Raw genomic sequence first — 57671 nt, 5'->3', positions numbered from 1 at the left:
CACTGGTTGGTGGCTTATTGATGTTGCTCTTCTATATATTCCACGCCAAAGGCCATCCAAATCCATTAATTGGTTTGCCGCTATTTAAAACCCGCACATTCTCTGTTGGGATCGCCGGTAACGTGGCCTCACGGTTAGGCACCGGCTGTGTACCATTCTTAATGCCATTGATGTTGCAGGTTGGTTTTGGTTATTCCGCCATTATTGCCGGTTGCATGATGGCGCCGACTGCCATTGGTTCGATGATGGCAAAATCCGCCGTGACGCAGGTATTACGTTCATTGGGTTATCGCACAGTGTTAGTGGGCATTACCGCCATTATCGGCGTGCTGATAGCCTTGTTTGCACTGCAATCACCGGGGATGTCACCCTGGCTGATGATCTTGCCACTCTTTGTATTGGGTATGGCGATGTCAACTCAGTTCACCGCGATGAATACCATCACCTTGGCAGACTTGACCGATAACAATGCCAGCTCGGGTAACAGTGTTCTGGCCGTCACCCAACAGCTGGCGATCAGCTTTGGGGTAGCAATTAGCGCGGTGGTATTGCGGTTTTATGATGGGTTGTCGTTTGGTGGTGCTGTCGATCACTTCCACTACACCTTTATTACCATGGGCGTGGTGACACTACTTTCATCAATGGTATTCCTATTACTCAAACCCAAAGATGGCGACAATTTGATTCAGGGGCGCAATGTGAAAAAAGTCTCGCGCCCGGCAAAAAGTGAAGTTTAACGGATAGCGACCGACCCACGTTCAATTAGCTCGGGAGTGAGAACCAGCACTTGCGGTTCCGCTTCCGGGTTATTCAACCGATGAATCAGCGTATCAATTGCCAGTTCGCCAAGGTCATCTTTTGGCTGATGGATGGTCGTCAGTGGCGGTGTCATATATTGTGCGATTTCAATATCATCGTAACCAATCACCGCCATATCTTGCGGGATCGATAATCCAGCCTGATGTAACGCCTGATAAACCCCCACCGCCATGGCATCGTTGCTGGTAAAGACGGCATCGGGTGGCTCCGGCAGGGCAAGTAACTGCTTCATCGCCGCCAACCCACCACCAAATTCAAAATCACTGGCGACTTCATAACCCACAAGTACCGGTAAACCCGCGCGCGCCATGGCTTGGCGATACCCTTCCAAACGCTCTTTGGCCGGAGTTTTGTCTTGCGGACCCGCAATGCAGGCGATTCGGGTATATCCCCTGGCAATCAAATATGAGGTTGCCATTTCCCCGCCAAATAGCGAGTTATCCTGAATCACATCGTTCACCCCTTCAAACGGGGCCCAGTCCATCATTATGATCGGCAATGAGGGGTAACAACGCAGAATATCTTGAGAGGGGCGGTGGCTTTCGGTGCACATCAGCAGCAAGCCATCGACACGCTTTTGCATCAGGGTTTCAATGCTACGGCTCATGCGATCAATATCGCCTTCGGTATTACACAGAATCAAACTATAACCGCGCTCATAGCAACTGCGCTCCACACCACGGACTACTTCGGCATAGAACGGGTTGCTACTGGCGGTGACCAGCATACCGATGGTGCGGGTTTGTTTGAGTTTCAAACTGCGGGCTAGTGCGGAAGGGGCGTAGTTGAGCTGCGCGATTGCAGACTGCACTTTGTCGCGAATAGGGTCGCTAACAAAGCGGTTTTTATTAATCACATGCGAAACAGTTGAGGTTGATACGCCCGCTAAACGGGCGACATCTTTCATGGTGGCCAAAGTTATACCTGGCCTTGTAAGAAGCTATCGATCTCGGTACGCCATGGAATGGACGGTTGCGCGCCAGAGCGAGTCACGGCGATCGCGGCAGCGGCATGAGCAAAGCGCACGGCTAAGTCCATCGATTGACCTTCCAATAACGCTGTCAGTAATGCGCCATTAAATGTATCACCAGCAGCAATAGTATCCACCGCATCAACTTTGAACCCAGCAACCAATTTCCCCTTGCCCTGTTCACTGAGCCAGACACCACGGCTACCCAAGGTAATAATCACGGTAGCGATGCCTTTATCATGCAGAATTTGTGCTGCTTTCGCCGCATCATCATCCTGCTCAATATGAATACCCGTTAAGCGCTCAGCTTCGGTCTCATTTGGGGTGATCATATCCACCAGCGCTAACAGCTCGTCGGGGAGTTCACGGGCAGGCGCCGGATTGAGAATAACCTGAGTTTGATGCTGTTTTGCCAGTTTAGCGGCGGCAATCACGGTATCGAGCGGAGATTCCAGTTGCATCAGCAGTGCATCGGCAGCAATAACCTGCTGCTGATAGCGGCTAAGATATTCAGGTGTCACTGCCGAGTTGGCCCCAGCATTGATACCAATGACGTTTTCGCCCTCACCATTGACGAAAATCAGCGCTACACCGGTGGTCGTTCCCGCAACAGCCTCAATAGGGGCCGTATCAATATTATCGCTGGCTAACTGCCGGCGCACCCGTTCACCAATATCATCTTCACCCACACAGGCAATAAACGCGATTTTCGCCCCACTACGGCCAGCGGCAACAGCCTGATTAGCCCCTTTGCCACCGAAAGCAACCTTATACTGCTTCCCGATCACCGTTTCACCTGGACGCGGAAACTGCTCAATATTCAGAATATGGTCGGCATTGATGCTGCCCAAGACCACCAGCTTACCTGTTTCCATCGTATTTATTCCTTTGTCATTGAAGTTGCAGGGGGGTTAGCTAGGTTCACTCACCCGAGTCACTTACCTAAGTAAGCTCATCGGGATTAATGAGCCTCAAAGAGGCTCACCCTACGGGCTAGCATAAATGCTGTTCAAATCGGTTTTCACCGATTTGTCATTCACTTGCCGCCTACCTGCAACTCCAATTATCTTGGGTTTATTGAATGACAACTACTGATTGAATGACGATATTATTTAGTCACTAACTTCAGATCTACTGGGATAACGGCCTGGACTTTCTCGCCTTTCAATACTTTATCCGCAGTTTGGATGCCAATGACGCCAATTTGGTCCGGGCGTTGAGCGATGGTAGCACCCAGCTTGCCGCTCTCAACCGCTTTGATACCATCGTCAGTGCCATCAAAACCGACCACTAACACATCTGTTTTGCCGGCAGTTTGCAAGGCGCGCAGCGCACCCAGCGCCATCTCATCATTCTGGGCAAACACTGCCTGTACAGTTGGATGAGCGGTCAGCAAGTTCTGCATGACGTTCAAGCCCTTGGTGCGGTCAAAGTCAGCAGGCTGGCTGGCCAGCAGCTGGAATTTGTTTTTTTCCATCGACTGTTTAAAGCCTTCGCCACGTTCACGAGCCGCCGAGGCCCCCGCAATCCCTTCCAGCTGAATAACTTTGGCATCACTACCCAATTTTTTAGCAATGAAGTCACCGGCCATTTTGCCGCCGAAACGGTTATCAGACGCGACGTGGCTAACCACGGTGCCGGCGTTAGCCAGACGGTCAAGGGTGATGACCGGAATCTTCGCCTGATTAGCCATTTTCACCGCATTACCCACCGCATCAGAGTCAGTTGGGTTAATCAGCAGCAATTTCGTGCCGCGAACCGTTAAGTCCTGCACATTCGCCAGCTCTTTAGCCGGGTTATTTTGTGAATCCAATACCACCAGGTTGTAGCCCAGCTTATCAGCTTCTTTTTGCGCACCCTCTTTCATTGAAACAAAGAACGGGTTATTCAGCGTGGAAACGACCAAGGCGATAGTGTCTTTTGCCAGCGCGTTAGCACTCACAGTCGCGCTCAATGCAACAACAGAGATCAAGGTAGCCAGTTTCTTCATTTTCATGGTCACAATTCCTGTAGGGAGAGAGGTTATTTGCTGCTTTTGTTATCTACCAGTACCGCCAGCAGGATAACCACTGCTTTCACGATCATTTGGTAGTAAGAGGAGACACCCAATAAATTCAAACCGTTATTTAAGAAGCCGAGGATTAACGCGCCGATCAGGGTGCCGACGATCCGCCCTTTCCCCCCGGCAAGACTGGTTCCGCCCAGAACTACTGCGGCTATTGCATCCAACTCATAGCCAGTACCGGCCGTCGGTTGTGCTGATGATAAGCGGGCCACTTCGATAATCCCCGCCAGGGCCGCTAACAATCCACACAGTGAATAAACAATAATTTTAACTTTATCGACGCTGATACCCGAGAGCCGTGTAGCTGACTCATTACCGCCCAAGGCATAGATATAGCGGCCCAAACGGGTGTGGTGCAGCATGTACCAGGCAGCAATAAAGACGATAGCCATCAACCAGATAGGAGTGGGTATACCTAGGGGACGACCAATACCGAACCAGCCAAAGGTATCTGCCACTTCAGTAAAACCGGTATTGACTGGGCTACCATTGGTGTAAACCATGGTTACACCGCGCAGTAACAGCATCATGACCAGCGTGGCGATAAATGCCTGCACTTTACCTTTGGCGACAATCACCCCGGTAATGCCGCCAATAAACGCCCCCAATGCCAATGCAGCAGCCACCGCCACCATGGCATTCACTTCTAACCCCACAATTGAGGCCGCTACCGCGCCAGTCAGCGCCAGTAGTGATCCCACCGACAGATCAATGCCGGAAGTCAGGATAACCAGCGTCATCCCCACCGCCATAATGGCATTGACGGAGGTCTGCTGAAGAATATTGAACAGATTATTAAGGGTAAAAAAGTTTGGGCTTAGTGACGAAACCACAGCAATCAGCACCAGCAGCGCAATCAGTGATTTTTGTTCTAATAGCCACTCTTTACTGAACCAGCGTTTTGTCTGGATCGTCTGGGAACTCATATCTGATTACTCCTGCTCACTAAGCTTTTGCTTATCAAAAGATTGCTTGCCGACAGCAGCTGCCATCAACACTTCTTGGGTCGCCTGTTCAATCGAGAACTCGCCGCTTAGTTGGCCCTCATGCATCACGAGAATTCGGTCACTCATGCCGAGCACTTCCGGCATCTCTGAGGAGACCAGAATGATGCTCAGCCCTTCTTGCTTGAATTGGTTAATTAACTGGTAGATCTCTTTTTTAGCCCCGACATCTACCCCACGCGTAGGTTCATCAAGGATCAGCACTTTCGGACGGGTCATCAAGCCGCGCGCAATCGCCACTTTCTGTTGATTGCCGCCGGATAACAAACCAATCGGCTGCTCCATCGAAGGCGTTTTGATATTAAATAAGCGAATGAAATCCGCGACCGCCAGTTGTTCATCTGCGTGCTTGAGCGAACCGCCCGCGCGGCTGAAATAACGTAATGCCGTCAAAGACATATTCTCTTTCACTGACATGCCCAGCACTAAGCCATCTCGTTTACGGTCTTCAGAAATATAGACGATGCCATTTGCCAAACCATCCTGCGGTGAATGGGTTACCACTTCGCGACCATCCAGCATAATAAAACCAGACTTACGCGGCAGTGCACCGTAGATGATTTTCATCAGCTCAGTACGCCCTGCGCCCATTAAGCCCGCCACGCCGAGGATCTCACCGCGATATAGAGTAAAGCTGACACTCTTCACCCCAGGGCCGCATAGCTGTTTGACCTGTAAGCGCTTTTCGCCACGAGGCAAATTCAGGCGCGGATATTGCTCTTCTAATTTGCGGCCAACCATCATCTCAATTAGTGAGTTTTCCGTCAGCTCGCTCACCGGTTTTTCCGCGATAAACTGCCCATCACGGAAGACGGTGACGTCATCGCAAATCTCAAAAATCTCTTTTAGCCGATGAGAGATATAAACGATGCCGCGACCTTCCGCTTTCAACTCGTTAATAACGTTAAATAAAGAGGCGGTTTCAGTATCGGTCAGGGCGTCGGTTGGCTCATCCATGATGATGACTTTGGATTCAAAGCTCAGCACTTTGGCGATCTCCACCATCTGCTGATCACCAATGGAAAGCTCACCCACCAGCCGGTGGCTGCTGTAATGAATATTCAGGCGCGCCAGCAGTAAATCCGCTTCGGCATACATCTTTTTCCAGTCAATGCCGCCAAAACGATTAACAAACTCACGTCCTAAAAAGATATTTTCTGCGATGGTTAACTGTGGGATCAGGTTAAGTTCCTGATGGATAATGCCAATGCCCGCTTCCTGAGATGCTTTGGGGCCATTAAACACCACTTCTTGCCCCATGAAATGTTGACTGCCGGCATCCTTACTGTAGATGCCGGTCAGCACTTTCATCATGGTCGATTTTCCGGCCCCATTTTCGCCAACCAGTGCCATCACCCTACCAGGATAGACACTGAGCGCCGCACCGGAGAGTGCTTTGACGCCGGGAAAGGCTTTATCAATCCCTTTCAGTTGCAGCAAAGGTTGCATAAATGCCTCAGAAGGTTACGCCGGAGCAGAGAATGATGTTAGCAAAGGGGGAACACTCCCCGCTACGAATCACTGCCCGGCTTTGTTTGGTCTGCTCTTTAAAAGCCTCGTGGCTGATATAGCGCAGAACAATTTGGTTTCCCTGGTGTTGCTCAAGTTGTGTTAACTGGGCGAGTAACGCTTCATGGAGTTGCGGATTATTTTTAACTATCTCCTCCGCAAGGTACGCACTCTCAACCTGCATCTCTTGTGTGACCACCTCAAGAACCTGGAGGAAACCAGGAACGCCTCGTGTCAGTGCCAGATCGATACGTGTGGTGGTTGCCGGTATTGGCAGCCCCGCATCACCTATCACAACCTGATCGGTATGACCCAGGCGGGAGATAACAGCGGAAATATCAGAATTCAGTAATGCGCCTTTTTTCATTTTCTACTCCAACAGCGAAACGTTTCGCTAATACTGAGTTTAGAAAAATAGCCGCAGAAGGCAAACCCAATTTGATGAAATTGTGATCGCCATCGAAACGTTTCGCTGAAAAAAGAGAAGTGGGAGTTATAGAGGTGAAAAAGGCCGTTATGATTAACGGCCTTTCAGATTAAATCTCTACCTGCGTTCCAAGTTCAATGACCCGGTTAGGGGGGATTTCAAACTGATCTGCGGCGCGGAGCGCATTGCGGCTGAGGGCAATAAACAGCTTGCCGCGCAGGAACAGATACCATGGCCGCCTTGTTAGGATGAGCGACTCGTGGGACATAAAGAATGAGGTTTCCATCATCTGGCACGGCAAACCTTCCAGACCACAGCGGTGGAATACCTCCTCCACATTCGGCGTTTCGCGCCAACCATAACTCGCCACTACCCGCCAGAAGGTTGGCGAGAGCTGCTCGATGGTCACCCGCTTCACATTGTGGACGTAAGGGGCGTCCTCGGTTCGCAATGTCAGCAACACCACACGCTCATGTAACACTTTGTTATGTTTGAGGTTATGTAGTAGCGCGAACGGAATCACATTCATCGCCCGCGACATATATACCGCCGTCCCGGTGACCCGCACTGGCGGTGATTTCTCCAATGACGCAATCATCGCTTCCAGTGAATTGCCATGTTCATGCATCCGGCGCAACAGACCGAAACGCTCGCTTTTCCAGGTGGTCATGATGATAAACATCACCAGACCCAGCGAGATAGGCAACCAACCGCCGGAGAACAACTTCAATGCGTTGGCTGAAAACATCGGAACATCAATTATCAGTAACACCACCAGCAGGCACCACACAAAGAGGCGGTTCCAGTGCCAGTTTTTCAGCGCCACAATGCAGAACAGAATGCTGGTTATCACCATGGTTCCGGTCACCGCAATACCATAAGCGGCCGCCAAATTACTGGAGCGCTCGAAGCCGACAATCACCAGAACCACCGCCAGATAGAGTGTCCAGTTAATGACTGGAATATAGATCTGGCCGGACTCCATTTCAGAGGTGTGGATGATGCGCATTGGCGGCAAGTAACCTAACCGCACCGCTTGCCGTGTCAGTGAGAAGACGCCAGAAATAACCGCCTGCGAGGCGATCACTGTTGCTAATGTCGCCAAAATTAGCAGTGGAATCAGCGCCCAGTCAGGGGCTAACAAGAAGAAGGGGTTTTTGATGGCTTCAGGGTTTTTCAGCAGTAGTGCGCCCTGCCCAAAATAGTTCAGCACTAATGAGGGTAACACCACGGTAAACCAGGCCAACCGGATAGGGAATTTACCAAAATGACCCATATCAGCATACAGCGCTTCCACCCCAGTTATCGCCAGCACCACCGCACCAAGGGCATAAAACGATACCGCTTTATATTCCGTAAAGAAGCCGAACGCCCATTTGGGATTCAGCGCAGACAGAACTTCTGGATTCGCAATAATACTGCGCAGACCCAGCAGGGCGATGGTTAGAAACCACACCAGCATCACTGGGGCGAATAATTTACCAACACTGCCGGTGCCGTGTTTTTGAATCACAAACAGCAGGGTTAGCACTGCAATAGAGCAGGGGACGATATAGGGATCAAGCGCAGGTGCGGCGATTTCCAGCCCTTCGATGGCTGACATAACTGATATTGCCGGGGTGATGACCACCTCGCCATAAAAGAAGCTGCCGCCAATCAAACCAAGGATGACCAGTATTGAGGTGGCTCGGGAGGAAGTATTGCGCCCGGCCAAAGACATTAAGGTTAAAATGCCCCCTTCACCGGCGTTATCCGCGCGCATCACATAGGTCAGATATTTAACCGAGACTATCAGGATGAGCATCCAGAAAATCAGCGATAAAAAGCCAAACACCACATCCGGGCGGACATCAAAACCATAATGACCAGAAAAGCACTCTCTCAAGGTATAGAGCGGGCTGGTACCAATATCACCGTAAACCACCCCTATTGCTGCCAGGGTTACCGCCGATAAAGACTGTTTATGTTCTGTGCTCATAATTGATTTCTTTTTGCGAGAACATCCATAAGCTGATGCAGGTGTTAAAGAACCGCATTAGCCGACTCTGTATTCTTTATATGCCCATCAAAAGGCGCACAGTATGCACGATTTCAATGGATTGCCTACTCTTAAATAAGGCGACTAAAATAACCCAAAAGGGCCGGCCACAAATCACTGATGATATAAAAATTCTACTAATCAACGATCTATCTCATTAAGAAAAACACGCTATCCCACTAAGAAAAAGAGGATTTATTCCCTCTTATCAGGTAAAAATCAATCAACTAACGGAACATGTAGAGCAATTATGGCGCAATCATCACAATTAGCAGAAAGAATCTCCCGCTTGAGCAGTGCCCTTGAAAGTGGTCTGTATGAAAGACAGGAGGCTATCCGCTTGTGTTTGCTGGCAGCGCTCAGTGGTGAGAGTGTATTCCTGCTCGGCCCGCCGGGTATTGCTAAAAGCTTGATTGCTCGCCGCTTGAAATTTGCCTTCCGTAATGCCAGAGCATTTGAGTACCTGATGACCCGTTTTTCCACGCCAGAAGAGGTGTTTGGTCCACTCTCCATTCAAGCATTGAAAGAGGAGGGGCGCTACCAGCGCATGACGGCCGGTTACCTGCCTGAAGCTGAAATCGTCTTTCTTGATGAGATCTGGAAAGCCGGCCCCGCCATCCTAAATACCCTGCTGACCGCCATTAATGAACGGCGTTTTCGTAATGGTGATCGGGAAGACAGTATCCCGATGCGCTTGCTAGTGACCGCCTCCAATGAACTACCGGATGCGGACAGCAGCCTGGAAGCACTGTATGACCGAATGCTGATCCGCCTCTGGCTGGATCGCGTACAAGAGAAGCAAAACTTTCGCTCACTACTGCTCAGCCGCCAGGATGAAAATCATAATCCTGTGGCCGAAAATCTCAGCATCAGTGATGACGAGTTTTATCAGTGGCAGCCGTTAATTGATAAAATCGCCTTACCAGACCTCTGTTTTGAGCTTATTTTTCAGCTACGTCAACGGCTCAGTGCGCAAGAACAAGCGCCTTATGTCTCTGATCGTCGGTGGAAAAAGGCACTGCGCCTGCTGCAAGCCAGCGCCTTTTTCAGTGGTCGAAATGAAGTGACCCCCATTGACTTAATTTTACTGAAAGATTGCCTGTGGCATGATCTTAGCTCCCTGAAGCTGCTACAGCAGCAGCTTGAGCAGCTGTTAACTGAGCAGGGATATCAGCAGCAAAACTTATTAATGAAGCTACAACATATTCAAGGCCAATGGTTGCAGCACCAGCAGCAACAGAGTGATCATCAGGCGCTAACCGTGACGAAACAAAGCGGTATGTTCAGCCGTAAACCACAATATGTACTGCCCGATGCGCTAACCGATAGCACATTGACACTTTTGCTGCAAAAAACCCTTAACTTGCATGACATTCAGGTCAGTCATCTGCAAATAGAGAAAGATGCTCTTGCTCAATGGTTGAACAAAGGGGGCATATTGCGGGCAAAATTAAATGGGGTTGGTTATGCCCAATCCATTGATGCAGAAATTGATGAGCAGCTGCATATCACGGTGCTGGATGTCAGTCGCCAACCATCGATACTGTCACAGCCCGGTGCGGCGACCGCCAGTGTGCCGCCAGAATTGCTGGTGGCGTTAACAGAACTGGAAAATAGCCTGACCGAGCAACGGCGGTTATTCAGTCAGCATCAGCCCTGCTTGTTCACGCCATCCACCTGGTTGGCCAAAATAGAAGCCAGCCTATTGCAGGTTGCGGAGCAACTGAAGCAGCAACAACAAAAACTGCGCGGGCACTGATCGATGCTCAGCCTGGCAACACTAGATCTGCTGCTATCAATAAGTGAAAGCGAGCTTATTGAAGAGATGGTGGTGGGATTACTGGCATCACCGCAATTGGCGCTATTCTTTGAGAAATTCCCGCGCATTAAGCGGGCGTTAATGAAGGATATCCCCGGCTGGAAGCAAAACTTGCAACAGCGTATCCGTGAGGCAAAAGCGCCCCCAAGTCTGGCAAATGAGTTTGCTTTATACCAACAGAGCCAGTTGGAGAGTAGCCCGCTATTTTATGCCCACTTGCCGGATATCGTGGCACAGCTACAGCAGATGCATTCGCCCTTTGCGGCACAAGCAGACACATTGCTACAAAGCGCTGATTTAACGCGAAATCCCCAAACTGGCGATAGCCTGCAAACCCTATTTTTACAGCGCTGGCGTGTCAGTCTGACTCTACAAACCATCACCATTCACCACCAATTACTAGAGCAAGAGCGGGAGCAACTACTAGCTGAATTACAGCAGCGATTGGCGCTCAGCGGTGCATTGGAACCCATATTGGCAACCAATGACGGGGCTGCCGGCCGGCTTTGGGATATGAGTCATAGCCATTTACAGCGCGGTGATTATCAGTTGTTGCTGCAATATGGCGATTTTCTGCAACAACAGCCGGAATTGCAGCAATTAGCGGAGCAGTTGGGCCGTAGCCGCAGCGCCAAAGCACAGCCCACACCAGATGCCCGCTACGAGCCTTACACCCTGATGGTGCGCCAACCCGATACGGTGCCAGAAGAGGTCAGTGGTATTCATCAGAGCAATGATATTTTGCGATTACTGCCCACTGAGCTGGTGATGTTGGGGATGAGTGAATTGGAATTTGAGTTTTATCGCCGCTTACTGGAACGGCGCTTGCTCACCTACCGCTTGCAGGGTGATAACTGGCAGGAAAAAACCTTACAGCGGCCGGTTAGCCTTAAAAGCAACGACCAACAACCCCGTGGCCCTTTTATCATTTGCGTTGATACCTCAGGCTCCATGGGGGGATTTAATGAGCAGTGCGCCAAGGCATTTTGCCTGGCACTGCTACGTATTGCGCTGGCGGATAATCGCCGCTGCTACATCATGCTATTTGCCACAGAAATCATTCACTACGAGTTATCGTCAGCCAGTGGTATCGAGCAGGCAATTCGTTTTCTTAGTCAACATTTTAGTGGCGGTACTGATCTGGCCGCTTGCTTAGCCAGCACCCTTGGTAAAATGGAGGAGCGAGAGTGGTATGACGCTGATGCGGTGATCATTTCAGACTTCATTGCCCAACGCCTGCCTGACGAATTGATCCGCAAGATAAAAATCCAGCAACAGGCCCACCAGCATCGCTTCCATGCGGTGGCGATGTCTGCCTATGGCAAGCCCGGAATCATGCGTATTTTTGATCACATCTGGCGTTTTGATACCGGCTTAAAAAGCCGGTTAATGCGCCGCTGGAAGCGCTAATTCAGTAGGCCAGCACCAACGTTAATCGACAGTCCCAAAATCGTCATATTAAAAACGAAGGATAATACAGATTGTAATAATACAACGCGGCGGATATCTGACGTGCCGGTGGAAACATCTGCTGTTTGCGAAGCCACACCAATGGTGAATGAGAAATAAAGAAAATCCCAATAGGAAGGGGTAGTGATCTCTTTGGGGAAAAGCAGAGGGAGGATAGTTTCTGACTTATCCCGAGGCAGATAAAATAAGTGGGCATAATGCATGGTAAAAGCGGTCGGCAATAATAGCCACGATACTAATAGCGTCATCCCCGTCAGTATTAAGTGAAATGCCTTGGCTGAACCTGACAGCTGATTTGCCGTGCTCAATTCAAATAAAATCACCAGAATACTGGCCAGACACGCCATGCTGACAATACTCAATACCATACTGGCACTTTCATCCTGCACCTTGGCTATCTTGCTGATTTTCGCTGGATTAGTCCGTAGCAGTTGCAGCCATAAAAAGAGTAAATAGAGCCAGGCTGAGACATTCCAACTCACCATTAGACGCAGTAATAAGGTGTAATGCATTGGCAGTAGGAAATAAGTGATAATCCCCGCACTAACGGAGAACAATAATCTTGGGCGGGCATGCAAATAGTGTCTAATAGGATGAATTAGGGCCATGACGTTAGCGACCTTGCATCTAGTGATATAAAATGAGGCATCTCATTATGCCACCTACAGCATAGAGTAAAAACGGGCTTACGTTAAAAACCCGCTATGGCTTATGCAGTAATAGCGGGTTGGGGAAATATATATACCCAAAATAATGGGCATTGCCGGAGTGTTAGAGTAAGCCAGCCACTCTCTCGCTAATCTCTGGCCCCCACACACCACATTGAACCTGACCAATATGTTGCTGTTGCAGCAGTAACATCACTAAGCGAGATTGGCCGATGCCCCCCCCGATAGTTTGCGGCATTTCGCCATTCAGCAGTGATTGGTGCCACTCCAGTTTCAGGCGATCTTCATCAGCAGTCAGAGCCAACTGACGTTTCAGCGCCTCGGCATCAACACGAATCCCCATGGATGAAATCTCAAAAGCGTCCTCCAGTACCGGGTTCCAGACAATAATGTCGCCATTCAGCCCAGTAAAACCTTCCGCGCACGGCGACGTCCAGTCATCATAATCCGGAGCACGCACATCGTGAGATTGACCATCAGCCAATTTACCACCGATACCGATCAGAAATACTGCACCCAGCTCTTTGGCGATAGCACGTTCGCGGCCTTTGGCATCTAAATCAGGGAAGCGAGAACGCAGGGTTTCGCTATGCACAAAGTGAATCTGTTCTGGCAAGAAAGGTTTGATGCCGAACTCGGCGCTAACAGTGGCTTCCGTCTCTTTTATCGCGGCATAAATTTTGTTAACGGTGGACTTCAGGTAAGCGAGGTTACGTTCGCCATCGCCCATTACGCGCTCCCAGTCCCACTGATCGACATACACAGAGTGAATAGCACTCAGGCGATCTTCATCAGGGCGTAATGCTTTCATATGGGTGTACAGACCTTGATCAGCGCCAAAATCAAAGCGACCCAAGGTCTTACGTTTCCATTTAGCCAATGAATGTACAACCTCAAAAGTTGCATCTGGCAAGGTTTTCACTTTTACCTGAACCGCTTTTTCTGAACCAGAAAGGTTATCTTGGGTGCCATCACCCACACGGCTCAGAATCGGTGCCTGAACTTCAATCAGACCCAGTTGTTGTTCCAACTGGCGAGAAAAAAAGGATTTTACGAAGCTAATCTGTTGTTGTTTTTGGATAAATTGTTTTTTCATTGCCGTTATCTCAATTCGTTATTGTTTATTATGCTAATTAGGTTGTGCCGTTTGGCTTGTCATCGATTAAGCAACAGAATGGGTACTAAACTCAATATCCAATAACAAATATTGCCTTTTCACTTTTGATCATTCATTTTTATGGTGCTTTAATTAAATAATCGACAAAAAAAGGGGGCTAATATGAGTGAAATTTATCAAATCGATAATCTCGATCGCGGCATCCTAAACGCATTAATGGAAAATGCGCGCACACCTTACGCTGAATTGGCGAAAAACTTTGGTGTCAGCCCAGGCACCATACATGTGCGGGTGGAGAAAATGCGTCAGGCAGGAATCATCACAGCGGCTTGCGTTCACGTTAATCCAAAACAGCTGGGTTATGACGTGTGCTGTTTTATCGGCATTATCTTGAAAAGTGCGAAGGACTACCCGTCAGCGCTGAAAAAATTGGAAGGTTTAGAAGAAGTTGTCGAAGCCTATTACACGACAGGCCACTACAGCATCTTTATTAAGGTGATGTGTAAATCGATAGATGCGCTCCAACAAGTACTTATCAACAAGATCCAGACTATTGATGAGATCCAATCCACTGAGACACTAATCTCCCTGCAAAACCCCATCATGCGTACCATTGTGCCTTAAACCTTAAATAACTATACCCACATTATCCACAGGTAGATCCCAGCTGATTCACAGCGTACAATACCAGTTCATTACTTCGGTTGGGTTCTTTATGGCTGACATTACCTTGATCAGTGGCAGTACGCTCGGCAGTGCTGAATACGTTGCTGAACATTTAGCTGAAAAATTAGAAGAAGCGGGTTTCACCACAGAAATGCTTCATGGTCCTGGATTAGACGAACTAACACTTGATGGCATGTGGTTAATCGTCACATCGACCCATGGCGCAGGCGATCTGCCGGATAATCTTCAACCATTATTAGAACAGATCGAAGAACAGAAGCCGGATCTCTCTCAGGTACGCTTTGGCGCTGTTGGTTTGGGTAGTTCTGAATATGACACTTTTTGCGGTGCCGTAAGACGGTTAGATCAGCAGTTGATCGTTCAGGGAGCAAAAAGGTTGGGTGACATTTTAGAAATTGACGTCATTCAACATGAAATTCCGGAGGATCCAGCAGAGATTTGGGTTAAAAATTGGATTAATTTACTCTAATTTGCTTAAAGATCACGCGAACGAATGTGTATAAGTATGCTTAAAAGCAGGGTAAAACCAGTACATATCCACATAACAACCTTGTGCTCTCCAAGTGCCTGTGCATAACATGCCATTTAGATCCCAGCTTATACGCAATAGGATCACCGATCATTCACAGCAATCGATCGTCCTTAATCCTATGATCTATCATGTGAATAATCACTTATCCACAGAGGATCACGATCCTAATAAGAGATCTAATAAAGAGATCTTTAAATAAAAAGATCTTCTTTTAATTAAAGGCGATCCTAAGCTGCTTGGTCGATCGTCTAAACTTGAGTAGAATCCCCCACCCCAGGGCAAACACAGAAATTCGCATAACGGCGAGGTGCAGTACCATGTTTTATCCAGATCAATTTGACGTCATCATCATTGGTGGTGGCCATGCCGGCACGGAAGCTGCAATGGCAGCGGCACGCATGGGACGTCAGACCTTATTGCTGACGCACAACATCGACACACTGGGGCAGATGTCTTGTAACCCAGCGATTGGCGGTATCGGTAAGGGACATTTGGTCAAAGAGATCGATGCTCTGGGCGGCCTGATGGCGAAAGCAACCGACCTCGCCGGGATTCAGTTTAGGATACTAAACGCCAGCAAAGGCCCTGCGGTAAGAGCGACTCGTGCTCAAGCTGACCGCGTTCTGTATCGCCAAGCGGTGCGTACTGCACTTGAAAACCAGCCTAACTTGATGATCTTCCAACAACCGGTAGAAGATCTGATTGTTGAAAATGATCGCGTTGTCGGTGCGATTACGAAAATGGGTCTGAAATTTCGTGCTAAAGCGGTGGTTCTCACCGTCGGTACTTTTCTTGATGGCAAAATTCATATTGGGCTGGAAAACTACAGCGGTGGTCGAGCGGGTGATCCGCCGTCAATCTCATTATCACAGCGTCTACGAGAATTACCGTTACGAGTCAATCGCTTGAAGACCGGTACGCCACCGCGTATTGATGCACGAACAATCGATTTTAGCCAGTTAGCCCCTCAGTTGGGCGATACGCCAATTCCAGTATTTTCCTTCCTCGGTAATGCTGAACAGCACCCTGAGCAGATGGCGTGTCACATCACCTACACCAATGAAAAAACGCATGAAGTGATCCGTAATAATCTGGATCGTAGCCCAATGTATGCCGGGATCATTGAAGGGATCGGGCCACGTTACTGCCCATCGATCGAAGACAAAGTAATGCGTTTTGCCGATCGTAATTCACATCAGATTTTCCTCGAACCAGAAGGTTTGACCAGTAACGAGATCTACCCGAACGGCATTTCGACCAGTTTGCCTTTCGATGTTCAGATGCAAATTGTCCGCTCAATGAAAGGGCTGGAAAATGCACGTATCGTTCGACCTGGCTATGCCATTGAGTATGATTTCTTCGATCCACGTGATCTGAAACCGACACTGGAAAGCAAATATATCCATGGCCTGTTCTTTGCTGGGCAAATCAATGGGACTACCGGCTATGAAGAAGCAGCGGCTCAAGGGCTGCTTGCGGGGCTTAATGCGGGCCGTTTCGCTAACGATGAAGATGGATGGTCACCTCGTCGCGATGAAGCTTACCTTGGCGTGCTGGTGGACGATTTAAGCACCCTGGGAACAAAAGAACCCTATCGTATGTTTACCTCACGGGCTGAGTATCGCTTGATGCTACGTGAAGATAACGCTGATTTACGCCTGACTGAGATGGGACGCAAATTAGGGCTGGTTGATGATGAACGCTGGGCGCATTTCAGCAAAAAAATTGAGCAAATCGAAAAAGAACGTCAGCGTCTGCGTGATATCTTGGTACATCCTCTCTCCGAGAACGTATCTGAAATCAATGAGTTACTGAAAGCGCCTTTGTCAAAAGAAGCTAACGGTGAAGAGTTGCTGCGCCGCCCTGAAATTGACTACCGCTTGTTGATGACATTGCCCTCTTTTGGCCCCGCATTAACTGATCCACAAGCTGCGGATCAAGTTGAAATTCAGGTCAAATATGAAGGTTATATTGCCCGTCAGCAGGAAGAAATTGAAAAACAGCTACGCAATGAGAACACGCTATTGCCGGTGGATCTTGATTATCAACAAGTGTCTGGCTTGTCGAATGAAGTCATTGCTAAGCTGAATGATCATAAACCTAACTCTATCGGGCAAGCTTCACGCATTTCAGGAATTACCCCAGCGGCTATCTCTATTTTGTTAGTTTGGCTGAAAAAACAGGGGTTGTTACGCCGTAGTGCATAACAATCAATATCTGGCTGTACAGCGAAGAGTTAGCGGTACAGCCAGATTGTGCTCGATTTTCAGCGCACAACGAACGATTCAAACAGCTGCTAAGCTAGATTATCATTCCTCATATCGGCCCTTTACATACTGACTAAGCATTTTTTGGTCAGGGGAAATTGTTGTGTTAATAAAATTAAATTCTCTGCTCAACGCCGCAGACATTGAGTTACCCGATCAACAAAAATTACAACTGATAGGCTATGTGGAACTGCTGCATAAGTGGAACAAAGCCTATAATCTGACTTCTGTTCGTGACCCACAGCAAATGCTGGTCCGGCATATTCTGGACAGCATTGTGGTTAATCCGCACTTGCAAGGTCGTCGGTTTATCGATGTTGGCACCGGTCCAGGGCTTCCTGGTATACCACTAGCCATTGTGCGCCCTGATTCACACTTTACCTTGCTCGATAGTCTGGGTAAGCGCGTGCGCTTTCTCCGGCAGGTACAACACGAATTGGGGTTAAGTAATATTGAGCCGGTACAAAGCCGGGTTGAGGAGTTCGCCGCAAACCCCCCCTTTGATGGCGTAATAAGCCGTGCATTTGCATCACTACAAGATATGCTGTCTTGGTGTCACCATCTGCCAGCCAAACCTGAGGGGCGATTTTATGCGCTTAAAGGGGTAAGGCCCGATGATGAATTAGCGACACTGCCCGCAGGAATAACCCTTGAGTCAGTTGTGCGTTTGCAGGTGCCTGAATTGGAAGGTGAGCGCCATCTGGTCACTCTTAAGTCAAACTAACTTTGCTATTTATCAAAAAAATGTAATAAATCCTTAGAGGGTTACTGTAAATTTATCTGATTTATTGTTTTCAATGTTGATGGATAATTATTCTATCACTCTCGTTTGAATCAATAATATTTCACGTATTGTTTACAAAATCAGCAGTAACATGTGGCATGACTATATTCAAAACGGTCGAATAATAACGTTAGTCATTACTTTGCTCATAACGTGGATCTTTTTATGTATCCGAACTGTTATAAAAATATAATCTTAAATGTCAATGGGAAGTTTTACTAAGTAGATAAGTTGTTCGATAATGTTTTAATTTTAACATTATGATTTATTAAAGTTTTTAATGGCTCTTTTGGTTAAAGACAAAGTAAAGCTTTATGCGATATAACTCAGTTTGTTTTAAATTATGTGATCCGTTACACATTTTATTGATAATAACTGGAATCGTCAGACAAATTAATGAGAGATTTATTCCGAGGCTTTTCTTGTGAAAATAGCCATAAATAATAAAATTTAAATAATTGTTCGCCTTTTCACTACTTATCGATTGAATTCGTTTGAGTGGCCCGTATAATTTGCTCGTTTTTTGCTGCTTGACTCAATGGGGTAAAAAGCAGTTTTATACCTCACTCAGCATACCCTTAGTGTGGTTCAGAGAGAACAAACGTCATGCCTGTGTCCCTTTACAGTGGGAAAATTGCACGAAAGTTGCTGTTATTGCAGTTAATGACTTTTGTTGTTCTCAGTGCTGCTTTTGGCTTTAAAAGCCTGGAATGGAGCGCTTCTGCTCTGGCAGGAGGGCTGGCAGCCTGGTTGCCCAGCGCCATGTTTATGTTGTTTGCTTGCCGCCATCAAGCAGACACTGCTGCTCCGGGTCGTGTTGCGTGGTCGTTTGCCATTGGCGAAGGGTTAAAAATTATCGTGACGATAATTTTGCTGATTGTGGCGTTAGGGCTGTTTAAAGCCGCGTTTGCTCCACTTGGCTTAACCTATTTAGCGGTGCTGATTGTGCAGATATTGGCACCGACCGTGATTAGCGGCTACCGTACTTAACAGTTATCGTATTTAACGGTTATCGCATTTAACTACAAAAGGGTAAGAGGCATCATGTCTGCATCAGGAGAAATCTCTACTCCAAGGGACTACATAGGACACCATCTGAATAACCTTCAGTTGGACCTGCGTACCTTTGAGTTGGTCAATCCCCACTCACCTGGCCCTGCAACGTTCTGGACGTTGAACATTGACTCTTTGTTCTTCTCTGTCGTGCTGGGGTTAGCTTTTATGTTTGTATTCCGCAAAGTTGCGGCCGGTGCCACCAGTGGCGTGCCTGGTAAATTGCAAACAGCTGTTGAGCTAATTATCGGTTTTGTCGATAACAGCGTTCGGGATATGTACCACGGCAAAAGTAAAGTCATCGCACCATTAGCCCTGACGGTGTTTGTTTGGGTTCTATTGATGAACATGATGGACTTACTGCCAATCGATTTACTGCCTTACATCGGCGAGCATGTCTTTGGATTACCAGCACTTCGTGTGGTTCCTACTGCTGACGTGAGCATTACCTTGTCCATGGCATTGGGTGTATTCATCCTGATCCTGTTCTATAGCATTAAAATGAAAGGTGTAGGTGGCTTCGTAAAAGAATTAACGATGCAGCCGTTCAATCACCCGATATTTATTCCAGTTAACTTAATTCTGGAAGGTGTCAGCCTGCTGTCCAAACCGGTTTCACTCGGTCTGCGACTGTTCGGCAACATGTATGCGGGTGAGTTGATCTTCATCCTGATTGCTGGCCTGTTGCCGTGGTGGTCACAGTGGATGCTCAGTTTACCTTGGGCTATCTTCCACATACTGATTATTACGTTACAAGCCTTTATCTTCATGGTTCTGACGATTGTCTATCTGTCGATGGCGTCCGAAGAGCACTGATTTTCTTATAACACTACTGCGTTTTAACTGAAATAAACTGGAGACTGTCATGGAAAACCTGAATATGGATCTGCTGTACATGGCTGCCGCTATAATGATGGGTTTAGCGGCAATCGGTGCTGCGATCGGTATCGGCATCCTGGGTGGTAAATTTTTGGAAGGCGCTGCACGTCAGCCTGACCTGATTCCTCTGCTGCGTACACAGTTCTTTATCGTCATGGGCCTGGTTGACGCCATCCCTATGATCGCTGTTGGTCTGGGTCTGTACGTGATGTTTGCTGTCGCGTAAGTAGAGTTTTCTCTACTGTGAAACTACACCAAACTATTAACTTTGAAAGAGGCATTGTGCTGTGAATCTTAACGCAACAATCCTCGGCCAGGCCATCGCGTTTGTCCTGTTTGTCCTGTTTTGTATGAAGTACATATGGCCGCCAATTATGGCTGCCATCGAGAAGCGTCAAAAAGAAATTGCTGACGGTCTCTCTTCTGCAGAGCGTGCCAAAAAAGATTTGGACTTAGCGCAAGCCAATGCGACCGACCAACTGAAGAAAGCTAAAGTAGAAGCACAGGTGATCATTGAGCAGGCAAGTAAACGCAAAGCTCAGATCCTTGATGAAGCTAAAGCAGAAGCTGAACAGGAACGTAACAAAATCGTGGCGCAAGCGCAGGCAGAGATCGACGCCGAACGTAAGCGCGCTCGTGAAGAGTTGCGTAAGCAAGTCGCGATGTTGGCTATAGCTGGCGCCGAGAAGATCATCGAACGTTCCGTGGATGAAGCTGCTAACAGCGACATCGTTGATAAACTGGTCGCTGAACTGTAAGGAGGGAGGGGCTGATGTCTGAATTTGTAACTGTAGCTCGCCCCTACGCCAAAGCAGCTTTTGACTTTGCTGTTGAGCACCAAGCGGTTGAGCGTTGGCAGAATATGCTAGCGTTTACTGCCCAAGTGACTCGCAATGAACAAATCGCTGAATTGCTTTCCGGTGCAGTGGCACCAGAAACAATGTCTAAGACGTTTATTGCAGTCTGTGGTGATCAGCTCGATGAATCCGCACAGAACTTCATTCGAGTTATGGCGGAGAATGGCCGTTTACTGGTTCTTCCTGAGGTGTTGGAGCAGTTTATTCAACTGCGTGCCTCACTGGAGTCAACCGTCGACGTCGAAGTGAGCTCAGCGAGTCCACTGAATGACGAACAGCTGGCTAAAATTGCCGCTGCGATGGAAAAACGTCTGTCACGCAAAGTTAAGCTGAATTGCAAAATCGATAAGTCTGTAATGGCCGGCGTAGTAATACGTGCGGGCGATATGGTGATAGATGGCAGCGTTCGCGGTCGTCTAGAACGCCTGGCGGACGTCTTGCAGTCTTAAGGGGACTGGAGCATATGCAACTGAATTCCACCGAAATCAGCGAACTGATCAAGCAGCGCATTGCTCAGTTCAATGTAGTGAGCGAAGCTCACAATGAAGGTACTATTGTTTCCGTCAGTGACGGGATCATCCGTGTACACGGTCTGGCCGATGTCATGCAGGGCGAGATGATCGCACTGCCAGGCAACCGTTACGCAATCGCACTGAACTTGGAGCGTGACTCCGTAGGTGCTGTAGTTATGGGTCCGTACGCCGATCTTGCCGAAGGCATGAAGGTTAAATGTACGGGTCGTATCCTGGAAGTTCCAGTCGGTCGTGGCCTGTTGGGTCGCGTCGTCAACACTCTGGGTGAACCTATCGATGGTAAAGGTCCGGTAGAAAACGACGGCTTCTCAGCTGTTGAAGCTATCGCACCTGGCGTTATCGAACGTCAATCTGTTGATGAACCCGTTCAGACTGGCTATAAGTCAGTCGATGCCATGATCCCAATCGGTCGTGGTCAGCGTGAATTGATCATCGGTGACCGTCAGACAGGTAAAACTGCCCTGGCTATTGATGCGATCATCAACCAGCGCGATTCCGGCATCAAGTGTGTGTATGTTGCTATCGGCCAGAAAGCCTCTACTGTTTCTAACGTAGTGCGTAAACTGGAAGAGCATGGCGCATTGGCTAACACTATTGTGGTTGTCGCTACTGCCTCAGAATCTGCAGCATTACAATACCTGGCACCATACTCCGGTTGTGCCATGGGTGAATATTTCCGCGACCGCGGTGAAGATGCGTTGATTATTTATGATGACCTGTCCAAACAGGCTGTTGCATATCGTCAAATCTCCTTGCTGCTTCGTCGCCCACCAGGCCGTGAAGCTTATCCTGGCGACGTATTCTATCTTCACTCCCGTTTGCTGGAACGTGCTGCGCGTGTTAACGCTGACTACGTTGAAGCCTTTACCAAGGGTGAAGTGAAAGGTAAAACCGGTTCTTTGACCGCTCTGCCAATCATTGAAACTCAAGCAGGGGACGTTTCCGCGTTCGTTCCGACTAACGTAATTTCGATTACCGATGGTCAGATCTTCCTGGAATCCAGCCTGTTTAACGCCGGTATTCGTCCTGCGGTTAACCCAGGTATATCCGTATCCCGTGTGGGTGGTGCAGCGCAGACCAAGATCATGAAAAAACTGTCTGGTGGTATCCGTACCGCACTGGCACAGTATCGTGAACTTGCTGCGTTCTCCCAGTTCGCATCCGATTTGGATGACGCAACACGTAAACAGCTGAGCCATGGTCAGAAAGTGACCGAGCTTCTGAAACAGAAACAGTATGCGCCGATGTCGGTTGCGCAACAGTCTCTGGTTCTGTTCGCAGCTGAACGTGGTTATCTGGGCGATATCGAGTTGGCGAAGGTAGGTAGCTTCGAAGCTGCGCTGTTGGCGTTTGCTGACCGTGAGCACGCCGAACTTCTGCAACAAATCAACCAAACTGGCGCGTATAACGATGAGATCGAGGCCAAGCTGAAAGGCATCCTTGATACATTTAAGGCAACCCAGTCCTGGTAACGCTATACGGCCCTGCTTTTCATTAGGAAAGCAGGCCGTCTGGCAATGAGGAGAAGCAGAAATGGCCGGCGCAAAAGAGATACGTTCTAAGATCGCTAGCGTGCAAAACACGCAAAAGATCACCAAAGCCATGGAGATGGTCGCCGCCTCCAAAATGCGTAAATCGCAAGAACGCATGGCGGCTAGCCGTCCTTATGCAGAAACAATGCGTAGTGTGATTGGTCACCTCGCGTTAGGTAATCTGGAATATAAGCATCCGTACCTGGAAGAGCGCGACGTTAAGCGTGTCGGGTATCTGGTGGTTTCTACAGACCGTGGCTTGTGCGGTGGTTTGAACATTAACCTGTTCAAAAAACTGTTGTCTGAGATGAAAGGTTGGTCTGAAAAAGGCGTTGAATGTGATTTAGCGCTGATCGGGTCAAAAGCGGCTTCTTTCTTTGGTTCCGTGGGCGGCAAGATTGTTGCTCAGGTGACTGGCATGGGGGATAACCCTTCTCTGTCAGAGCTTATCGGGCCGGTTAAAGTCATGCTGCAAGCCTATGATGAAGGTCGTCTGGATAAACTGTATATAGTGAATAACAAGTTTATCAATACGATGTCTCAGGAACCACGGATCATGCAGCTACTCCCTCTTCCGCAGGCGGAAGATGGTGAGCTGAAGAAGAAATCCTGGGATTACCTGTATGAACCCGATCCTAAAGCACTGCTGGATACCCTCCTGCGCCGCTATGTGGAATCGCAGGTTTATCAGGGCGTCGTTGAAAACCTGGCCAGCGAACAGGCCGCGCGAATGGTAGCGATGAAAGCCGCCACCGATAACGGCGGTAGTCTGATCAAAGAGCTGCAGTTGGTTTACAACAAGGCTCGTCAGGCCAGCATCACTCAGGAACTCACCGAGATCGTCGGGGGAGCCTCCGCGGTTTAACCAGGTTATTACCCTAAATAGTTCAGATTGCAGGAAGGCAGCCAATGCATCAGCAACTTGAAATATGACGGGTAAACGTATTACGTAGAGGATTCAAGATGGCTACTGGAAAGATTATCCAGGTAATCGGCGCCGTAGTGGACGTCGAATTCCCCCAAGACGCTGTACCAAAAGTGTACAACGCCCTTGAGGTTGAAGGCACAGCTCAGAAGCTGGTGCTGGAAGTTCAGCAACAGCTGGGCGGTGGTGTTGTTCGTTGTATCGCAATGGGCTCTTCCGATGGTCTGAGCCGCGGGTTGAAAGTCATCAACCTGGAACACCCAATTGAAGTGCCGGTGGGTAAATCAACTCTGGGCCGTATCATGAACGTATTGGGTGACCCAATCGACATGAAAGGTCCTATCGGTGAAGAAGAGCGTTGGGCAATCCACCGCGAAGCGCCTTCTTACGAAGAGCTTGCCAGCTCGCAAGATCTGTTAGAAACCGGTATCAAGGTAATGGATCTGATTTGTCCGTTCGCTAAGGGCGGTAAAGTCGGTCTGTTCGGTGGTGCGGGTGTGGGTAAAACAGTCAACATGATGGAGCTGATTCGTAATATTGCGATTGAGCACTCAGGTTATTCTGTATTTGCCGGTGTGGGTGAGCGTACTCGTGAGGGTAACGACTTCTACCACGAGATGACTGACTCCAACGTTCTGGACAAAGTATCCTTGGTTTATGGCCAGATGAATGAGCCACCAGGTAACCGTCTGCGCGTTGCACTGACCGGCTTGACCATGGCGGAGAAATTCCGTGATGAAGGTCGTGATGTACTGTTATTCATCGATAACATCTATCGTTATACCCTGGCCGGTACAGAGGTATCTGCACTGCTAGGTCGTATGCCATCAGCGGTAGGCTATCAGCCAACGCTGGCAGAAGAGATGGGTGTGTTGCAGGAACGTATCACTTCCACCAAGACGGGTTCAATCACCTCCGTACAGGCCGTTTACGTACCTGCGGATGACTTGACTGACCCATCACCAGCAACCACCTTTGCTCACTTGGATGCAACCGTCGTTCTGAGTCGTCAAATCGCCTCTTTGGGTATTTACCCAGCGGTTGACCCACTTGACTCCACCAGCCGTCAGCTCGATCCGCTGGTTGTTGGTCAGGAGCACTACGATGTAGCGCGTGGCGTGCAGTCTATTCTGCAACGTTACCAGGAGCTGAAAGATATTATCGCTATCTTGGGTATGGACGAGTTGTCAGAAGATGACAAACTGGTTGTATCCCGTGCGCGTAAAATCCAGCGCTTCCTGTCTCAACCGTTCTTCGTGGCAGAAGTCTTTACCGGTTCTCCGGGCAAGTTCGTGTCGCTGAAAGATACCATTCGTGGTTTCAAAGGCATCATGAACGGCGACTACGACCACCTGCCGGAACAGGCGTTCTACATGGTTGGCACCATTGAAGAAGCAGTGGAAAAAGCCAAGAAACTGTAACGCTGTTGACTGGAGGGTGACATGGCTGCAATGACTTACCATCTGGATGTTGTGAGCGCAGAGAAAAAGATGTTCTCTGGCGTGGTGCAAAAGATTCAGGTGACGGGTAGTGAAGGTGAACTGGGGATTTTCCCTGGCCATGCCCCACTGCTCACTGCCATTAAGCCTGGCATGATACGTATCGTTAAGCAGTTCGGTGAGGAAGAGTTTATCTATCTTTCTGGCGGCATCCTTGAGGTGCAACCGAGTGTTGTGATCGTATTGGCTGACACTGCTATTCGTGGGCAGGATCTGGACGAAGCTAAGGCGCTGGAATCTAAGCGCAAAGCAGAAGCCCATATCAATAACTCCCATGGTGATGTCGACTATGCTCAGGCATCCGCTGAATTGGCGAAAGCGATTGCGAAATTACGCGTAATCGAATTGACCAGGAAAGCGATGTAATTTTATATCATGTGGCTTTTTAGATTTTCCTTACGGATATCTGATCGGCAACGCACTGATTTATAAATTATTGTCTATAGAATGCCAGTCAGTAAGCTGATTGGCATTTTTTTATCCCCACTTTGCAGAGCCGCGAAGAATCCCCCAACCTACTGTCTGAAGCTCGCCCCTCAATCACCTATTCTGTGCTTAATTAATCCTAAGCTAAACTAAAAGAGTTTCTTTCTGAAAACTTCTTGTTTCTTGACGTAAAATAAGTGGTTAATAGCCTGAATGAGTGAATGTAATTTGACAAAAAGAGGGCAGAAAACGTCGCTGATCGCAGACACTTTTTGCCACATTTTTTCGTTACATGGTCAGTGGCTACAACCCTTTAATCATGCGGGTTGAGTCCATTTTTCGTTGAGAAATATGTAGTAATTATTTCGCCAAACAGGTTTACTTCCGTCTATTAAATTGGAGTTATCAGGTTGCTTATGTCTAACAGCTCAATGAGTGTAGTCATCCTTGCCGCAGGTAAGGGAACTCGCATGTATTCCGACCTTCCTAAGGTGTTACACCCATTGGCAGGTAAGCCGATGGTTCAGCATGTTATTGATGCGGCCATGAAGCTGGGCGCACAAAATGTCCATTTGGTATACGGACACGGTGGCGAGTTGCTGAAAAAGAGGCTGTCTGATCCCTCCTTGAACTGGGTATTGCAGGCGGAACAGCTTGGTACAGGGCATGCAATGCAGCAAGCCGCACTACATTTTTCTGATGATGAAGATGTGTTGATGCTATACGGCGATGTGCCGTTGATCTCTGTTGATACTCTGCAACGCCTGTTGGCCGCTAAGCCGCAAGGTGGCATTGGCTTGTTGACGGTGAAGCTGGATGACCCAAGTGGCTATGGCCGCATTGTGCGTGAAAATGGTGATGTGGTGGGGATCGTTGAGCATAAAGATGCCAGCGATGCACAGCGCGAGATCAATGAAATCAACACCGGAATACTGGTGGCGAATGGGCGTGACTTAAAACGTTGGTTATCGCGGTTAGATAATAACAATGCTCAGGGTGAGTTTTATATCACCGATATTATTGCTATGGCCCATGCTGATGGACAGAAGATTGCTACCGTCCATCCTACTCGTCTGAGTGAGGTTGAAGGCGTCAATAACCGCCTGCAATTGGCGACTCTTGAGCGGGTATTCCAGTGCGAACAAGCAGAAAAACTGTTGTTAGCGGGGGTTATGTTACTGGACCCTGCGCGCTTTGATTTGCGCGGAGAATTAACACATGGGCGCGATATCACTATCGACACCAATGTCATCATTGAAGGCCGTGTGACTTTAGGTGATCGGGTTCGTATTGGTACTGGATGTGTGCTGAAAAATTGTGTTATTGGCGATGATTCAGAAATCAGCCCTTACACGGTTTTGGAGGACTCTCGTCTGGATGCCGGCTGTACTGTTGGCCCATTTGCCCGCTTGCGCCCAGGGGCTGAGTTAGCGGAAGGCGCACACGTCGGTAACTTTGTTGAAATCAAGAAAACCCGTCTGGGCAAAGGCTCGAAAGCGGGTCATCTCTCCTATTTAGGTGATGCTGAAATTGGTTCTGGCGTAAATATCGGCGCAGGGACCATAACTTGCAACTATGATGGAGCTAATAAGTTTAAAACGATTATTGGCGATAATGTCTTTGTTGGCTCTGATACTCAGCTGGTGGCTCCCGTTACTGTTGCTAATGGTGTCACCATCGCTGCGGGGACGACCGTGACCCGTGATATCGCTGAAGATGAGTTAGTCCTCAGCCGTGTTAAGCAGGTACATGTTCAGGGCTGGCAACGTCCGGTGAAGAAAAAATAACTATTTAAAACAGCCCCTTTAAGGTGAAGTCTTCTGCTTTGAAGGGGTGTTTTGCCCTGTATTTTTGGCCAATATATTCAAGCTGAGAATACAGACCAAAACATAATAATCCCCAACTCTACAGGCTCGGGGAACCCGGAAAATCCGGAAAATCAGGTCACTGACATCGACAAGGTTCTAACAGAACCTTACATAGGAATAAAACAGATGTGTGGAATAGTTGGCGCAGTAGCGCAACGTGATATCGCTGAGATTCTGATCGAAGGTTTACGTCGTCTTGAATACCGTGGCTATGACTCTGCGGGTTTAGCCGTGGTTGATGCTGAAGGTCACATGACCCGTTTACGTCGGGTGGGTAAAGTTCAGGCACTATCTGACGCGGCCGAAAATCAGGTACTGCATGGTGGTACTGGGATTGCACATACCCGCTGGGCTACCCATGGTGAGCCATCAGAAGCGAATGCGCACCCTCATGTTTCTGACTATATCTCCGTGGTTCACAACGGCATTATTGAAAACCACGAACCTTTACGTGAATTATTGATTGGCCGTGGTTATCGTTTCAGCTCTGAAACTGATACTGAAGTTATTGCTCACTTGGTACATTGGGAGCAAAAACAGGGTGGTTCGTTGCTGGAAGTCGTTAAGCGCGTCATCCCGCAATTACGTGGCGCTTACGGTGCTGTGGTGATGGATAGTCGTGATCCAAGCCGCCTGGTCGCTGCCCGCTCAGGTAGCCCATTGGTGATCGGTTGTGGCGTTGGCGAAAACTTTATCGCCTCAGACCAGCTGGCCCTGCTGCCAGTGACTCGCCGCTTTATCTTCCTGGAAGAGGGTGATGTCGTTGAGGTCACTCGTCGCAGCATCGAGATTTTTGATAAGCAGGGCAATGCGATTGAGCGCCCTGAAATCGAATCTCAAGTGCAATACGATGCCGGTGATAAAGGTGTGTACCGCCACTACATGCAGAAAGAGATTTATGAGCAGCCAATGGCGATTAAAAATACGCTGGAAGGCCGCTTAAATCATGGTGCGATTGATCTCTCTGAGCTTGGTCCAAAAGCTGATGCTCTGCTGGCTAATGTGCAGCATATTCAAATCATTGCCTGTGGGACTTCTTACAACTCCGGTATGGTTTCGCGTTATTGGTTCGAGTCATTGGCTGGTGTGCCTTGCGACGTGGAAATTGCGTCGGAATTCCGTTACCGCAAATCAGCTGTGCGCCCTAACAGCCTGTTGATCACTCTGTCTCAATCGGGTGAAACCGCCGATACATTGGCTGCTCTGCGCTTATCAAAAGAGTTGGGGTATTTAGGTTCATTAGCAATTTGTAACGTAGCCGGCTCCTCACTGGTGCGTGAATCAGATTTAGCGTTAATGACTAAAGCGGGTACTGAGATTGGCGTAGCCTCAACCAAAGCCTTCACCACTCAATTGACAGTTTTACTGATGCTGGTGGGTCGTATTGGTAAGCTGAAAGGCGCTGATGCCAGCCTGGAACAGAATATTGTTCATGCGCTACAGGCACTGCCTGCCCGTATTGAGCAAATGCTGTCTCTGGATAAAACCATTGAAGCGCTGGCTGAAGGTTTCTCCGATAAGCACAATGCATTGTTCCTTGGCCGTGGTGATCAATACCCGATCGCGATGGAAGGTGCATTGAAACTGAAAGAGATCTCCTATATTCATGCGGAAGCTTATGCGGCCGGTGAATTGAAACATGGGCCATTGGCATTGATTGATGCTGATATGCCGGTCATTGTGGTCGCACCAAACAATGAATTGTTGGAAAAACTGAAATCCAACATTGAGGAAGTGCGCGCACGTGGTGGCCTGCTGTATGTGTTTGCTGATCAAGATGCCGGTTTCACTGATAGCGAAGGGATGAAAATCATTCAGTTGCCTCACGTGGAAGAGATTATTGCCCCTATTTTCTACACTGTGCCGCTACAGCTATTGTCCTATCACGTCGCCTTAATTAAGGGCACTGATGTGGATCAGCCACGTAACCTGGCAAAATCAGTCACGGTTGAATAATTCGCGATAACTATTCCATAGGTGTTGTGGGATAACAAAAGAGTTATCGATCTTAAAACCCGGTATGTTGGTTAAAAAGCATACCGGGTTTTTTATGATTAATTTAAGTTGCCTGTCAGGCGACGATGAAAATCGCTGCTGCGCATATCCAGCCCTTCAATAGTTACCCTGGCCCCATGACGTTGATAGCGATACTCAATGCCATCCAAAGCGGCAACAGTAGAAGCATCCCAAATCTGCGCATGTGTGAGGTCAATAATGACTTTTTTAGGATCATGGGCATAATCGAAATGCTCGAACAGGTCGTTACTACTGGCAAAAAATAGTGGGCCGCGCACGGTATAGCGCACACTTTCTCCATCATCACTTATTGTCCGCTCGGCGTGGATCACATGGGCGATACGGCGGGCGAACAGCACCATGGCAACGATAACTCCAGCCAGTACCCCCAGCGCGAGGTTACTGGTCCATACTGTCACCACCACAGTGAGCACCATCACCCATGTTTCTGACCAGGGCATCCGTTTTAGGGTCGCCGGTTGTAGGCTGTGCCAGTTAACGGTTTTCACCGCGACCACCATCATGATACCTGCGAGCACCACCATCGGGATCTGTGCCAGCAGATTGCTCAGGCCAGTGACGAGCAGCAGTAAGACGATAGCTGCTGCGACAGTTGAAACGCGACTCCGGGCTTTGCCTAACTCAACATTGACAATGGTTTGACCAATCATCGCACAACCGGCAATGCCGCCATAAAAACCAGCAAGAATATTACCGACCCCGAGACCCCAGGACTCTCGACGCTTACTGGATGGCGTATCAGTGATGTCATCGACCAGTTTCGCCGTTAACAGTGACTCCATCAGCCCGACAAAGGCGATACTCAAGGCTGTAGGCCATATGATTTGTAGTGTTTGCCAGTTCAGCGGAACCAAAAGCTGAGTGAACCCCGGTAAACCGGGAGTCATCGGCCCCTCATCACCCACGTTAGGTAGTCGGTAACCCATCAACAAGGCAACAGCAGTGACGACCAGGATCGCGATAAGTGGCGAAGGGACTGTTTTGAGGATGCGCGGGAGTAGCAAAACAATGAGCAGGGTAATAATAAGCATCACCCATACCATTCCCGACTGCCCCCAGACGTGCGGCACCTGAGCAAAAAATATCAGGATGCCCAGCGCATTTACAAAACCAATCATCACCGAGCGGGGAATGTAGCGCATCATGCGAGACAGGCCGGTGATACCGAACAGGATTTGAATGACGCCTCCGATCACTACCGCTGGCAGAATGTATTCGACGCCATGTGCATGAACCATCGGGCCTATAACCAGTGCGACTGAACCGGCGGCAGCGGTGACCATTGCAGGGCGGCCACCCAAAATAGAGAGTGTCAGACATAATACAATCGACGCGACCAGACTCACTTTCGGATCGACACCGGCAATGACAGAGAATGAGATCACTTCAGGAATGAGTGCGAGCGCCGTCACAATCCCGGCCAAACACTCACGCGTCATTAATTTGGGTGATTTCAACACCTGCACTACGCGCAACACATCGCCAGACTCTTCGGCGCTAGTGAGGTTGTTATTGTTACTCATTATTTTTCAGTCTCTTATCATGATTTATCAGGTAAATCTTACCGAGTATTGGCAGGAGTTCTCAGCAGTTAAAACCTCGTAGTGTTGCCAAACTCGTAACACTATTTGCGACCATTATTCATAAAATAGCAAAATACGCATATTACTCGCATTTCGTTTCATTGCTGCTATCCCGCGTGGCGGCCATACTATTTTTCGTCGAATAACTTAATTATCGTGTTGGCTACTCAAACAGAGTTGGTATAAAAATAGATGCTAATCATTAGGTTACTTACATTTCTGTTGATTGTCATATAACTGAAATATTACGTACATTTTTCTGTCATTAAAGTGCCCTATTTTCCCTCCTGCACCATACTTAATCTGATGAAAACAATTTAGAGTTAATTCTAATATCCCATTAGGAGGGATTATGAAACTGATGCGTACCACCGTAGCCAGCATTGTGGCAGCGACTTTATCTATGACAACCCTGTCCGCGTTCGCTGCTGCAAGCCTGACAGGTGCAGGTGCGACATTCCCCGCGCCGGTGTATGCCAAGTGGGCAGATTCTTATCAGAAAGAAACAGGTAACAAAGTTAACTATCAGGGGATCGGCTCTTCCGGTGGTGTGAAACAGATTATCGCCAACACGGTTGATTTCGGTGCCTCTGATGCGCCATTAGCAGACGAAAAACTGGCTGCTGAAGGTTTGTTCCAATTCCCGACAGTGATTGGCGGTGTGGTACTGGCCGTGAATATCCCTGGCATTAAATCCGGTGAACTGACATTAGATGGTAAAACACTGGGTGATATCTATCTGGGCAATGTTAAAAAGTGGAATGACCCGGCAATCGTTAAATTGAACCCAGGTGTTAAATTACCTGATCAAAATATCGCGGTGGTTCGTCGTGCTGACGGTTCTGGCACCTCATTCGTTTTCACCAGCTATCTGGCGAAAGTGAATGCAGATTGGAAAGAGAAAGTGGGCGCAGGCTCTACAGTTAACTGGCCAACCGGTTTAGGTGGCAAAGGTAACGACGGTATCGCTGCTTTCGTTCAGCGTCTGCCGGGTGCCATTGGTTATGTGGAATACGCTTACGCCAAACAGAATAACCTGGCTTACACCAAACTGGTTTCTGCTGATGGAAAACCGGTTAGCCCGACTGAGCAGAGCTTTAGTGCAGCGGCTAAAGGTGTAGACTGGAGCAAAACCTTCGCTCAAGACTTAACCAATCAGAAAGGTGATGATGTATGGCCAATTACCTCAACAACCTTCATTTTGGTGCACAAAGTGCAGAAAAATGCAGCTAACGGCACTGAAGTTCTGAAGTTCTTTGATTGGGGTTATACGCACGGTGCTAAGCAAGCTAACGCGCTGGATTACGCCACACTGCCAGCCGAAGTTGTTGAGCAAGTCCGTGCTGCCTGGAAGACTCAGATTAAAGACAGTAACGGCAAACCAATCTTCTGATTGAAGTTAGTTTTCCCTGTAATAAGTTATTTATAAAATTACCTTATACCCAAAGTCATTGGAGTTGCAGGTAGGCGGCAATTGAGCTAATCCCGATGAGCTTACTGGTGTAAGTGATTCGGGTTAGTGAACGCAGCCAACACCCCTGCGGCTTCAAGTACTAAGGGGGTATAACACTCAGATGAGAAGAGAGTCTATGGCTGACAAGCCGACGATCAAAGCACCGAGTCGATACGGTGACATCATTTTCAGTGCGCTAGTTAAACTGGCTGCGCTGATTACCCTATTTCTGCTAGGCGGCATCATCATTTCACTGATTGTTGCCTCCTGGCCTAGCATCGAGAAGTTTGGTTGGGCCTTCCTGTGGACCAAAGAGTGGGATGCCCCGGCGGAACAGTTTGGTGCCTTAGTGCCAATTTATGGCACTGTGGTCACCTCGGTGATTGCCCTGATCATTGCAGTTCCGGTCAGTTTTGGTATCGCCTTGTTCTTAACTGAATTGGCGCCAAACTGGTTAAAACGCCCGCTCGGTATCGCAATCGAACTGTTAGCGGCGATCCCCAGTATTGTTTATGGCATGTGGGGCTTGTTTGTCTTCGCGCCCCTTTTTGCCCGCTATTTCCAGGAACCGGTCGGCAACGTAATGTCCGGCATCCCGATCGTGGGGGTACTGTTCTCTGGCCCCGCATTCGGGATCGGCATTCTGGCCGCGGGTGTCATCTTAGCCATCATGATTATTCCTTACATTGCCGCGGTGATGCGCGATGTGTTTGAACAAACGCCGGTGATGATGAAAGAGTCCGCTTACGGCATTGGCTGCACCACCTGGGAAGTTATCTGGCGCATTGTGCTGCCTTATACCAAAAACGGGGTTATTGGTGGCGTGATGTTGGGGCTGGGCCGTGCATTAGGGGAGACCATGGCGGTGACCTTTATTATCGGCAACACCTATCAGCTCGACAGTTTCTCACTGTTTATGCCCGGTAACAGCATTACCTCGGCGTTGGCGAATGAGTTTGCCGAAGCTGAGTCTGGCCTGCACACCGCAGCATTGATGGAGTTGGGGCTGATCTTATTCGTCATTACCTTTATCGTGCTGGCTTTATCTAAGCTAATGATTCTGCGTCTGGCTAAGAAAGAGGGGCGTTAAGATGGCGACGATGGATATGCAAAGTGATGCGACGCTGATGGAAACCCGCCGTAAAAAGCAGGCATGGCGTCGTCAAAAGAACCGAATTGCTTTATTGCTTTCAATGGCGACGATGGCGTTTGGTCTGTTCTGGTTAGTGTGGATTCTGTTCTCGACCGTCACCAAAGGTATTGATGGAATGTCGCTGGCGCTGTTTACCGAGATGACACCACCACCTAATACCGCAGGCGGCGGTTTGGCGAATGCGATTGCCGGTAGTGGGTTGTTAATTCTATGGGCGACAGTGATTGGTACGCCACTGGGTATCATGGCGGGGATCTATCTGGCCGAATATGGGCGTAAATCCTGGCTGGCGGAGATCACCCGCTTTATCAATGACATTCTGTTATCAGCCCCCTCTATCGTGGTCGGCCTGTTTGTCTACACCATCGTGGTTGCCAAGATGGAGCACTTCTCCGGTTGGGCGGGGGTAATTGCACTGGCGCTATTACAAGTGCCGATTGTTATCCGCACCACCGAGAATATGTTGAAGCTGGTGCCGGACAGCCTGCGTGAAGCCGCTTATGCACTGGGAACACCGAAGTGGCGCATGATTTCGGCCATTACGCTGAAAGCCTCTATCTCCGGTATTTTGACCGGTATCTTATTGGCGGTGGCGCGTATTGCTGGCGAAACGGCACCTTTGCTGTTCACCTCGCTCTCCAACCAGTTCTGGAGTACCGATTTGACTCGGCCAATTGCTAACTTGCCGGTCACCATCTTTAAGTTTGCCATGAGTCCATTTGCCGAATGGCAACAACTGGCCTGGGCCGGGGTGCTGCTGATTACCCTGTGTGTACTGTTACTGAATATTCTGGCTCGCGTTGTTTTCGCTAAGAAAAAGTATTAATTGGCTGAGAGAACATCAGCTATTAGCAATAGAAAATACCGATTCGCCAATAAATTCCAAAATGCGGCTCCGGCGGCATTGGCTAAAAGAGAGAAGTCTTGATGAGTATGGCTACTGACAGCAACAACAGCAAAATTCAGGTTCGCGATCTGAACTTCTACTATGGCAAATTCCATGCGCTGAAGAATATCTCGCTGGATATTGCCAAAAACCAGGTCACAGCATTTATCGGCCCATCAGGTTGCGGTAAATCGACACTGCTGCGTACATTTAACAAAATGTATCAGTTGTATCCGGATCAGCGAGCTGAAGGCGACATCTTGCTGGATGGCCAGAATATCCTGACCGACAAACAAGATATTGCGTTGTTGCGGGCGAAAGTGGGCATGGTTTTCCAAAAACCGACGCCATTCCCCATGTCGATTTACGATAACATCGCTTTTGGTGTAAAACTGTTTGAAAACCTGTCTCGCGCGGATATGGATGAGCGGGTGCAATGGGCGCTAACCAAAGCGGCACTGTGGAATGAAACCAAAGATAAGCTGCACCAGAGCGGTTATAGTTTGTCCGGTGGACAGCAGCAGCGCCTCTGTATTGCGCGCGGTATCGCAATCCGCCCGGATGTGTTGCTGCTTGATGAGCCTTGCTCGGCGCTTGATCCAATCTCCACTGGCCGAATTGAAGAGCTGATCAGTGAATTGAAGTCTGATTACACGGTGGTGATTGTGACCCACAACATGCAACAGGCGGCCCGTTGCTCAGATCACACTGCATTTATGTATTTGGGTGAGTTAATTGAATTCAGTGATACCGATACACTGTTTACTGCGCCACAGCAGAAACAGACGGAAGATTATATTACCGGTCGCTATGGTTGATAGGCCTATCCCCGTCATACTTCAAGCTGCATGTGCATTGGCTGCTTTCGTTCACCCCAGTCACTTACTTGAGTAAGTGACTGGGAATGCGCTCAATTGCCGCCCTCCTGCAACTCGAATTATTTAGGGTATATATCAATTTCTACTATTTATATGTACGGGAAGTATCATGGATAACCTGAATCTAAATAAACATATTTCCGGCCAGTTCAACGCAGAACTTGAGCATATCCGCACCCAGGTTTTAACTATGGGTGGGCTGGTGGAACAACAATTATCTGACGCCATCACCGCCATGCATAATCAGGACGGTGAGTTAGCCAAGCAGGTCATTGCTGGCGATAAAAAGGTCAATATGATGGAAGTAGCCATTGATGAAGCCTGTGTGCGCATCATTGCCAAACGTCAGCCAACCGCCAGTGATTTGCGGTTAGTGATGGCGATCATCAAGACTATTTCTGAGCTGGAGCGTATTGGTGATGTGGCGGATAAAATCTGCCGCACCGCATTGGAAAAATTCTCCCATCAGCATCAGCCTTTGTTGGTCAGCCTGGAGTCATTAGGTCGCCACACGGTGCAGATGTTGCATGATGTGCTGGATGCTTTCGCGCGCATGGATTTGGATGAGGCTATCCGGATTTATCGCGAAGATAGGAAGGTCGATCAGGAGTATGAGGGCATCGTGCGCCAATTGATGACCTATATGATGGAAGATCCGCGCACCATCCCCAGTGTGCTGACCGCGCTATTCTGCGCCCGCTCGATTGAGCGCATCGGCGACCGCTGCCAAAATATTTGTGAATTCATTTTCTACTTCGTCAAAGGGCATGATTTCCGCCACCTGGGCGGTGATGACTTAGAGAAACTGCTCTCCAATAAGAGTGAAAAATAATATATCCCCCAATCAGGCTGTGTATTGATACTTGATTGGGGGATGACTTTTACTAGACCAGAACACTTTAGTGAATATCATCCCGCCACTTGCATTATCCTCTAGGCTATTATCCAAAAACGTTAATTCCACATTGTTTTGTATTTGTTTATATTTCGCCATCAATTGATTGACATAATGCCATAGTCTTATGCTTATTTGTGTGGGTGTTGTTTTTGAGTGAATGTTTTTATGGAAATACAATTTCCGCTGCAATGGAAAACTATTTTCCGGGTTAAATTTAAAACTCAACTCAATTTCAGATCACATAAATTCATATCACTATTAATGCGTTTTTACACTGGGCGGGATAAGTGAACATGCGTCTGTATATACCAAAAAATGTGGCTCTTAGCCTGTTGTGGGTGCTATGGGGTGCAGCTTTAGTGGGTTATATGGTCTACAATTTATTTTTTTATCTTCTTCTTGCGCCTACTTTATTCCTCATTTTTATTCTGATAACTATTATGTTTAAAAAGAAAGAAAACAGTCATAACACGGTGTCTACAATGGTCAACTCTTCTCTACAATCCAATACACCACTATCTAACTCACCATCAGACTCAGTGAAGACCAACACGATTATCGCGGCGGGAACAAAAATAAAAGGAGATATTAATCTTGATGGTGATATTCAAATCTACGGTATGGTGAATGGGAATATTACGGTAAATGAAGGCACGATAAGGTTGATGCGCAGTGGCCAAATTGAAGGGAATTTAACGGCTCCCAACATGACGGTTGATGGGCGCATTGATGGTGTTTGTATTTCCGATCATCTGGAAATTTTAGAGAATGGCCGCTTAAACGGCATTGTAAAAGGCAGTAATTTCTCCATTAAAAAAGGCGGCATTTTTATTGGTCAGTCAGAGATTACGGAAGAGTCAGTTAGTCTGCCTCGAAAAGTCAAATCTGCAGTCATGGAGAGTCAGGAAAAACCCAAAGCAGCAGTGGCAATACCTGATGCCCCTGATGACAGTAAATAATTCTGCCTGATGACATTTTTCAAACATATGGTAATGACACGACTAGGTCGAAATGTGCGGCTACAATCGTGTCATTAGCCCATGAGAGCAGAATGAATATTCACTGTTTTTATATGGATAAATTGAAGTGGAGGTTTTATGGGCACCCCATCCTCCGGCGTTTCACTTACCATATATCCCGCTCTCTTTCCCAATATAATTAGTCTCATTCACTGAGATTAATTAGTTATAAATATATCGTTTTATATTATTTCCTGACCTAACGATGAGTTGCTAGCTTATGCATATCGCAACATCTCAATCATCTTAGGAGCTTTCAATGAAGCAATCTCTGACCACCAAAAAAAGCGCTTTGGCATTAACCTTGCTAGCTGGTCTGGCGACACTTTCTGCTGCAGCTCACGCCGATAAGTTAGATGACATCAAGCAAGCGGGTGTGGTGCGGATTGCCGTTTTTGATAGCAACCCCCCATTCGGCTATATCGATCCGCAGAGTAAAAAACTGGTGGGCTATGATGTGGATGTGGCGAACGCGATTGCCAAAGATTTAGGGGTAAAAGTGGAACTGCGGGCAACTAACCCGGCTAACCGTATTCCACTGCTGACCTCGAAGAAAGTCGATCTGATTGCGGCCAACTTCACCATCACTGATGAGCGCGCCAAGGAAGTTAACTTCAGCCTGCCCTATTTTGCCACCGGTCAGAAATTTATCGCCCATAAAGGGGTGCTGAAAACGCCGGAAGATATCCGCAAATTACGTATCGGCGCCGATAAAGGCACGGTGCAGGAGATCACTCTGCGTGAGCACTACCCCACAGCAAAAGTGATCTCTTATGATGATACACCACTGGCATTTACTGCCCTGCGTAATGGTAACGTTCAAGCCATCACTCAGGATGATGCAAAATTAGTGGGGCTGCTGGGTAACTTGCCTGCGGCACAAAAAGCAGATTTTGAGATTTCACCCTTTAGTATCACCAAAGAGTATCAGGGCGTGGGTATTCCTAAGGGCGAAGAGCGCTTAACCGCAACAGTGAACGAAACACTGGTTAAACTGGAAAAAGAGGGCGAAGCGGCAAAAATTTATGACCGCTGGTTCGGGCCGGCAACCAATGCCGCTCAGCCAAGAGGTGAGTTTAAATTTGCACCTTTAGATCAACAACCTAAAGCCTGATTTCGCGTGGAACACCAAGGCCCTGCATGATGATCATGCGGGGCTGTTTGCATTACAACGGGTATAGAGATATATGAATCTACATCATCTCACCGACTGGCTGCTAGCCCCGCAATATCTCGGCTGGCTGTGGAGCGGTTTCCTGCTTACCTTGTGGATCTCCGCCTGCACCGTGGTGGCCTCGACGCTATTGGGCTTTTTACTGGCAGCGGCCAGAGATAGCGAAAATAGAGCGCTACAGTGGTTTGCCATGGGGTACAGCACTCTATTTCGCAATACGCCGCTGTTGATCCAGCTGTTCTTTTGGTACTTTGCCGCCAGCCAACTCCTGCCCGCCAGTTGGATCCCCTGGCTGAACTCTTCCCATGAAATCACTCTGCTCGGGTTAACCCTGAACTGGCCCTCTTTTGAGTTTTTAGCCGGTTTTATCGGGCTGACCCTCTACTCCACGGCGTTTATTGCTGAGGAGCTGCGAGCTGGTATCAGCGGGGTGGCGAAAGGGCAAAAATATGCCGCCCATGCGCTGGGGCTAACGGGCTGGCAATCGATGCGCCATGTGGTGTTGCCACAGGCGTTGAAAATCGCGATGCCGCCATTGCTGGGCCAATATATGAATATTATTAAAAACTCCTCTTTGGCGATGGCGATTGGTGTGGCCGAACTCTCCTATGCATCCCGTCAGGTGGAAACCGAGACATTGCGGACGTTTCAGGCATTTGGCGTAGCAACGGTGCTGTATATCGCCATTATTGCGCTGATCGAGGCGTGGGGTATGTGGCGTCAACAACGAACTGCCATCAGAGGGCATTAAGATGGATTTTACGATTATTGCCGATAACTGGAGCTATCTGCTGTGGGGCACCTATCCGGATGGCCCGCTGGGTGGGGCGGCATTAACTGTGCTGATCAGCATCATGGCGGGGGTCGCTTCCGCTATTTTAGGCACTCTATTGGGGGTGGCGCTGGCGATGTCTCGTGGTGTCTGGGCGGGCATATTGGCGGCTGTTTTAGGTTTTTTCCGTGCTATTCCCGTGATTATGCTGATTTTTTGGACCTATTTCCTGCTGCCGATCGTGTTTGGCGTGGATATTCCCGAAATCACCACCGTGGTGTGTGCGCTGGCGTTGATTGCATCCGCCTATCTGGCTCACGCAGTGAAAGCCGGAATTGTGGCGATCGGTGCGGGTCAGTGGCAGGCGGGTCTGTCACTCGGCTTTAACCGCTGGCAAGTTTTAGGGTTTGTGGTGCTGCCGCAAGCCCTGCGCATGATGGTGCCATCATTTATTAATCAATGGATCTCATTGATTAAAGATACCTCGTTGGCTTATATCGTCGGGGTGAATGAGCTGACGTTTTTGGCGACTCAGGTCAATAATCGCAGCATGGTTTACCCGATGGAAGTGTTTCTGTTTGTGGCGCTGGTCTACTTTGTTCTCTGTCTGGCGCTGGATCTACTGGCGAATGGCCTTAACCGCCGTTTCAGCCCGCAACACGTCATTAAGCAGCAAAGCGCCATTAAAGGTGCATGGCGCTGGTGGCGAAATAAAGTGGCACTGCCAGTCACTAGTCGTGGGTGATACGCCAGCCTTTTTCACGCCATAAATCAGGTAGTTGCTGCATATCATCGAACATGGTGACTAGCGGGTGGTGGATCGGCTGATTGTGCGGATCGGCGCAGTAGTAAAAGACCGGAATACCTGCCGCGATCCCGGCGTGTGTTCCGGCAGCGGAGTCTTCCACCAGAATGCAGCGCTCAGACGCGACCTGCATCTCTTTCGCTGCATGGTAAATCAGCGCCGGATCGGGCTTCCAGCGTTGAATGTCGTAGCCGCTATAGAGCCTATCTTCAAAGAAGGGGCGCAAGCCCGTCAGGCCAAGGGAGTGCTGCATCTTGCTCACCGGCCCGTTGGATACCACACAAACCGGCAGCGTAATTTGCTCTAGCAGCGCCTTTGCACCGGCGATCGGTTGCAATTGGGCATCAAATAAGCGGGCGACTTCTGCGCGATAGAGTTTTTCCAGTGTTTCAATCGGTTGGTTCAGGCCGTTCTCTTTGCTCACCAACGCGACGATCTCATTCAATTTCACGCCTTTAAAGCGCTTAATCACCTGCTCCAGTGATAAGTGAATGTCGTAATGGGCAAACATCACCACATAAGCCTGGCAGCACAGCACTTCGCTATCCACCAGGGTGCCATCGCAATCGAACATTACGCAATCTATCTGGTTCACTCAATTTCCTTATTTTCGTATCTATATAATCGAGACTTACCCCCTACTTACTTTAATCATCCTGGCTCAGAATGCGATACATAATTACCCTGCTAGCAATATAACGAATATTAAACGAATAAAATTCAATGCGTTGAGTGATGAGGGTTAGCACCATGCAGATGTTGCGCAACAGAGGCGATAAAAAACAGACAAAAAAGAGTGTGATCCCGCTCTTAAGATTGGTTTTTTGTTATAGGATGTTCCCAACTATCACTCCCTTCTTGTGGAACGCCTTATGAGTAAACCAAACCTTGATACTGAGCAGGGGCTGCTCGAACGTGTTTTTAAGCTAAAGCAACACGGCACCACGGCACGCACTGAGCTGATCGCCGGTATCACCACCTTCCTGACCATGGTCTATATCGTGTTCGTTAACCCACAGATTTTAGGGGTTGCGGGGATGGATGTGCAGGCAGTATTCGTCACTACCTGCCTGATCGCCGCTTTTGGCAGCATCTTTATGGGCTTATTGGCGAACTTACCGGTAGCACTGGCACCGGCGATGGGGCTGAACGCTTTCTTCGCTTTTGTGGTGGTTGGCGCGATGGGCATTTCATGGCAGGTTGGCATGGGGGCGATTTTCTGGGGCGCAATCGGTTTCCTTTTGCTGACTATTTTCCGCATTCGCTATTGGATGATTGCCAACATCCCGCTGAGCCTGCGCGTGGGGATCACCAGTGGTATCGGCCTGTTTATTGCCATGATGGGGCTGAAAAATGCCGGTATCGTGGTTGCAAACCCAGATACATTGGTGACCGTGGGTAACCTGACCTCTCACAGCGTGCTACTGGGGGCGCTGGGCTTCTTTATTATCGCGATACTGGCATCACGCAATATCCATGCTGCGGTGCTGGTTTCTATCGTGGTGACCACCCTAATTGGCTGGGCGCTGGGTGATGTACACTACTCGGGTATTTTCTCCATGCCGCCAAGTGTGACCTCGGTGGTCGGGCAGGTTGACCTGGCTGGGGCGCTGAATGTTGGTATGGCGGGGATCATTTTCTCCTTCATGCTGGTTAACCTATTCGATTCATCCGGCACATTGATTGGCGTGACGGATAAAGCGGGCTTAACCGATGATAAAGGCAAGTTTCCGCGCATGAAACAAGCGCTGTACGTCGATAGTATCAGCTCTGTTGCCGGTGCTTTTATCGGCACTTCGTCAGTGACGGCCTATATTGAAAGCTCCTCCGGAGTTTCTGTCGGTGGCCGTACCGGCCTGACTGCCGTGGTGGTGGGTATCTTGTTCCTGCTGGTGATGTTTATTTCGCCACTGGCGGGTATGGTGCCCGCTTATGCCGCCGCCGGGGCGCTGATTTATGTGGGCGTATTGATGACCTCCAGCTTATCCCGCGTGAAGTGGGATGATCTGACCGAAGCGGTTCCGGCGTTTGTCACTGCCGTGATGATGCCGTTTAGCTTCTCAATTACCGAAGGTATCGCGCTGGGCTTTATCTCTTATTGCCTGATGAAGTTGGGTACTGGCCGCTGGCGTGAAATCAGCCCATGTGTGGTAGTGGTGGCGCTGCTATTTGTGCTGAAAATTGCTTTTGTTGACCACTGATCGCCGGTGATTGACCTCTGATCTTGCCAACGCCCCCTTTCGACACGAGGGAGGGGGCGTCTTATCGATAATCTTAAGCTTTCAACTGAGCGCTGATTTGCTCCAGTGCCTTGCTGGCACATTGCGCATCCAGATGCCCACTACCCGCAGGCTTATGGGGAGCAGAGATAAAAACTTACTTTTCGCGCACTCGATCAATGTAAGTGGCAAAGGCAGCAAGCTGTTTTGTCAGGAAATCCAGTGTCCCTTGATCGGAAAGCTCTTTGGCTTGCTCATCCACTTTGCTTTGAATCACCCCGCCCATAAATTCAGGCTTATTCATCACCATTGCATCGAGGAAGACCAAAATTTGGCGCAGATGGTATTGGCAACGTGCACCGCCAATCGGCCCCATAGAGCTGGTTTGAATCGCCACGGGTTTGTTCGCCAGCGGCTGATTGGGTAAACGGGATAGCCAGTCGATCGCATTCTTCAAGCCGCCGGGGACGGAGTAGTTATATTCCGGCGTCACGATAATTACGCCATCCGCCTGACGGATTTGCTCCGCAATGGCCTGAACCGTGGTTGGGAAGCCATCTTCCTGTTGTACATCAGCATCATAAAGCGGAATATCGCGAATAGACGGCAGGGCTTCGATGGTGAAACCCGCAGGTGCTAATTTAGGCAGCGCACGGGCGACCATGGCATTGTAAGAACCACTACGCAGGCTACCTAGCAGGGTAACGATTTTAAGGGGTTGCTGTGACATGACATACTCCCATTGAGTAAATGAGTAACACTGTTTCACCACCAGAGTAGGACAAACTTGCGCGATATCACAATGACTATCTACCGCTCCCCCCCTGAAAATTTCACTTAACTGTTTGTCATCCGTCGATTAATTACACTGAAATTGTGATCGACGGATAAAAACGGAAAAATCGTTTCAATCCGTTATCAAGTCTGCGCGCGGAGTGCCGTTAATAGATCTGGAGCTATCCAGCTCTCTGACATTGAGCGACACGATAATGCTAAAAACCACTCAAGCCCGATTCACCTTACTCGTTAGTGTGTTTTTCATTCTTTTGCTAATCATCACCCTGGTGGTGATTCAGCTTTTTATCACACCACAACTCAAACAATCGGAAAGCACTATTGTTGGCAATAGCGTTGACCAAATTGCGACGGCCATCACCGCGCAAATGAATAAAGTGGAAGCCCAGGCCCGCAGTATTACCCAGGCGGTTGCCATTATGGACAGCAGTACCATCGACTCACTATTACCGGGCTTGGTGGATCAATACGGCGACAGCAATGTATTCGGCGGCGGTATTTGGCCTCTGCCCAATAAACGTGAGCAAGGGGTGGCGAAATTCAGCACCTTTTTTGCCCGTAATGGGGAAAATAAGTTAACGGTTAACACTCATTGGAACTCGCCAGAATCGCAAAATTATTTTGAGCAGTCGTGGTACAAAGATGGCTTAAATGCGCCGAAAGGCTTCTGCGCCTGGGCTAAAGCCTATCAGGATGACGCCAGCCCGCAGCCGAGAACCAACTGTGCGATGGCGATTTATAAAGGCAACGAGGCATATGGCGTTTCAACCATTGACGTCACTTTAGGCTTCTTTAACCGCCTGGTTAAAGAGATGGAGCAGAAAGTGAACGGCACCATTCTGATTGTCGAAGCGGATGGTAAGATTGTGGGTAGCAGCGCCTTGGCTGACGGCAAAGCAGAGCTAAAAAATCTCTCTGATTTTGCCGCTAGTTTGCCGATGGCGGCCGAAACCCAGCGGTTGTTGCCACAAATGAGAGAGCAAAAATCGCTGGAAAGCGAATTTGATGTCGATGGCACCTCACACACCCTGTTTATCCGCCCGATCGCCAATAGCCCATGGTATTTGGTCACTGACTTGCCAACCAGCTTATTGGTCAAACAGAGCCACAGTATCCTGATGCATCTGGGGCTAGTACAGATTCCTATCATGCTGTTATTGCTGATTTTCCTGGTGTTCTCTATCCGCGTATTTATGAAGCGCTTAGCGAATTTGAAAGAGAATATCACCGCATTGTCTGCGGGCGGGGCCGACTTAACCCAGCGCTTGCCGGAAAGCAGCAGTCCGGAGTTCAATGCCATTAACCAGAGTTTCAATGCTTTTATCGACTATTTGCAGCAAATGATGCGCCAAGTCGGTGAGAGCAGTTTGGCTATTGCATCGGCATCACGTGAAATCGCCAGCGGTAATCTGGACTTGTCTGCCCGTACCGAAGATCAGGCCAGCTCAATTGAAGAGACGGCGGCTTCGATGGATGAGCTGACCAGTACCGTGAAGCAAAATGCGGATAACGCCAGCCATGCCAACCAATTGGCGATGGATGCTTCAGCCGTGGCGGTGAAGGGCAGTACGGTAGTGAAAAAAGTGGTGGATACCATGGGTTCCATCAATCATTCATCGAAGAAAATTGTCGATATTATCAGTGTGATTGACAGTATTGCCTTCCAAACCAATATATTGGCACTGAATGCGGCAGTGGAGGCCGCCAGAGCGGGTGAGCAGGGGCGTGGTTTTGCGGTGGTCGCATCGGAGGTGCGTAATTTAGCGCAACGTTCGGCAACTTCTGCCCGCGAGATTAAAAAGCTGATTGAAGATTCGGTGTCTGATATTGCGATTGGTACTGGCTTAGTGGCCGATGCGGGCACTACCATGGATGATCTGATGAGCGGTGTTTCCAATGTGGCGGCACTGATGAATGAGATTATGTCATCCAGCCAGGAGCAGAGTTTGGGGATCGAGCAGGTTAATTTGGCGATTAATCAGTTAGATAACGCAACTCAGCAAAATGCGGCGCTGGTGGAGCAAGTGGCGGCAGCGGCTCAAGCCATGCAGGATCAAACCTTGCAGTTGGAGAGTGTCATTAGCGGCTTTAAGGTTTAATTAACTACGGTATTTTTGCTGAAATTCTTAGTGACTCGATCTTAAATGGTGAGGATAGGTAGAGGAGTAAAGCGTCTGCGCCAGGGATGGCGCGGCTCGAGCCATCAGGGAGGCGTGTTTTTAAAAAAGAAGTACGGCGTCTTTACGATCTACCTATTCTCTCCGCCGCAGGCACTTTGCGTATAAATCTAACTCTCTTTGGCTTACTCACGGCGAATTTTACTGGCAAATAAATTGCCCAGTGATTGGATTAACTGCACAGTAATAATTAATACAATGGCGGTGGTGATCGTCACAAAAGTATCAAAACGCTGATAACCATAAGTAATAGCTAAATCCCCGATCCCGCCGCCGCCCACAGTTCCCGCCATTGCTGTTGCACCAATTAAGCCAATGGTGGCGGTGGTCAGGGCCAATATTAACGATGACAAGGCTTCGGGTAACAGAAAATACCAAATCGCCTGCAAAGGGGTCGCGCCCATTGATTTTGCGGCCTCCAGAATTCCGGGGTTCACATCTAGTAATGAGTTCTCTACCAGCCGGCCAATATAGGGCGCGATAAAAATAATCAGCGGCACAATCGCTCCCGGTGTCCCAATAGTGGTATTCACAATCAGGCGTGTTAGCGGAATAATCGCCACCATCAGAATAATAAAGGGCAGTGATCGGATGATATTGATCACGGGATTGAGAATATTATAAAAGGCACGGCTCTTAATTAATCCACCCGGCCGAGTTACCACCAGTAAAATTCCCAGTGGTATACCAATAAGAGAACCGATCACCAATGAGATACTGACCATCACCAGTGTGTCGTGTAGCGCTTGAATAAATTGGTCTAGTGTAATGGCGGTTTCGATCATCAATTTATTTCCTGTATATCAATACCGGTTTCCGTCAGATAACTGACAGCACCATCAATGGTATGATTCTCGCCGGTTAATAACAGCACCATGTGGCCGAGGGTGGTGTCCTGTATCTCTGACATGTTGGCAAACAGAATATTAACGCCAATGTCATACTGCTTGATAAGCTGATTGATCACCGGCTGAGTGGCTATTGACCCCATAAAGGCTAATCGGAATTGGCGGCCTGCATGGCTGTTATTCAACAGCTTTTTCACACTCTCAGGTAAGCTATCTTTTATTACGGTGCGGACGAAATTAAGGGTGGTGGGATGAGTTGGGTGACCAAACACCGTTAATACCGATCCTTGCTCAATAATTTGGCCGTTCTCCATCACTGCCACCTTATTGCATATTTTTTGAATCACTGACATTTCATGAGTAATCAGCAAAACCGTAATGTTGTATTGCTGGTTGATTTTCTTTAGCAATAATAAGATCTGGGCGGTTGTTTGTGGGTCCAGTGAGGATGTGGCCTCATCACATAATAGGATCGACGGATTGGTTGCCAGGGCGCGCGCAATACCCACCCGTTGCTTCTGGCCGCCCGATAATTCGTTAGGGAAGCTATGGCTTTTATCACCTAAGCCAACAAAATCTAACAGTTCAGCAACGCGTTCCTGAATGAATTTTTTGTTTTTCCCCAATAGAATGAGCGGCATAGCGACATTTTTAAAAACTGTCTTTGATTCCAGTAAATTAAAGTTTTGGAATATCATGCCAATATTTTTTTTCAGCAGCCGTAGCTGCTCATGACTAAAGTCATGCAGATTTTTACCATCAATAATGACATTACCTGATGTCGGGCTTTCCAGCGAATTGACCATCCGTAATAAGGTGCTTTTCCCTGCTCCGCTATAACCGATGATGCCAAATATATCGCCATCTGCGACGGTTAAACTGACATTATTCAATGCCTGTAGTTTGATACCTTGGCGTTCAAAGGTTTTAGAAATATGCTGAAGCTCAATCATCGGCTTATTCCATTAGTTCAGATAATCAGGCAGCATATAACCCGTATACTTTTCGTTTTCCAAAATGTATTTTTTGAATTCAGGTGAGTGATATCCGGCAATAATATCTTTAGCAAACTCAGCATCCTTATTTTTACCGGCAACAGTAACCACATTAACAAATTGTGTAGTGGGTTTTTCAAGTTGCAGAGCTGAGGTGAGTTTTATTCCGTTAGAGACGGCAAAGTTACCTTGAATAGCACCAAAGTCGACATCAGGTAGCGCCCTGACTTGCTGGGCATTATCCATCTCTTTGATCACCAAGTGATACGGATTTTCCGCAATATCTTTCTGCGAGAAGGTCGCGGGATCAATTTTCTCTTTCAGCTTTATCCAGCCAATGGATTGCAGTAAGAGTGCCGCGCGGTACTCATTTGAGGGTTGGTTCGGGACTGAAATCCATGCGCCATCTTTGGGTTTATCCTCTTTTTGGTGCTTATTGGAATATAGCCCCATGGGTGGCGTTGGTACCTGAACAATACCCGTATTATCTATGCGCAGCCGGTCATTTATTGCTTGCAGATAAATCGGATGCTGCATGATATTGCCATCAATCTCACCAGTGCTGACCGCATTATTGACCTGAATGCCATCATTGAAATCTTTATATTCAATGCTGTAGCCTTTTTTTATCAGATAGGGGGCTACGCCCTTCTCAAATTGTTCTTTATAGGGGCCGGGATTAAACCCTAACTTAATCAATCTCTGCTCCTCACTGTGAGCATTCAGCGAAGTTAAAATAATTAAGCTAAGGAGAGGTACTGCCACTGAAGGTATTCTCATCATCATTTCCCTGTGGAATAAATATTAATTCAGTATCTAAAGGAGAATTTATTCACAAGGTTGCAGGCGATTGCGCTATCCGTAAACGAAGAATATAGACTTAGCTTATCCATTATAAAGCTATAGCGGTATCAAGGAGAGTATAAGAGAGGGGGATATAAGATTATTATCAACCCGCTGCGCGGTCAAGTTGCAGCGCAGCGGGTTTTAGTGCGATAAACCTGAGTTTAGCCCTGAATCAGATTCGGGATTTTCACATCAGGATTAACATCGGCGTCATAGTCCACACCGTCGATCGAGAAACCGAACAGATTGAGGAATTCGGTTTTATAGCCAACAAAATCAGTTAGTTGATAGATGTTGTCATTGGTAACTTGATCCCACAACTGCTGCACCTGGCTTTGAACTTCAGGAGCCAGCTCTTTGTAGTCTGCGCGCAGACGGCCCTCTTGATCCATATGTGGCGCGTTGCCACACAGGCTATCTTTATACAGCGAGTAGACCTGCTCGATACAACCTTCGTGAGTGCCTTTCTCTTTCATCACTTTGAATAACAGTGACAAATAGAGTGGCATCATTGGAATGGCAGAGCTGGCTTGAGTCACAACCGCTTTCAGCACTGACACACGGGCATCACCGCCGCCGTGGGCTGCCAGGCTATCGCGGATAGCCAGTACCTTTTGGTCCAGATCCTTTTTGGCTGCGCCAATGGAGCCGTTCCAGTAGATATCATGGGTGATCTTCTCGCCCAGATAGGTGAAGGCGGTGGTTTGCGCACCTTCCGCCAGCACGCCGGCTTCCAACAGCGCATCAATCCACATCTGCCAGTCTTCGCCACCCATGACCGCAACCGTGTTGTCGATCTCTTCCTGGGTAGCCGGTTGCAGTACGGCTTCTTTGATCACTTCTTTGTCGGTATCAAGACCACGGAACTTAACTTCATGACCGATAGGTTTCAGTGTGGAGTTGAACACTTCACCGGTTTTTGGGTGAGTACGGCGTGGTGAGGCCAGGCTGTAGATCACCTGATCAACTTGACCTAAATCTTGTTTGATAGCATCAATGGTCAGCTGTTTAATCTGATCGGAGAAAGCATCACCATTGATACTCTTCGCGTACAGACCTTTTTGCTCGGCAAACTTATGGAATGCCGCGCTATTGTACCAACCAGAGGTTGCGGGTTTGCTCTCTTCGCCAGGACGTTCGAAGAAAACACCCAAGGTATCGGCACCACAACCAAATGCTGCTGTGATGCGGGCTGCCAGCCCGTATCCAGTTGACGCACCAATCACTAATACTCGTTTTGGGCCATTAGCGATGGGGCCTGCTGCGGTGACATAGTCGATTTGCTTTTTGACGTTGGCTTCACAGCCCGCCGGGTGAGCAGTCACACAGATAAAGCCGCGTACACGTGGTTTTATAATCATGGATACCTCAAATTTAGGGATATAGTTAAGTGTTCGAGTCACTGGCAGTGCTGATTTTGCTCGCTCAAGCCGCTGCACAGTTCAGACACATAGAGCAAGATTATCAAAATTAGCGATAATCTGCTCCCGCGCTAGCGCATCACACTCATTTTCCAATACAAAAACTGGAGAAAATGCGCCCCAGTAAGTCATCCGAGCTAAATTCACCGGTAATTTCACTCAATGACTGTTGTGCTAACCGTAACTCTTCAGCCAGTAGTTCACCGGCGTAAGCGCTTACTAACTGTTCGTGGCCCTGCACCAAATGCTGTGCGGCTGTTTCCAGTGCCTGCAAATGGCGGCGGCGAGCCAGAAAACCGCCTTCGGTGTTGCTGGTAAAGCCCATACTCTGCTTCAAATGGTTGCGCAGCAGGTCAATGCCTTCGCCTGTTCGGGCGGATAAGCGAATTAGTGAGTGACCATTCACTTCTGTTAGCCCCAGCGTCTCACCGGTGATATCCGCTTTATTGCGCACCACAGTGATGGGGAGCGTCGAGGGCAAGCGCGCCATAAACTCCGGCCAAATCGCGGCGGGTTCAGTGGCATCCGTGGTGGTGCCATCAACCATAAACAGCACTCGGTCGGCTTGTTCTATCTCATTCCATGCCCGTTCGATGCCAATGCGCTCAACTTCGTCACTGGCTTCGCGTAAACCGGCGGTGTCGATGATATGCAGTGGCATCCCATCGATATGAATATGTTCCCGCAATACATCACGAGTGGTTCCTGCAATATCGGTGACAATCGCGGCTTCACGGCCTGCTAACGCATTGAGTAAGCTAGATTTACCGGCATTAGGGCGGCCTGCAATCACCACTTTCATCCCTTCGCGCAGCAGACTGCCTTGGCGGGCTTCAGTGCGCACCTGCTCCAGCTCGGCCATGACGCCGTTTAGCTGGCCTTCAATTTTGCCATCGGAAAGGAAGTCGATTTCCTCATCTGGGAAGTCAATGGCAGCCTCGACGTAGATTCGCAGGTGAGTAAGTGCTTCCACCAATTGATGGATGCGAACTGAAAACGCCCCCTGCAATGAGTTCACCGCCGAGCGCGCGGCTTGCTCTGAACTGGCATCAATCAAGTCAGCAATCGCCTCTGCTTGTGCCAAGTCCAGCTTGTCGTTGAGGAATGCGCGTTCAGAGAACTCACCCGGACGGGCAATGCGCAGCCCTGGCAGGGCCAGAATGCGTTTTAACAGCAGATCCAGTATCACGGGGCCGCCGTGACCTTGTAGTTCCAGCACGTCCTCGCCAGTGAAGGAGTTCGGGCCGGGGAAGTAGAGAGCAATACCTTGATCCAGCGTACTGCCATCGACATCTTTAAATGGCAGATAATCGGCATAACGTGGTTTGGGCAATTTGCCCAAAACCGCCTGCGCGACGGCGGCGGCAGCACGACCTGAAACACGTAAAATACCCACGCCACCACGGCCTGGCGGCGTTGCTTGTGCGACGATAGTATCAGTGGCGCTCATGGTAATTTCTCTCTTTAACTTATTGTTTTTGCACAAGCCTGAATCACGAAAATCAGGCTTGTGTAAAAAGAATAAGGCGGTCATATTGACCGCCTTGATACCCTGCTTACTTGAGGTTACAGCGTTTTGTTAGCTGTTTATCTACCTGGCCCATCCTTGGGCCTCTGCAACGCCAATTAATTTGGGTATCTATCTATTACGACTGTTTTTTCTTATCGCGGCTGTGTAAGCCACGTTTTTCCAGACCACGATAAATCAGCTGTTGCTGCAGGATGGTCACCAGGTTACTGACGATATAGTACAGTACCAGACCCGCCGGGAACCACAGGAAGAACACCGTGAAGATGACTGGCATGAAAGTCATGATCTTCTGCTGCATCGGGTCAGTCACGGTGGTCGGTGACATCTTCTGAATGAAGTACATGGTGATACCCATCAGAATTGGCAAGATGTAGTACGGGTCTTGTGCTGACAGGTCATGAATCCACAAGATGAACGGCGCGTGGCGCAATTCAACCGAGCTCATCAACATGTAGTACAACGCCAGGAAGATAGGCATCTGAATGACCAGCGGTAAGCAGCCACCCAGTGGATTAACCTTCTCAGCTTTGTACAGCGCCATCATCTCCTGACTCATGCGCTGCTTATCGTCGCCGATACGCTCACGCATGGCGGCCAGTTTAGGCTGCAGCAAACGCATTTTCGCCATCGAGGTGTATTGCGCCTTCGTCAGCGGGTACATGATACCGCGCACGATAAAGGTGATGACAATGATGGAGAAGCCCCAGTTACCGACAAAGCTGTGAATGAATTTCAGCAGTTTGAACAGTGGCTGAGAAATAAACCATAACCAACCATAATCAACCGTCAGATCCAGGTGTGGCGCGATGGCTGCCATTTTGTCCTGAATTTCCGGGCCAACCCACAAGGTGGCACCCAGTTGTTTCTGCTCACCCGGTTGAATGACGACGGGCATGCCTTTGAAGCCGATAGCAGCCAGACCGTTACCCAAATCAGCAGAGTAGAAGGTGTTGGTTTCGTTAGCCGCTGGAATCCACGCTGTGGCGAAATACTGCTGCAACATTGCAACCCAGCCACCTTTGGTGGTGATGTCTAAACTTTTGTCTTCGATATCACTAAAGCTGTATTTTTTATATTTAGTGTCATCAGAAGAGTAAGCGGCACCACGATAAGTATGCAGCGCAAAGTTATTGCTGCCAGTATCACGGTGTTTAGGCAAGTTGATGCTCTGCTTCAATTGGCCAAATAGCGTCAGTTCCAATGGGGCATCTGAGGCATTTTTAACGTGATAATCCACGCCAATGGCGTAGTCGTTACGTTTTAGCACAAAAGTTTTGGTGAAAACGGAGCCATCTTTGCCAGTGAAGGTCAATGGAATGCGCAGTTCATCCTGACCATCGGCTAAGACAAAGCTGGTCTGTGGCGCTTCAAATAGCGGGCGCTCACCGTTAGCTGGATTATCCGGGCCGCTTTTGCCTGTCAGACCGCTTTGCGCCTGATAAACGAAAGCTGGTGTGGTTTCCAGTAATTCGAAAGTTTTGTCTGAACCCAGAGCATCCGGGTAAGCCAGCAGGTTAGCCTGCTCGATGTCACCGCCACGGGTATTAATGGTCAGAGACAGCACATCAGTTTTTACAGTAATCAGTTGACCCTGACCACTGGCTGGCACGGCCTGACTTGCTTTATCACCGGTAGCAGTATTCGCAGTCTGTTGCGTGGTCTGGGCCGCTGGTTGTGGATTGTTATCCACTTGCCAGGCTTGCCAGATCATGAAAGACACGAACAGCAGAGCGATGAGTAGAAGATTGCGTTGCGAATCCATCGTTAGTGTTCTCTGTTATCGTCGGGTTTCGGCGGCACGGGATCATCGCCACCTGGGTTCAAAGGGTGGCATTTTAATACGCGTTTCAGTGTTAACCAACTGCCTTTTATCATGCCAAACCGGCGCAATGCCTCAATTCCGTAATGAGAGCATGTCGGATGGAAACGACAGCGCGGCCCCAGCAGCGGACTAATCACGAGCTGATAGCCCCTGATTAGCCCGATCAGGATGCGGGAGCCTGGCGACAGTGGCGACGCCATAATTTTTCCAAAGCTTCCGTCAACGCACGGTTATCGAGGTCAGCCACACCCTTTTTCACCAAAACGACAAAATCCATAGACGGCAACGTGTGCTGATGTAAACGGAAGCTTTCGCGGGTTAGGCGCTTTATCCGATTACGTTCGTGAGCACGTTTGACATGTTTTTTGGCGACGGTAAGACCGATGCGGGGATGCCCCAGCTCGTTCAGGCGGCCGAGGATGGTGATTTGCGGCGTGCCAGCCCGTAGTGGCTGCTGGAAGACGAAAGTGAAATGACTGGGAGTTAACAAACGTAACTCCCTAGGAAATGCTAGCTTAACCACTGAGATGGTTAGCTTTTATTACTTAGAAACAGTCAGACGAGAACGGCTTTTCGCACGACGGCGAGCCAGAACTAGACGACCATTTTTGGTGGCCATACGAGCACGGAAACCGTGGCTACGGTTGCGCTTCAATACGGACGGTTGGAAAGTGCGTTTCATAGCGATTTCTACCTAAACTTAAAATAATTACTGATTCAGTAAACGCGTTTGGCTGCTCGGAGTGAAGACACCGACGCCTCAATCGCAACATATAAAGAAGCGGGATTGTAATAATTGTACAGTCCTGAGTCAATTGACATTGCGCACGCCCGCACAGAAGTTTTCTGTATCGGGAGTTTACCAAGAGCCTGTCCGTGTTTACTGCTGGTCTCTTTTTGACCTGGGCCATCAAGATAACAGTCATCACACGTAGGGCTGAGGATTATACGGACTCCCGAATAAAGCGCAAGGATCGCTGTGAGATCCTTTGTGGAATAATGAGGATCAGTTGCCGGAAAAGGGGAAGGTGGAACCAGTATAATCTGAAATATTTCGCGATCGTTGACGATGAGGGGCACGAAAAGCTGTGCGCTGGGTTACACTCCCGGCAGAAGTTATGCCCTGTGGATAAAAAGGATCTAATCTGTGAGGAAGGGGAGGATCTATTGCTCCTTTTGCGCTATGATCCGCCATTCCGATCGCATCTACTACTCTGGGATCACTACTCCGGGATCGCGGGGAGATGTTAGTCGTAAAAACAACCGAAAAACGGTTCGCATGTCACCTTGGCTTGCTACAGGCCTATTGGCGTGTGTCAAAAACGATGAGTTGCAAAAATCCTGATTTCTTTCTTTTATTGATCTTGTTCGAGTGGAGTCCGCCGTGTCACTTTCGCTTTGGCAGCAGTGTCTTGCCCGATTGCAGGATGAGTTACCTGCCACAGAATTTAGTATGTGGATACGCCCCCTACAGGCGGAACTGAGTGACAATACTCTGGCGCTTTACGCCCCTAATCGTTTTGTTCTGGACTGGGTCCGTGATAAGTACTTAAACAATATCAATGGCTTACTTAATGACTTTTGTGGCAGCGAGGTTCCCTTACTGCGTTTTGAAGTGGGGAGTAAACCGGCGGTAAGAGCGGCACACAGTCATCCAGTTACAGCCAGCGTTAGTGCGCCTGTCGCTCCGGTTACCCGCAGCGCACCTGTGCGCCCGAGTTGGGATAGTTCGCCCGCTCAGCCTGAACACTCTTACCGTTCGAATGTTAACCCGAAGCACACATTTGATAACTTCGTTGAGGGTAAATCGAACCAACTGGCCCGGGCAGCAGCACGTCAGGTGGCTGATAATCCGGGGGGGCGTATAACCCGTTATTCCTCTATGGCGGTACAGGTTTGGGTAAAACTCACCTGTTACATGCTGTGGGGAATGGCATCATGGCCCGTAAAGCCAATGCCAAAGTGGTTTACATGCATTCAGAGCGTTTTGTGCAAGATATGGTCAAAGCCTTGCAGAACAACGCGATAGAAGAGTTTAAGCGCTATTATCGTTCGGTTGATGCACTATTAATCGATGATATTCAGTTCTTTGCCAATAAAGAGCGTTCGCAGGAAGAGTTTTTCCACACCTTTAATGCCTTGCTGGAAGGTAATCAGCAGATCATTTTGACGTCAGATCGCTATCCAAAAGAGATCAATGGCGTAGAAGATCGTCTGAAGTCGCGGTTTGGCTGGGGCCTGACGGTAGCTATCGAGCCGCCGGAACTGGAAACCCGTGTCGCGATTCTGATGAAGAAAGCGGATGAAAATGATATTCGCTTGCCCGGTGAGGTCGCGTTCTTTATTGCCAAGCGTCTGCGTTCTAACGTGCGTGAGCTGGAAGGGGCATTGAATCGTGTGATAGCCAACGCCAATTTTACGGGTCGGGCAATTACCATTGATTTTGTGCGCGAAGCGCTGCGCGACTTACTGGCATTGCAGGAAAAGCTGGTTACTATCGATAATATTCAAAAAACTGTTGCTGAATATTATAAAATTAAGGTCGCTGACCTACTCTCCAAACGGCGTTCACGTTCGGTAGCCCGCCCACGTCAAATGGCGATGGCGTTGGCGAAAGAGCTAACCAACCACAGCCTGCCTGAAATCGGCGATGCGTTTGGTGGCCGCGACCATACCACGGTGTTGCACGCCTGCCGGAAAATTGAGCAGTTGCGTGAAGAAAGTCACGACATCAAAGAAGATTTCTCTAACTTAATCAGAACATTATCCTCCTAGCGCTATGAAATTTATCATTGAACGTGAGCATCTGCTAAAACCGCTGCAACAGGTCAGTAGCCCGCTGGGTGGACGCCCTACGTTGCCTATTCTGGGTAACTTGTTGCTGCAAGTGACGGAAGGTTCTTTGCGCCTGACCGGTACCGATCTGGAGATGGAGATGGTGGCCTGTGTTGCCCTATCCCAGCCCCATGAACAGGGTGCTACCACAGTGCCTGCCCGGAAGTTTTTTGATATCTGGCGTGGTTTGCCGGAAGGGGCCGAAATTACCGTCGCATTAGATGGCGATCGTCTGCTGGTGCGCTCTGGTCGTAGCCGCTTCTCGCTATCCACCTTACCGGCGGTAGATTTCCCTAATCTGGATGACTGGCAGAGTGAAGTTGAATTCACTTTACCGCAAGCCACCTTGAAGCGCCTGATTGAGTCCACTCAGTTCTCGATGGCCCATCAGGATGTGCGCTATTACTTGAATGGCATGCTGTTTGAGACCGAAGGCGAAGAGTTGCGCACCGTCGCGACCGATGGTCACCGTTTGGCGGTATGCTCAATGCCGATTGGCCAAACGCTGCCGTCACATTCGGTGATCGTGCCACGTAAAGGCGTGATGGAGTTGGTGAGGTTACTGGATGGTGGTGATACACCACTGCGTCTGCAAATTGGCAGTAACAACATCCGCGCTCATGTCGGTGATTTTATTTTCACCTCTAAGCTGGTCGATGGCCGTTTCCCTGATTATCGCCGCGTATTGCCGAAAAATCCGGACAAAACGTTGGAAGCGAGCTGTGATTTGCTGAAACAAGCTTTTGCTCGAGCGGCTATCTTATCTAATGAGAAGTTTCGTGGCGTTCGGCTCTATGTTAGCCAAAATCAGCTCAAGATCACGGCCAATAACCCTGAGCAGGAAGAAGCAGAAGAGATCCTCGATGTCAGCTACGACGGGACGGAAATGGAGATCGGTTTCAACGTCAGCTATGTGCTTGATGTGCTTAACGCACTGAAGTGTGAAGATGTGCGCCTGTTACTGACTGATTCAGTTTCGAGTGTGCAGATCGAAGATGGTGCCAGTCAGGCCGCGGCCTACGTGGTCATGCCAATGCGGTTGTAATATTTATCGGGCTATCTTACTTGCCCCTTTGCGATTGGGCAGTGCTCGCCATCCTCACGTACAATAAGTACGCTCCGGTGGCTGTGCGCTGGCCGCACGTAAATGGCCTGCGACGATAACGCCCTTGATAGTTCGATTACTTCGATAATGAAGAAATTTGCAGCATGGCTTTGACGCGTTTACTGATTAAAGATTTTCGCAATATCGAATCGGCAGACTTGGCGCTGGCGTCGGGTTTTAATTTTTTAGTCGGCCCCAACGGCAGTGGCAAAACCAGTGTGTTGGAGGCGATTTATACCTTGGGTCATGGCCGCGCTTTTCGCAGTTTGCAGGCCGGGCGAGTGATTCGCCACGACTGTGCCGAGTTTGTGCTGCATGGTCGGGTTGATGTGAATGAACGGGAGTCATCTGTCGGCCTGAGTAAAAGCCGACAGGGTGATAGCAAAGTGCGCATCGATGGCACTGACGGTCATAAAGTGGCTGAATTGGCACAAATGCTGCCGATGCAGTTGATTACCCCCGAGGGTTTTACGCTATTGAATGGCGGGCCAAAATTCCGGCGCGCTTTTTTAGACTGGGGTTGCTTTCATAACGAACCCGGTTTTTTTACGGCCTGGAGCAATCTGAAAAGGTTACTTAAGCAGCGTAATGCCGCGCTGCGCCAGGTTAGTCGCTATGCGCAAATTCGGCCATGGGATCAAGAGATAGTCCCGCTGGCCGAGCGTATTAGC

At 48.8% G+C, this 57671-nt stretch carries 52 protein-coding genes and 1 pseudogene (2 of these 53 running past the window's edge); 32 read left to right on the top strand and 21 right to left on the bottom strand.

Annotated elements, in window-relative coordinates:
* On the top strand, window positions 1–737 hold the 3' portion of the coding sequence (gene mdtD / locus HRK25_RS06240) for a multidrug transporter subunit MdtD (protein WP_005271457.1). 688 nt of this gene lie to the left of the window's left edge; the window shows 737 of its 1425 coding nt (coding positions 689–1425); its start codon lies beyond the left edge, outside the window; its stop codon occupies window positions 735–737.
* Here mdtD and rbsR read toward each other — a convergent pair.
* The 7 genes from rbsR to kup all read right to left on the bottom strand — a co-directional run bounded on the left by rbsR (window position 734) and on the right by kup (window position 8772).
* A complete protein-coding gene (gene rbsR, locus HRK25_RS06235) occupies window positions 734–1735 on the bottom strand; it encodes a ribose operon transcriptional repressor RbsR (RefSeq protein WP_032896676.1) in 1002 nt (333 codons plus the stop codon). The two genes, mdtD and rbsR, sit on opposite strands and share 4 nt — an antisense overlap.
* 2 nt (window positions 1736–1737) lie before the next feature.
* Window positions 1738–2664, bottom strand: a complete 927-nt coding sequence (rbsK, locus tag HRK25_RS06230) for a ribokinase (protein ID WP_005271459.1) — start codon at window positions 2662–2664, stop codon at window positions 1738–1740.
* 233 nt (window positions 2665–2897) lie between these two features.
* Window positions 2898–3785: a ribose ABC transporter substrate-binding protein RbsB gene (gene rbsB / locus HRK25_RS06225; protein WP_032896678.1), complete on the bottom strand. Its 888-nt coding sequence runs from the start codon at window positions 3783–3785 to the stop codon at window positions 2898–2900.
* Between the two features lie 26 nt (window positions 3786–3811).
* Window positions 3812–4780, bottom strand: coding sequence for a ribose ABC transporter permease (rbsC, locus tag HRK25_RS06220; RefSeq protein ID WP_005271463.1), 969 nt, complete (start codon window positions 4778–4780; stop codon window positions 3812–3814).
* A 6-nt stretch (window positions 4781–4786) separates the two neighbouring features.
* The gene (gene rbsA, locus HRK25_RS06215; protein WP_005271466.1) at window positions 4787–6307 is read right to left on the bottom strand and encodes a ribose ABC transporter ATP-binding protein RbsA; all 1521 of its coding nucleotides are present in this window, start codon (window positions 6305–6307) and stop codon (window positions 4787–4789) included.
* 7 nt (window positions 6308–6314) lie between these two features.
* The gene (gene rbsD / locus HRK25_RS06210; RefSeq protein WP_004875731.1) at window positions 6315–6734 is read right to left on the bottom strand and encodes a D-ribose pyranase; all 420 of its coding nucleotides are present in this window, start codon (window positions 6732–6734) and stop codon (window positions 6315–6317) included.
* A gap of 169 nt (window positions 6735–6903) precedes the next feature.
* Complete coding sequence (gene kup / locus HRK25_RS06205; protein WP_005271470.1) at window positions 6904–8772, bottom strand: low affinity potassium transporter Kup; 1869 nt, start codon at window positions 8770–8772, stop codon at window positions 6904–6906.
* A gap of 310 nt (window positions 8773–9082) precedes the next feature.
* On the opposite strand from kup, the gene ravA reads away from it, so the two are divergent.
* Both ravA and viaA read left to right on the top strand, forming a co-directional pair.
* Window positions 9083–10591, top strand: coding sequence for an ATPase RavA (gene ravA / locus HRK25_RS06200; protein ID WP_005271473.1), 1509 nt, complete (start codon window positions 9083–9085; stop codon window positions 10589–10591).
* Between the two features lie 3 nt (window positions 10592–10594).
* Complete coding sequence (viaA, locus tag HRK25_RS06195; protein WP_005271476.1) at window positions 10595–12061, top strand: ATPase RavA stimulator ViaA; 1467 nt, start codon at window positions 10595–10597, stop codon at window positions 12059–12061.
* On the opposite strand, the gene HRK25_RS06190 is transcribed toward viaA, so the two are convergent.
* Together HRK25_RS06190 and asnA are read right to left on the bottom strand one after the other, a co-directional pair.
* Complete coding sequence (locus HRK25_RS06190; RefSeq protein ID WP_032896680.1) at window positions 12058–12729, bottom strand: DUF1345 domain-containing protein; 672 nt, start codon at window positions 12727–12729, stop codon at window positions 12058–12060. The two genes, viaA and HRK25_RS06190, sit on opposite strands and share 4 nt — an antisense overlap.
* 163 nt (window positions 12730–12892) lie before the next feature.
* Window positions 12893–13885 carry an aspartate--ammonia ligase gene (asnA, locus tag HRK25_RS06185; RefSeq protein WP_005271480.1) on the bottom strand — a complete coding sequence of 331 codons (993 nt, stop codon included), beginning with the start codon at window positions 13883–13885 and terminating at the stop codon, window positions 12893–12895.
* 183 nt (window positions 13886–14068) lie between these two features.
* Between asnA and asnC the strand changes: the two genes are divergently transcribed.
* The 15 genes from asnC to glmS all read left to right on the top strand — a co-directional run bounded on the left by asnC (window position 14069) and on the right by glmS (window position 29704).
* Window positions 14069–14530: a transcriptional regulator AsnC gene (gene asnC / locus HRK25_RS06180; RefSeq protein WP_005271483.1), complete on the top strand. Its 462-nt coding sequence runs from the start codon at window positions 14069–14071 to the stop codon at window positions 14528–14530.
* A 91-nt stretch (window positions 14531–14621) separates the two neighbouring features.
* Window positions 14622–15062: an FMN-binding protein MioC gene (mioC, locus tag HRK25_RS06175; RefSeq protein WP_005271485.1), complete on the top strand. Its 441-nt coding sequence runs from the start codon at window positions 14622–14624 to the stop codon at window positions 15060–15062.
* Window positions 15063–15442: 380 nt separating this feature from the next.
* On the top strand, window positions 15443–17332 hold the full coding sequence (gene mnmG / locus HRK25_RS06170; protein WP_005271489.1) for a tRNA uridine-5-carboxymethylaminomethyl(34) synthesis enzyme MnmG: 1890 nt from the start codon (window positions 15443–15445) through the stop codon (window positions 17330–17332).
* A 163-nt stretch (window positions 17333–17495) separates the two neighbouring features.
* Window positions 17496–18116 carry a 16S rRNA (guanine(527)-N(7))-methyltransferase RsmG gene (gene rsmG, locus HRK25_RS06165; RefSeq protein WP_005271492.1) on the top strand — a complete coding sequence of 207 codons (621 nt, stop codon included), beginning with the start codon at window positions 17496–17498 and terminating at the stop codon, window positions 18114–18116.
* Window positions 18117–18782: 666 nt separating this feature from the next.
* Window positions 18783–19166: a F0F1 ATP synthase subunit I gene (gene atpI, locus HRK25_RS06160; protein ID WP_032896682.1), complete on the top strand. Its 384-nt coding sequence runs from the start codon at window positions 18783–18785 to the stop codon at window positions 19164–19166.
* A gap of 54 nt (window positions 19167–19220) precedes the next feature.
* The gene (gene atpB, locus HRK25_RS06155) at window positions 19221–20045 is read left to right on the top strand and encodes a F0F1 ATP synthase subunit A (RefSeq protein ID WP_032896684.1); all 825 of its coding nucleotides are present in this window, start codon (window positions 19221–19223) and stop codon (window positions 20043–20045) included.
* A gap of 49 nt (window positions 20046–20094) precedes the next feature.
* Window positions 20095–20334 (top strand): F0F1 ATP synthase subunit C, encoded by a 240-nt coding sequence (atpE, locus tag HRK25_RS06150; protein ID WP_004393045.1) that lies wholly within the window; start codon window positions 20095–20097, stop codon window positions 20332–20334.
* 61 nt (window positions 20335–20395) lie between these two features.
* A complete protein-coding gene (gene atpF, locus HRK25_RS06145) occupies window positions 20396–20866 on the top strand; it encodes a F0F1 ATP synthase subunit B (protein ID WP_005271502.1) in 471 nt (156 codons plus the stop codon).
* A 14-nt stretch (window positions 20867–20880) separates the two neighbouring features.
* Window positions 20881–21414: a F0F1 ATP synthase subunit delta gene (gene atpH / locus HRK25_RS06140; protein WP_005271503.1), complete on the top strand. Its 534-nt coding sequence runs from the start codon at window positions 20881–20883 to the stop codon at window positions 21412–21414.
* A 14-nt stretch (window positions 21415–21428) separates the two neighbouring features.
* Entirely contained in the window at window positions 21429–22970 is a 1542-nt protein-coding gene (atpA, locus tag HRK25_RS06135) for a F0F1 ATP synthase subunit alpha (protein WP_004707324.1), read from the top strand.
* Between the two features lie 61 nt (window positions 22971–23031).
* Window positions 23032–23895: a F0F1 ATP synthase subunit gamma gene (gene atpG, locus HRK25_RS06130; protein ID WP_005271504.1), complete on the top strand. Its 864-nt coding sequence runs from the start codon at window positions 23032–23034 to the stop codon at window positions 23893–23895.
* A gap of 98 nt (window positions 23896–23993) precedes the next feature.
* The gene (gene atpD, locus HRK25_RS06125) at window positions 23994–25376 is read left to right on the top strand and encodes a F0F1 ATP synthase subunit beta (RefSeq protein ID WP_032896688.1); all 1383 of its coding nucleotides are present in this window, start codon (window positions 23994–23996) and stop codon (window positions 25374–25376) included.
* A 21-nt stretch (window positions 25377–25397) separates the two neighbouring features.
* On the top strand, window positions 25398–25820 hold the full coding sequence (locus HRK25_RS06120) for a F0F1 ATP synthase subunit epsilon (RefSeq protein WP_004875717.1): 423 nt from the start codon (window positions 25398–25400) through the stop codon (window positions 25818–25820).
* Window positions 25821–26296: 476 nt separating this feature from the next.
* Complete coding sequence (gene glmU, locus HRK25_RS06115; protein WP_032896690.1) at window positions 26297–27667, top strand: bifunctional UDP-N-acetylglucosamine diphosphorylase/glucosamine-1-phosphate N-acetyltransferase GlmU; 1371 nt, start codon at window positions 26297–26299, stop codon at window positions 27665–27667.
* Window positions 27668–27874: 207 nt separating this feature from the next.
* Window positions 27875–29704, top strand: a complete 1830-nt coding sequence (gene glmS, locus HRK25_RS06110; protein ID WP_057648936.1) for a glutamine--fructose-6-phosphate transaminase (isomerizing) — start codon at window positions 27875–27877, stop codon at window positions 29702–29704.
* 98 nt (window positions 29705–29802) lie between these two features.
* Here glmS and HRK25_RS06105 read toward each other — a convergent pair whose 3' ends face one another.
* On the bottom strand, window positions 29803–31308 hold the full coding sequence (locus tag HRK25_RS06105) for a SulP family inorganic anion transporter (protein ID WP_005271509.1): 1506 nt from the start codon (window positions 31306–31308) through the stop codon (window positions 29803–29805).
* Window positions 31309–31720: 412 nt separating this feature from the next.
* Between HRK25_RS06105 and pstS the strand changes: the two genes are divergently transcribed.
* From pstS to HRK25_RS06060, 9 genes are all read left to right on the top strand, one after another.
* Entirely contained in the window at window positions 31721–32761 is a 1041-nt protein-coding gene (pstS, locus tag HRK25_RS06100) for a phosphate ABC transporter substrate-binding protein PstS (RefSeq protein WP_005271513.1), read from the top strand.
* Window positions 32762–32957: 196 nt separating this feature from the next.
* Complete coding sequence (pstC, locus tag HRK25_RS06095; RefSeq protein WP_005271515.1) at window positions 32958–33911, top strand: phosphate ABC transporter permease PstC; 954 nt, start codon at window positions 32958–32960, stop codon at window positions 33909–33911.
* A gap of 1 nt (window position 33912) precedes the next feature.
* The gene (gene pstA, locus HRK25_RS06090; RefSeq protein ID WP_005271516.1) at window positions 33913–34800 is read left to right on the top strand and encodes a phosphate ABC transporter permease PstA; all 888 of its coding nucleotides are present in this window, start codon (window positions 33913–33915) and stop codon (window positions 34798–34800) included.
* Between the two features lie 101 nt (window positions 34801–34901).
* Entirely contained in the window at window positions 34902–35678 is a 777-nt protein-coding gene (gene pstB / locus HRK25_RS06085) for a phosphate ABC transporter ATP-binding protein PstB (protein ID WP_032896692.1), read from the top strand.
* Between the two features lie 169 nt (window positions 35679–35847).
* The gene (gene phoU, locus HRK25_RS06080; RefSeq protein WP_005271518.1) at window positions 35848–36570 is read left to right on the top strand and encodes a phosphate signaling complex protein PhoU; all 723 of its coding nucleotides are present in this window, start codon (window positions 35848–35850) and stop codon (window positions 36568–36570) included.
* 359 nt (window positions 36571–36929) lie between these two features.
* A complete protein-coding gene (locus HRK25_RS06075) occupies window positions 36930–37595 on the top strand; it encodes a bactofilin family protein (RefSeq protein WP_005271522.1) in 666 nt (221 codons plus the stop codon).
* 319 nt (window positions 37596–37914) lie between these two features.
* Window positions 37915–38769 carry an ABC transporter substrate-binding protein gene (locus HRK25_RS06070; RefSeq protein ID WP_005271525.1) on the top strand — a complete coding sequence of 285 codons (855 nt, stop codon included), beginning with the start codon at window positions 37915–37917 and terminating at the stop codon, window positions 38767–38769.
* Window positions 38770–38842: 73 nt separating this feature from the next.
* Window positions 38843–39580, top strand: coding sequence for an amino acid ABC transporter permease (locus tag HRK25_RS06065; RefSeq protein ID WP_005271528.1), 738 nt, complete (start codon window positions 38843–38845; stop codon window positions 39578–39580).
* A 1-nt stretch (window position 39581) separates the two neighbouring features.
* Window positions 39582–40346, top strand: coding sequence for an amino acid ABC transporter permease (locus tag HRK25_RS06060; protein WP_005271531.1), 765 nt, complete (start codon window positions 39582–39584; stop codon window positions 40344–40346).
* Here the strand turns inward: HRK25_RS06060 and yieH are convergent.
* Entirely contained in the window at window positions 40333–41001 is a 669-nt protein-coding gene (gene yieH, locus HRK25_RS06055; RefSeq protein ID WP_032896694.1) for a 6-phosphogluconate phosphatase, read from the bottom strand. The two genes, HRK25_RS06060 and yieH, sit on opposite strands and share 14 nt — an antisense overlap.
* A 277-nt stretch (window positions 41002–41278) precedes the next feature.
* Here yieH and HRK25_RS06050 point away from each other — a divergent pair, with 277 nt between their 5' ends.
* On the top strand, window positions 41279–42607 hold the full coding sequence (locus tag HRK25_RS06050; RefSeq protein WP_005271534.1) for an NCS2 family permease: 1329 nt from the start codon (window positions 41279–41281) through the stop codon (window positions 42605–42607).
* 175 nt (window positions 42608–42782) lie between these two features.
* Here HRK25_RS06050 and HRK25_RS06045 read toward each other — a convergent pair whose 3' ends face one another.
* Window positions 42783–43355: an NADPH-dependent FMN reductase gene (locus HRK25_RS06045; protein WP_032896696.1), complete on the bottom strand. Its 573-nt coding sequence runs from the start codon at window positions 43353–43355 to the stop codon at window positions 42783–42785.
* A gap of 259 nt (window positions 43356–43614) precedes the next feature.
* Here HRK25_RS06045 and HRK25_RS06040 point away from each other — a divergent pair, with 259 nt between their 5' ends.
* The gene (locus tag HRK25_RS06040) at window positions 43615–45519 is read left to right on the top strand and encodes a methyl-accepting chemotaxis protein (RefSeq protein ID WP_005271537.1); all 1905 of its coding nucleotides are present in this window, start codon (window positions 43615–43617) and stop codon (window positions 45517–45519) included.
* A gap of 203 nt (window positions 45520–45722) precedes the next feature.
* Here the strand turns inward: HRK25_RS06040 and HRK25_RS06035 are convergent, their stop codons facing one another.
* The 9 genes from HRK25_RS06035 to rpmH all read right to left on the bottom strand — a co-directional run bounded on the left by HRK25_RS06035 (window position 45723) and on the right by rpmH (window position 53742).
* Window positions 45723–46382 carry a methionine ABC transporter permease gene (locus tag HRK25_RS06035; RefSeq protein ID WP_032896698.1) on the bottom strand — a complete coding sequence of 220 codons (660 nt, stop codon included), beginning with the start codon at window positions 46380–46382 and terminating at the stop codon, window positions 45723–45725.
* Entirely contained in the window at window positions 46382–47398 is a 1017-nt protein-coding gene (locus HRK25_RS06030) for a methionine ABC transporter ATP-binding protein (protein WP_005271538.1), read from the bottom strand. Before HRK25_RS06030 ends, HRK25_RS06035 begins: the two co-directional genes overlap by 1 nt.
* Window positions 47399–47410: 12 nt before the next feature.
* Window positions 47411–48220: a MetQ/NlpA family ABC transporter substrate-binding protein gene (locus HRK25_RS06025; RefSeq protein WP_032896700.1), complete on the bottom strand. Its 810-nt coding sequence runs from the start codon at window positions 48218–48220 to the stop codon at window positions 47411–47413.
* Window positions 48221–48447: 227 nt separating this feature from the next.
* Window positions 48448–49647: an enoyl-ACP reductase FabV gene (fabV, locus tag HRK25_RS06020; protein WP_032896702.1), complete on the bottom strand. Its 1200-nt coding sequence runs from the start codon at window positions 49645–49647 to the stop codon at window positions 48448–48450.
* Window positions 49648–49792: 145 nt separating this feature from the next.
* The gene (mnmE, locus tag HRK25_RS06015) at window positions 49793–51157 is read right to left on the bottom strand and encodes a tRNA uridine-5-carboxymethylaminomethyl(34) synthesis GTPase MnmE (RefSeq protein WP_032896730.1); all 1365 of its coding nucleotides are present in this window, start codon (window positions 51155–51157) and stop codon (window positions 49793–49795) included.
* A gap of 196 nt (window positions 51158–51353) precedes the next feature.
* Window positions 51354–53000, bottom strand: a complete 1647-nt coding sequence (gene yidC, locus HRK25_RS06010; RefSeq protein ID WP_049601081.1) for a membrane protein insertase YidC — start codon at window positions 52998–53000, stop codon at window positions 51354–51356.
* Between the two features lie 2 nt (window positions 53001–53002).
* Window positions 53003–53260: a membrane protein insertion efficiency factor YidD gene (gene yidD / locus HRK25_RS06005; RefSeq protein ID WP_032906726.1), complete on the bottom strand. Its 258-nt coding sequence runs from the start codon at window positions 53258–53260 to the stop codon at window positions 53003–53005.
* The gene (gene rnpA / locus HRK25_RS06000) at window positions 53224–53583 is read right to left on the bottom strand and encodes a ribonuclease P protein component (protein WP_032814795.1); all 360 of its coding nucleotides are present in this window, start codon (window positions 53581–53583) and stop codon (window positions 53224–53226) included. Before rnpA ends, yidD begins: the two co-directional genes overlap by 37 nt.
* 18 nt (window positions 53584–53601) lie before the next feature.
* Entirely contained in the window at window positions 53602–53742 is a 141-nt protein-coding gene (gene rpmH / locus HRK25_RS05995) for a 50S ribosomal protein L34 (protein ID WP_019212655.1), read from the bottom strand.
* A gap of 702 nt (window positions 53743–54444) precedes the next feature.
* Here rpmH and dnaA point away from each other — a divergent pair.
* The 3 genes and pseudogenes from dnaA to recF all read left to right on the top strand — a co-directional run.
* Window positions 54445–55835, top strand: a pseudogene (gene dnaA / locus HRK25_RS05990) (chromosomal replication initiator protein DnaA).
* Window positions 55836–55839: 4 nt separating this feature from the next.
* Window positions 55840–56940, top strand: coding sequence for a DNA polymerase III subunit beta (dnaN, locus tag HRK25_RS05985; RefSeq protein WP_005271547.1), 1101 nt, complete (start codon window positions 55840–55842; stop codon window positions 56938–56940).
* A 164-nt stretch (window positions 56941–57104) separates the two neighbouring features.
* A protein-coding gene (recF, locus tag HRK25_RS05980) for a DNA replication/repair protein RecF (protein ID WP_005271548.1) crosses the window boundary here: on the top strand, window positions 57105–57671 show its 5' portion. The gene runs 519 nt beyond the window's last position; the window shows 567 of its 1086 coding nt (coding positions 1–567); the start codon lies at window positions 57105–57107; its stop codon lies beyond the right edge, outside the window.

Source organism: Yersinia bercovieri ATCC 43970 (assembly GCF_013282745.1).
Taxonomy (GTDB): Bacteria; Pseudomonadota; Gammaproteobacteria; order Enterobacterales; family Enterobacteriaceae; genus Yersinia; species Yersinia bercovieri.
This window is presented reverse-complemented; position numbering and strand designations above follow the sequence as displayed.

Coding starts and splice junctions, on each gene's coding strand:
- yidD (WP_032906726.1), bottom strand. CDS start 53,260: ATGGCGTCGCCACTGTCGCCAGGCTCCCGCATCCTGATCGGGCTAATC.
- rbsC (WP_005271463.1), bottom strand. CDS start 4,780: ATGAGTTCCCAGACGATCCAGACAAAACGCTGGTTCAGTAAAGAGTGG.
- fabV (WP_032896702.1), bottom strand. CDS start 49,647: ATGATTATAAAACCACGTGTACGCGGCTTTATCTGTGTGACTGCTCAC.
- HRK25_RS06120 (WP_004875717.1), top strand. CDS start 25,398: ATGGCTGCAATGACTTACCATCTGGATGTTGTGAGCGCAGAGAAAAAG.
- pstA (WP_005271516.1), top strand. CDS start 33,913: ATGGCGACGATGGATATGCAAAGTGATGCGACGCTGATGGAAACCCGC.
- HRK25_RS06050 (WP_005271534.1), top strand. CDS start 41,279: ATGAGTAAACCAAACCTTGATACTGAGCAGGGGCTGCTCGAACGTGTT.
- kup (WP_005271470.1), bottom strand. CDS start 8,772: ATGAGCACAGAACATAAACAGTCTTTATCGGCGGTAACCCTGGCAGCA.
- HRK25_RS06030 (WP_005271538.1), bottom strand. CDS start 47,398: ATGATTGAGCTTCAGCATATTTCTAAAACCTTTGAACGCCAAGGTATC.
- dnaN (WP_005271547.1), top strand. CDS start 55,840: ATGAAATTTATCATTGAACGTGAGCATCTGCTAAAACCGCTGCAACAG.
- glmU (WP_032896690.1), top strand. CDS start 26,297: ATGTCTAACAGCTCAATGAGTGTAGTCATCCTTGCCGCAGGTAAGGGA.
- viaA (WP_005271476.1), top strand. CDS start 10,595: ATGCTCAGCCTGGCAACACTAGATCTGCTGCTATCAATAAGTGAAAGC.
- HRK25_RS06190 (WP_032896680.1), bottom strand. CDS start 12,729: ATGGCCCTAATTCATCCTATTAGACACTATTTGCATGCCCGCCCAAGA.
- asnC (WP_005271483.1), top strand. CDS start 14,069: ATGAGTGAAATTTATCAAATCGATAATCTCGATCGCGGCATCCTAAAC.
- rbsB (WP_032896678.1), bottom strand. CDS start 3,785: ATGAAAATGAAGAAACTGGCTACCTTGATCTCTGTTGTTGCATTGAGC.
- atpB (WP_032896684.1), top strand. CDS start 19,221: ATGTCTGCATCAGGAGAAATCTCTACTCCAAGGGACTACATAGGACAC.
- HRK25_RS06040 (WP_005271537.1), top strand. CDS start 43,615: ATGCTAAAAACCACTCAAGCCCGATTCACCTTACTCGTTAGTGTGTTT.
- HRK25_RS06075 (WP_005271522.1), top strand. CDS start 36,930: ATGCGTCTGTATATACCAAAAAATGTGGCTCTTAGCCTGTTGTGGGTG.
- pstB (WP_032896692.1), top strand. CDS start 34,902: ATGAGTATGGCTACTGACAGCAACAACAGCAAAATTCAGGTTCGCGAT.
- asnA (WP_005271480.1), bottom strand. CDS start 13,885: ATGAAAAAACAATTTATCCAAAAACAACAACAGATTAGCTTCGTAAAA.
- HRK25_RS06045 (WP_032896696.1), bottom strand. CDS start 43,355: ATGTCACAGCAACCCCTTAAAATCGTTACCCTGCTAGGTAGCCTGCGT.
- rbsK (WP_005271459.1), bottom strand. CDS start 2,664: ATGGAAACAGGTAAGCTGGTGGTCTTGGGCAGCATCAATGCCGACCAT.
- HRK25_RS06060 (WP_005271531.1), top strand. CDS start 39,582: ATGGATTTTACGATTATTGCCGATAACTGGAGCTATCTGCTGTGGGGC.
- atpG (WP_005271504.1), top strand. CDS start 23,032: ATGGCCGGCGCAAAAGAGATACGTTCTAAGATCGCTAGCGTGCAAAAC.
- atpA (WP_004707324.1), top strand. CDS start 21,429: ATGCAACTGAATTCCACCGAAATCAGCGAACTGATCAAGCAGCGCATT.
- pstC (WP_005271515.1), top strand. CDS start 32,958: ATGGCTGACAAGCCGACGATCAAAGCACCGAGTCGATACGGTGACATC.
- HRK25_RS06070 (WP_005271525.1), top strand. CDS start 37,915: ATGAAGCAATCTCTGACCACCAAAAAAAGCGCTTTGGCATTAACCTTG.
- HRK25_RS06105 (WP_005271509.1), bottom strand. CDS start 31,308: ATGAGTAACAATAACAACCTCACTAGCGCCGAAGAGTCTGGCGATGTG.
- mnmE (WP_032896730.1), bottom strand. CDS start 51,157: ATGAGCGCCACTGATACTATCGTCGCACAAGCAACGCCGCCAGGCCGT.
- atpI (WP_032896682.1), top strand. CDS start 18,783: ATGCCTGTGTCCCTTTACAGTGGGAAAATTGCACGAAAGTTGCTGTTA.
- ravA (WP_005271473.1), top strand. CDS start 9,083: ATGGCGCAATCATCACAATTAGCAGAAAGAATCTCCCGCTTGAGCAGT.
- HRK25_RS06065 (WP_005271528.1), top strand. CDS start 38,843: ATGAATCTACATCATCTCACCGACTGGCTGCTAGCCCCGCAATATCTC.
- phoU (WP_005271518.1), top strand. CDS start 35,848: ATGGATAACCTGAATCTAAATAAACATATTTCCGGCCAGTTCAACGCA.
- mioC (WP_005271485.1), top strand. CDS start 14,622: ATGGCTGACATTACCTTGATCAGTGGCAGTACGCTCGGCAGTGCTGAA.
- rpmH (WP_019212655.1), bottom strand. CDS start 53,742: ATGAAACGCACTTTCCAACCGTCCGTATTGAAGCGCAACCGTAGCCAC.
- HRK25_RS06025 (WP_032896700.1), bottom strand. CDS start 48,220: ATGAGAATACCTTCAGTGGCAGTACCTCTCCTTAGCTTAATTATTTTA.
- atpD (WP_032896688.1), top strand. CDS start 23,994: ATGGCTACTGGAAAGATTATCCAGGTAATCGGCGCCGTAGTGGACGTC.
- glmS (WP_057648936.1), top strand. CDS start 27,875: ATGTGTGGAATAGTTGGCGCAGTAGCGCAACGTGATATCGCTGAGATT.
- mnmG (WP_005271489.1), top strand. CDS start 15,443: ATGTTTTATCCAGATCAATTTGACGTCATCATCATTGGTGGTGGCCAT.
- atpE (WP_004393045.1), top strand. CDS start 20,095: ATGGAAAACCTGAATATGGATCTGCTGTACATGGCTGCCGCTATAATG.
- yidC (WP_049601081.1), bottom strand. CDS start 53,000: ATGGATTCGCAACGCAATCTTCTACTCATCGCTCTGCTGTTCGTGTCT.
- atpH (WP_005271503.1), top strand. CDS start 20,881: ATGTCTGAATTTGTAACTGTAGCTCGCCCCTACGCCAAAGCAGCTTTT.
- HRK25_RS06035 (WP_032896698.1), bottom strand. CDS start 46,382: ATGATCGAAACCGCCATTACACTAGACCAATTTATTCAAGCGCTACAC.
- rbsA (WP_005271466.1), bottom strand. CDS start 6,307: ATGCAACCTTTGCTGCAACTGAAAGGGATTGATAAAGCCTTTCCCGGC.
- rbsD (WP_004875731.1), bottom strand. CDS start 6,734: ATGAAAAAAGGCGCATTACTGAATTCTGATATTTCCGCTGTTATCTCC.
- pstS (WP_005271513.1), top strand. CDS start 31,721: ATGAAACTGATGCGTACCACCGTAGCCAGCATTGTGGCAGCGACTTTA.